Here is a 53,323-nt window from a genome sequence, read left to right as displayed (position 1 = left end):
AGGTCAGGAGTTCGATTCTCCTATGCTCCACAGCTCGGAACCCGGCACCGTAATGGTGTCGGGTTCCTTTGTTGCTTCGGGGCGAACATCCAGGTGCGGTAACGCTCCAGGTCGCCGTCTTTAAGCTCGTAGCCCGCCCACTCGGCCACCACGCTCAAGGTGTTGGGGAAGCTGCCGCCGATAGTTTTAGCGCGCACCTCCGGGGTGAGCGGGCGGCCCAGCAGCTCGCCGAGCTCGAAGGTGGCCTTACCCCACAGCGGTTCGGTGTCGATGAGGGTGCCGTCCATGTCCCAGAGGACGGCCTTCGGCCTACTCAAGTTCCGGAAGCTCGTTGAGAGCCTCGTCCGTGGCGCCGGTGGCGGCCGCCGCACGGAACACCAAGGTCTCGATGTCGGCCTTCTCCTCCGGTTCAAGCACCGCGTTGGCGTGCTTTTCGTTGAACTCCTCGAGGTTCTCGTAGAACGGCGCCACGACCTTCACCAGCGCGTCGCCCTCAGGGTCGTCGCCAAGCAGATCGAGGGCGTCAAGGAGCATCTCAAGCCGCTTCTTCAAATCCGGCAGCACCGCCGGGTCGAAAGGCTCTTCCCACAGGTCCTTGTCCTCGTCCTGCAGGTAGGAACCGGTGGCGAAGGTGTTCAGGTCGTCGATGAATTCGTCTACCTCGGGCTGAAACTGGGCCCGAATCGAGTTGTCCGCAGCTGCGCTCATGGGCCCATTGTGCGTGAGGCGCGCTAAATGCGCACCCCGAGCAGCCCGTCGAGGGCGGTGGCGATGATCTGGTTGCAGTCGCCGGCTGCGCCGTCGAGAAGCGAAAGTACCTCCGGGGTGTTCAGATCGTCCGCAAGAATCGCGCGAAGCTTATCGACGACTTCCGTCGCCTCCGCCTCAGAAACCTCGCCGGCGAGCTGCTCGCGCCAACGCGTAAGGCGCTCCTCGGCCTCGGCCAGGATCGCGTCGGAGAAGTCCCGGTCCTCGCGGTAGTGGCCCGCAAAGACAGCCAGGCGGATCGCCGACGGGTCGTGGCCTGCCTCCGAGAGCTTGTGCACGAACACGAGGTTGCCCAGGGACTTGGACATCTTCACACCGTCGAGGGCGATCATGCCGGCGTGGACGTAGTGCCCGGCCATGCGCTCGACCTTTAGCGCGGCCTCAGCGTGGGCCGCGGAGAACTCGTGGTGCGGAAACGCCAGGTCAGACCCGCCGCCCTGGATGGCGAAGTGGCTGCCCAGGCGGTTGGTGGCAATCGCGGAGCACTCGACGTGCCAGCCCGGACGGCCCGGGCCGAACGGTGAGTCCCAGGCGGGCTCGCCCTCGCGGTGGCCGCGCCAGATCAGCGCGTCCAGCGGATCGCGCTTGCCCTCTCGATCCGGGTCGCCGCCACGTTCCGCGAAGTACTCCTCCATGGTGGCGCGGTCCAGGTTGGACTCGTAGCCGAACTGCTCGGTGGCGTCGATGGAGGCGTAAATGTCGCCCTGGTCGAGCTCGTAGGCGGCGCCGGCGTCGAGAAGCTGCTGCACCATCGCGATCACCTCGTCGACTGACTCCATCGCGCCGATGTAGTCGCGCGGCGGGATCACGGACAGGATCTCCATGTCGCTGCGGAACAGGTTGATCTGGCTGGTGCCGAGTTCGCGCCAGTCCACGCCGTCGCGCTCGGCGCGCTCGAACAGCGGGTCGTCCACGTCGGTGATGTTCTGCGCGTAGTGGACCTTGTGGCCGTTGGCGAGCAGCTGGCGCTGCGCCAGGTCGAAGGTGAGGTAGGTCGCGGCGTGGCCGAGGTGGGTGGAGTCGTACGGGGTAATGCCGCAGACGTACATCCCCACCTCCCCGTTCGCATCCGGGGTGGTGTCTACTTCTTTGACGCGCTGATCGGCGGTGTCGAAGAGCTTCAGCGGCACCGGGGTGCCGGCGACTACGGGTACGGACGGGTCGGGCCATGCATGCATGCGGACAACCCTACAACTAGGCGGCCATCACGCCAGTGCCGAGCAGCGCCATGACCAAAAGGCCCAGCGGAATGCGGTAGGCGGCGAACCACGCGAACGAGTGGTTGGACACGAACTTCAGCAGCCACGCAATGGAGATGTAGCCGACCACAAAGCCGATGCCGGAGCCGACGAGCAGCTGCAAACCGCTCGCCGCCTGGCCCGCCTGGGGGTCGAAGGCATCAGGCAGGGAGAACAGCCCGGAGGCCAGCACTGCCGGAATGGCTAGCAGGAAGGAGAAACGGGTGGCAACCTCGCGGTCGAGGTTGAGGAACAGACCGCCGGAAATGGTGCCGCCGGAGCGCGACACACCGGGGGTGAGCGCCAGGCACTGCCACAGGCCCATCAGAACCGCGTCCTTCATGGTCAGTTCCTCGAAGCCGCGGGTCTTCTTGCCGCGGCGCTCGGCCAGGATGAACACCAGCGAGAACAGGATTAGCACGGTGGCGGTGATCCAGAGGTTGCGGAAGTTCTCGCGGATTAAGTCCTTGAGCAGCACGCCTGCAAGACCGACCGGGATGGTGCCGGCGATGACCATCCAGCCCATGCGGTAGTCGAAGTTCCGCTTGGATTTGTCCGCGAGGCCGGCGAACCAGGCGGTGAGAATGCGCCAGATGTCTTTGGCAAAGAAGACCAGCACGGCAAGCTCCGTTCCCAGCTGGATCACGGCGGTGAAGCTGGCGCCGGCGTCTTCGCCCCAAAACAGTTGGGAGACGATGCGCAGGTGGCCCGAGGAAGACACTGGCAGAAACTCGGTGAGGCCCTGGACAACAGACAGGACGATCACCTGGACCCAGGACATTGTGGTGGCGGGATCAGTCATGGTGAAAGACACTACCCCGCCCGCTTAGCCATCGCGGTACGCGACGGGCGCGTTGCTAGGCTTTAACCTTGTGAATGCTCGTTTGTTTGCCCCCAGTTCCCGCCTCCGCTTTGTCGCAGTTTCCGGTGCAGTCGCGGCTGCCCTGGCGTTGAGCGCCTGCGGCGCGTCTCCCTCTGCCAAGATCGAGGAAGCCGGCGGAGAGGCAGCTGCGAACATGGGCAGCGCTGAGCCGGTGCAGTCCCCGCAGTCGTCGGACCCGGCGGGCGACCTGGTCGACTTCGAGCCGGTGAGCGATGTGGACGAAACGAACGGCCGCATCGGCGTTCGCACTTCAAGCGCGCTGACTATCGGCACCCTCGAGGAGATTCAGCAGGGCAAGGCCGCCCGCCACGAGCTGGACCAATCCTGCGGCGAGGCTTCCGCCAACGCCGGCACCTTCGCGCTCGCCTGCGCAGGCGAGATCAAGCTCTTCGGAGACCGGGAGGAGACTATCGCCACGGATAAGCCGGTCACGGCGGCCACGGTGGCGTCGACAGGCGAGGTGCTCGCAGGCAGCGACTCGGAGCGCAAGATCTGGGTCTTCGACGGCGGCGAGCTCAAAGACACCATCGACGTCGCACGCGAAACCGACCAGTTGCAGGCGGTGCAGGTGGACGGCCAGCGCGACTCGGTGGTGCGCACCAACCGCTTCGACACCACCATCCAGGACATCGACTGGAACGGCTCGCGCCAAGGCGGCACCCTGCGCGTCGGCCTGGGAGTGGGCAAGGTGCGCGGCGGCGAGCACGGCCTGGTGCTGGCCGCGGATTCCACCGGTAGTCAGCTCCACGTCTACACCACCGACGACATCATCCGCCTCCAGCAGTCCGCGCCGGTGCCGGAAGGACCCTGGGATGCCGCGTGGGACCCCGCGCAGCGCCTCGCCTGGGTCAGCTCGCTGGCCAGCAACACCGCCACCGGCTACGACATCTCCCAGGGCATTCCGGTGAAGCGCAAGCATTTCGCCACCGTCGCAGATGCCCAGAGCATCATTACGCTTGACGACGGCACCGTGGTCGCCGCCTCCGCATCCGGCGACGGCATCCAGATCGTCTCCCCCGCCGACCAAACCGAGAGCAACTAGGAGAAAACCCATGACGCTCTACGACCGCGCACTCAAGCTCATGTTCCTGCTGCCGCCGGAGCGCATCCACGGCATCATCAGCGGCGCGTTGCAGACGCTGCACTTGGTCACCCCGGTCAACCGCGTGATGGAAAAGGCCGTGCGCGTGCACGACCCGGTGCTGCACCAAACTGTTTTCGGCGTGGATTTTCCCGCCCCGCTGGGGCTGGCGGCCGGCTTTGACAAGAACGCCGAGGCGATCGACTCCTGGGGCGCGATCGGCTTCGGCTACGCCGAGATGGGCACCGTGACCCCGAAGTCCCAGCCGGGCAACCCCACGCCGCGCCTGTTCCGTCTGCCGGAGGACAAGGCGATTTTGAACCGGATGGGCTTCAACAACAAGGGCGCGCTCGTGGTCGCCGACAACCTCCGCGCGCGGCGCTCCCGCGACGTGGTGGGCATCAACATCGGCAAGAACAAGACCTCCGAGGATGCCGTGGCGGACTACCGCGCCACCGCGACGCTTCTGGGCCAACTTGCGGACTACCTGGTGGTCAACGTCTCTTCCCCCAACACGCCGGGTCTGCGCGACCTGCAGGCGGTGGAGGAACTCCGCCCGATCCTGGAAGTGGTGAAGAAATCCACCACCACCCCGGTGTTAGTGAAGATCGCGCCGGATCTTTCCGACGAAGACATCGACGCCGTGGCCGACCTCGCCGTGGAGCTGGACTTGGCCGGCATTGTGGCTACCAACACGACCATTTCCCGCGACGGGCTGAAAACGCCCGCCTCCAGGGTGGAGAAGATGGGCGCGGGCGGCATCAGCGGAGCCCCGTTGGAGAACCGCTCGCTTGAGGTGCTCAAGCGCCTCCACGAGCGAGTCGGCGACAAGCTGGTGCTCGTCAGCGTCGGCGGTATCTCCACGCCCGAGCAGGCGTGGGAGCGCATCGCCGCGGGCGCGAGCCTGCTGCAGGGCTACACGCCGTTCATCTACGGCGGGTTGGGCTGGATCCGCGGCATCCACCGCGGGATCGCCACGCAGATCAAAGCCCACGGCCTGGACTCGATTGAGCAGGCCGTGGGCAGCGGGCTGGAGTGGAAAGCGCTCTAAGCGTGTCCGGCTGCGCTGCGGCGCAGCACCACCGCGCAGAGTCCGGCGGCGAGCGCCCAGCCGATCAGCCAGAACGGCGTGGTGGCCATCAGCTCGGTGTCGGGCGCGATGAAGCCGAGCCCGATGAGCACCACGGCCACGATTAGCGCGCCGACCTGGGTGCGTGAGCCTTCCTGCTTGGTGTTGTAGGTGGCGAAGGCGCCGACGATGGCGACCGCCACGATGATGGAGAGCACCTGCGGGGTGACGGGGAACGCGGCGTCGCCTCGAAGCAGCGCCAGCACGGCGTAGAGCACGAGCACGAGTGCGATGCCCATGAACGCGCCGCCGACGCGGAGTTGCACTGGAACCATTCGGCGAATCTTACTGGTTTTCGTACCAGCCCCAGATGATTGCTCGGCCGAGCGAGTGGAAGTTCAGGTTGAAGCCGAGCTGGGTGGGGTTGGCAATCTCGTCTGCGGGCAGCTCCGTGTCCACCGCGTGGACGGCGAACAGGTAGCGGTGCGGGCCGTGGCCGGCCGGCGGGTTCGCACCGTAGTAGCCCTTAACCCCGCTGTCGCCGGTGAGCACCACCGCGCCAACCCCGAGGTCGTCCTTCGCGCCTGCTCCGGCTGGCAGCTCGGTAACGTCCGCGGGGATGTTGAACGCGGACCAGTGCCAGAAACCAGAGGCGGTCGGCGCGTCCGGGTCGAAGCAGGTCACCGCAAAGGTCTTGGTGCCCTCCGGGGCGCCGGACCAGGAAAGCTGCGGGCTGGTGGCGTTGTCGCCGGCAAGCGTGTCGGCGAGGCGCTCGCCGTCGACGATGTCCTCGGACGTGATGTCGAAGGACGGCACGTCCGCCAGCGGGGCGTACGGGTCGGGGCCGGGGAAACGGTCGGAAACATAATTTGCAGTCATGTCCCCATTCCTACCGGAGAGTTAGTGACCGCCGCCACTCCACGCAGCGAACAGTTGCGCGTATCTCCCGTCGGCGGCTACGAGTTCGGTGTGGGTGCCGTCCTCGATGATGCGCCCGGCGTCCATGACCAGGATCCGGTCCGCGGCCGCCGCCTGGTCTAGGCGGTGCGCCACCACCAGTGCCGTGGTGTCTGCGGTGATCCGCGCGGCGGCGTCCTCCAGCGCGTTGGTGGCGTCGCTGCCAGCTTCTGCCGTCGCCTCGTCCAGGATGAGCACCTTCGGGCCTGAGAGCGCCACGCGTGCGAGCGCGAGCTGCTGCTCCACCTCCGGGGGCAGCTCCTCCGCGCCTGCGCCGACGGCGGTGTCCAGCCCCTTCGGGAACAGGCGCGCGAACTGGGTGCCTTCAGGGTCGAGCCCGACACTTGCCAGCGCCCGCAGCAGGTCCGCGTCGGTCGCATCCTGTGCGGCCATCGAGAGGTCCTCGCGCAGGGTGCCGGCGAACAGGTGGACGTCCTGGGTGAGCAGGGTGACGTTCTTGGCGGTCCACGTGTCGCTGACCTGCGAGGTATCTACTGCGCCTACCCGGATGCACCCAGACGTGGGCTCCACCAGCCCCGCAATGAGCGCGGCGAGCGTGGACTTGCCGGCGCCCGAAGTCCCCACCAGTGCGGTAGTTGTTCCCGCCTCGAGCGTGACAGAGAGGTCCTCCAGCACGTTGGCGCCGCCCGGGTAGGCAAACGAGACGTGGTCGACTTCCACGTCCACCGGCTCCGCCAGATCCTCCGGAACGGCCGTAGCTTCACGCCCGTCCGCGAGCTTGGCCAGGCTCACCGCGCGGCCCACTGCGGTGGCCGCGCTCTGCAGCTCGCCGACGAAGAACAGGGCGTTGAACACCGTGACCTCGGCGCGGATGACCATGAACACGGCGGCACTCGCCTGGCCCGGGCTGACGGCACCGGCCGTCGCGAGCCACGCGCCGACGCCAAGCGTGAGCAGCACCCACGCGGCGAAAGCGACCTGGCCGATGCCTGTGAGCCGGATGAACCAGGGCACACGGTCCATCTCCGCCTCCACCGCGCCCCACGAGGTCCGCCGCATCCGTGCCAACGCCCAGCGCTCCAAGTCGAAGGCGCGCAGCGTGGGCAGGCCCCGGACGGTATCCAGCAGCACCGCGTTGCGACGCGCCTCCGCCACGCTCACCGCGTTGGAGGCATCCGGGATGGCGCGGACCACCGCGCGGGCGAACGGGTACGTGCAGATGCAGATCAAAAGCAGGATCAAGGCGAAGCGGACGTCGATAAGCAAAAGCCCGATAAACGTGATCGGAAAGACGAACACGGTGGTGAGCACGCGCGAGCCGATGGCGGTGATGGTTTGGACGACGTCGTCGATGTCCTTGGTCATGCGTGTGATCACGTTGCCGGTGCCGAGCTCCATCACCCGCGGCACAGGTGCGCGCAGGATCGCGTCGAGGCAGCGACGGCGCAAGTCGATGGACGCGCGGGCGACCTTGAGGCCCACCACGTAGTTACCGAGGGCGCGCAGGAACATCTCGACGAGCATGCAGGCCAACGCCAGTCCAACAGTCCACACAAAGGCGCGGGTGCCGGTGCCCAGTAGCGGCACCTCGCCTCCGGTGAGCGGGTCGACGCTGCGCCCGAACAGGTTCGACTGCGTGGTGTACACGGCGACGGTCAGCGCCTGGATGAGCAGCAGACCCGCCCACCAGCGTCTGTCCAGCGCGTTGGGCAGCGCCGAGAGGTACGCGAAGGTCTCCTTCACACTTGCGGGTGCGACCGCGTCTGTGCGTGCGTAATCGGGCGCCATCTACGCCACCTCCAATTCGGTTCCAGCGTGCTGCCACGCGGCGTTTCCGGTGATGACCACGGTGGTTTTGTCTGCTCTGAGCGCGGCGACGGCTGCCACGACGTCCGCCTGTGTCACGGAATCGAGCCCCGTGGTCGGGTCGTCCAGGATGAGCACCTCCGGGTCGGCGGCGAGCGCCCTGGCAAGCGCGACGCGCTGCCGCTGCCCGCCGGAAAGGTTCAGGCCGGCCTCGCCCAGCGGTGCGTCCGGCAACTCGCCGCCTGCGTCTATGCCGCCGAGCCTGCGGAGGATGTCTTGGCAGTGGGCGGCGGCGAGCGCCTGCTTGACGACGTCCTCCGGCACATCCCCGCGCGGGTTCACGTTGTCTGCGATGGTGCCCTCAAACACGTTGACGGTGTGCGGCGGGAACAGCACGTCTGCGCGCTGCGCCCACGCGGCGGCGGTGGCGTAGGAACGCTCCGCCGGCTCGAGAATCCACAGACCCGCGCCTGGGACCGGTGTGTCTGTTAGCTCGGGCCCCGCGGTGTCGTCGCCCGCGTGGTGCAGCTGCTCGATGCGCTGGCCACTCGCGACGGCCCTGCCCCACCCGCTGGCCAGGTCGCCGAACGCTAAGCCCGCCATGGTCAACGCAGGCTGCACCAACAGTGCCACGGATGTCAGCTGCCCCGGGGTGATCTCCCCGCGCAGCGTCATCCACGCGCTCAAGCCCACGATGCCAAGGTTGCACAGCCCCGCCACGCAGAACCTGGCGAAACCGAGCCACACCTCCACACGCAGGTGCGTGAGCATCAAGCGCTTCGCCTTCGCCGTTTCGGCGTGAAAACGTGTTGCCACGGTTGCACCCGCGCCTAGGCCTTTGACGGTGCGAATGCCTTGCGACGCATCCGTGGCCAAGCCAGCGACATCCGCCTCCGCGGCGCGACGCTTCAACGACACCCGCGTCACCGGCCCCGCGGTCCACGCGGCGAACAGAGCGATGATCAGCGCGCTGGCCGGGATGGCCAGTGAGATCCACGGGGAGACCGACCACATCGCCACCATCGCGCAGACCGCGTAGCCGATGGCCATGAGCGGAAACGACAGCAGCTCGCGGTAGCGGCCGACGGTGTTCGCGTCCGCGTCGATGGTGTTGAGTACGGTGCCGGGGCTCATCGCTCCCGCCCCGCGGCGCAGCACGCCCGAGGACAGGTGCTGCTGCGCGTTGTGGGTCACGCGGCGCACCGAGGCTGTGGCCAGGCCGTCGCCGGTGGCCTCGCCGATGAACTGGATGATGAAGATGCCGACCAATACTGCGAAGAGCCACCATGCGTTGAACTTTTCTTCCCCCACCAGGCCGTCCACGATCATGCCCACCACCACCGGCACAAACGCGGAGATGCCGGAGCCGATGAGGTAGCTCAGAATGTGCAGCACCAGCACGCCCGGGTATGCGCCTACCATGTCCCTGACCACACGGTTCCCGCTGCTCCAGCGCGCCGGGTGGAGCCGCGCCGGATCGTCCGCTGGCGGCGCGGGCGGGACGAACCAGCTGTACGTCTTCATTCTGCGCGGCGGTGGCATCATTCTGGAAAATCTAGCAAATATTGGGCGTGCACCGTTCCTGACACGGGGCTAAGTAGCAAAATTTCGTCCGCATGCCCTTCTGCTACTTTGCCCGAGGTGACTAATGGGTAGACACTCATTGGAAACGCCCGGTCGCAAGAAAAAAGACCCCGCCACCTCAGGAGTTGGAATCCTTAACGTGGTGAGCGGAGTCCTCAACGTTGCGAACGCAACAGCGAAGTTTGGCTGTCAACCCATGGTTGACTTGTTTAGTCTCCTGTCGGTAGACTACCGTTATGAAGCGAAACGCCGTCATCAAGAAATTGAAAGCGGAAGCTAAGCGGCGTGGTCTTGAATTTGAGGAAATCGCCCTATCGCGCCATGACGCTTATCGGGTAGGCAGCACAACCCGAACCTTAGGTAGGCACCGTGAGATTGACGATGAGACAGTCAAGAAGTTTTTCGACCAATACGCCCAAGAATTAGGGAAAGGCTGGTGGAGGTAATGACCACGACATACACAGTAACCGCAGAACGCGGAACCAGCGGAGTATGGGTGCTCGAATGCGCCGAACTAGGGGCAGTGTCCCAAACTAAGCGGCTGGCTAATGCTGCCGACGAGATGCGCGAAGCACTGGCCTACCAGGCAGGTCTAGACCCAGACGAACTCAACATTATTGTTGATGTCGTTCTTCCACCGGACCTTGCGGAAATGAAAGCTCGCGCCGAAAAAGAACGCGAAGAAGCGGCACGACTGGCCGCTGCGGCACAGGCAAGCACTCATGACCTCGCTGTTGCAATGAGAAACGCTGGAATGACCGTACGAGATATGGGAACAGTCCTCGGCGTGTCTTACCAGCGCGCCCAAAAGCTCGCAGCATCCTAAAAGGAGGACATTACACTGACAGCGAAAGTTGCCCAGCACGCGCATGATACACACGCGTACTGGGCGTTTTTATCGGCCGGTGGACTCGTGTGCGTTAGCCGCGCGTGACGGTGGGCTTTCAAGGTCGTCCCCAGTTGGTGATGTGGGCGGCGTTAAACGGCTCGGCCTGGTCGAGGATCTGGCGTCTAATCTTGGCCGCTTCGTGTCCGAAAAGTCCAGTCCGGGCGTATTTTTGCAGCGTGGTCTCGCGCAAGATACGTGTGCTGGCGGTAAAAAACTGCGCGGGTGGTAGTACTTAAGTTTCTTTCTACGAGGCCATCATCATGATCGGCGAGATCGGCGGCGATGCCGAAGAACATGCCGCACGCTACATCAAGGAGCACGTGACCAAACCGGTGGTGGCCTACATTGCTGGATTTACCGCGCCGGAGGGCAAAACCATGGGGCACGCAGGAGCGATTGTCTCTGGAGGGATCCGGAACCGCAGAGGGCAAGAAGGCGGCGCTTGAGGAGGCCGGCGTGAAGGTCGGCAAGACTCCGAGCCAGGCGGCGCAGCTTCTCCGGGAAGCGCTGAAATCTGCTTAGCAGATGCTTAATAAATAAAGCTTCATTGCTAGAATAAATTTCATGACCGAGAAGGATAAGAAGTGGCTCGATGAGGAGGAACTTTCCTCCTTCGTCTCTCTCATGGGAGTTACAATCCGTCTGACCAACATTCTGGATGCGCAGCTGCGCGATGACGCCGGCCTAAGCTTCTTTGAGTACACCGTCTTATCCCGGCTGTCCGAGGCCGAGGACCGCGAGATGCGCATGCGTGACCTCGCCTTTACCGCAAACGGCTCTCTATCGCGCCTAAGCCAGGTGGTCACGCGCTTGGAGAAGCAAGGTTGGGTTACGCGCCGTCCAGATCCGAATGATGGCCGCACCACGCTGGCGCAGCTTACCGACGCCGGCTGGGACAAGGTTGTCGCCACCGCGCCTGGGCACGCCGCCCAGGCGCGTCGTTCCGTGATGGACAACCTCACTCGCACGCAGGTGCGCCAGCTCAACCAGATCAACGATCGCATCCTCGCGGCCATCGAGAGCGATGAACGCTACGGCGGGCGTTACTAGGCCTTATTAGCTCGGCGGCAGGCCTCTGCGCGCCGAGACGGTCTTGTCGAAAGGAATCCAAAAGCGCAATGGCGCTTGTTTATTCTTGCTGATGCCAATTCGCGGCCCGCAGACCCACTCCGGCTCTTGCTCACGCTCGGTGAGTTGAATTGGCGTGCCGTTATCTTCCAGCGTGAATCCCAGTGCTTTTCCGAGGTTTCCCGGCCCACGGGCGAGGTTATGGAAGTCGGTGGTGCCGCGGCGTCGGAAAGCGAGCTCGGTACCTTCGGTGACCTCGCCTCCGCGTAGCAGACATCCTTGGCCCGTGCCCTCCGGGGCGCACACGATGTTGCCGTTGCGGTGGATGCCATAGGAGGCATAGACGTAAAGGCGCCCGGGCGGGCCGAACATCGTGGCGTTGCGCGGGGTTGGGCCGTTGTACGTGTGCGCGGCGGGGTCTTTGGCGCCGAGGTAGGCCTCGACTTCCGTCAGGCGGATGCTGACGCCGTTGAAGGTGAGAGTTGCCCCCAAGAGTTGGGGCGCAACGACATCTGCGGGGGCCGAGAAATCAATCATTAGCCCCGAGAGTAGTACTGCTTGCCCGGCTGTGGGTTGGGGACAAGGGTATCGAGGCTGACCGGCTCGAGGCCCTTGGCGCGCAGGCCGTCGATGACGCAGCTGGCAGCATTAACCGTGGTGGCGTGGATATCGTGCATGAGGATGATGCCGCCCGGCTGCGCGCCGCTGACTGCAGCGCTGCATACGTGCTCGGAGTTGCGGTCCTTCCAGTCCAGCGTGTCCACGGACCACATGGCCTCGGCTTGGCCGTTGGCTTTGGCCGCGGCGTCGACAGTGCCGTTTGTGGCGCCGTACGGTGGGCGTAGCCAACGAGGGCTCTGGCCGGTTGCTGCCTTGATGGCGCCGGCACCCGCCTTGATTTCCCCGTCTATGTCGCCGGCGGCGAGCTTGTTCAGTTCGCGGTGCGTGTTGGTGTGGTTGCCGATGGTATGCCCCTCTGCCTGCATGCGGCGCAGCAGCTCTGGGTGGGCTGTGGCGTTAGGGGCGAGCACCATGAAGCTGGCGTGTGCGTGTTTTTCGCGCAAGGTGTCGAGCAGCTGGTTGGTTAGGGTGCTGGGGCCGTCGTCGTAGGTGATGGCGACGCAGTTGGAGCAGTCAGACTTTTGCGTCGGTGCAGGTGCTGGGCTTGGGGTGCGCTTTTGCGGCGCAGGTTTCGAAGAACCGAGCTCTGGTGGCAAGGAGTTTAGGAAGTCGTTATTGAGTTTCTCGGCTTCTTGCTGGAGGTTCGGCAGCTGCATCTGTGGCAAGTTGGGGACCGGGAAGGGCGATGCCGGCGCTGCGTGGGCTGAGACTGGAAGTGCGGCGGTAAGTAAGAGTGCAGCGGTAGCGGCAGCGAGGCGGCGCATGCAAAAGCCTTTCTAACGAGGGTGTTTCTGTTCCTAGATTATGGTCACCGCCGTTTCTAAAACCGTAGTGACACGCAACCAGAGTGAAAAGAGTTAACTACTGCGACTGATGGGACTCCCGGCCGGGCCAGCGATTTTCTTTCTGCGATACCCCTGGGGTAGCATTAAACGCACTGGGGCATTAGCTCAATTGGTAGAGCATCTGCTTTGCAAGCAGAAGGTCAGGAGTTCGATTCTCCTATGCTCCACAGCCCAGAAACCCGGCACCATTCGGTGCCGGGTTTCGTCGTTCCTGCGTTGCCCTCGGCCCGCCGCTTCCGAGACTCGCTTCTGCATCCCCCACAAAGGGAGCCAAGCAAAGGGACCACCCTCGAAGAGAGGAGAAATGAAGGAGAGAAGGGGAGGAAGTTTAGTCGGGCCAAGTTTGGCTTAGTGGCCGTGCTCCCACTGCGCATAAGCCTTGGCGTAGCGCCCACCGCGCGCCATGAGTGAGGCGTGGTCGCCGTCTTCGACGATTTCGCCCTGCTCCATCACGATGATGCGATCCGCCTCACGAGCCTGGTCCAAGCGGTGCGCCACCACAAGGCAGGTACGCCCGCGGGTGACGGCCCGGGCAGCTTCCTCAAGCACGGCGGCGTGTTCAGAGCCGGCCTCTGAGGTGGCCTCATCCATGATGAGCACCGGCGGCTGCCGCAGCACCATGCGCGCCAGCGAGATCTGCTGGGCGGCTTCGGCGCCCATCTCCTCGTTGCCGGCGCCGATGCGGGTATCGAGGCCGTCGGGAAGCCAGCGCGAGTCTTCCGTCAATCCCACCTCGTGTAGGGCTGCCCATAGTTCCGCATCGCTAGCATGTGGCCGGGCGAGCAGAAGATCCTCGCGCAGCGTGCCGGAGAAGAGGTGGACTTCCTGCGTAATCAGCGCGACGTGCTCGGTCACCCAGGTATTGGGCACCGTTGCGGTGTCGACGTTGTCAAGGCGGATGCTGCCCGCAGTGGGGTATTGCAGCCCGGCCACAAGTGCGGCCAAGGTGGATTTACCTGCGCCTGAGGTGCCCACCAGCGCGGTCGTGGTGCCGGCCGCCAGCGTGAGGCTAATGCCGTCTAAGACCTTGGCGCCGCCGGGGTAGGAGTAGCTCACGGCGTCGATATGCACCGCGGGGGCTTGCCCAAGCAGCGCTACTTCCTTGGTTGGCACGTCAGCGCCCAGCAGAGCCAGCGCCACAGCGCGGCCCAAGGAAGTTGCCGAATGCTGAATTTCCCCAGCGAAGAACAAGATGTTGAAAACGTGCATCTCTAGGCGCATGACCAGCAAGACCGCGGCCGTGGCCTGGCCTTGTGTGAGCCATCCCCACGCCACCATCGGAACCGACATTGAAAGTGAACCCAGCAGGAGCACGCCGAAAGCGATGCTGCCTTGGCCAATGATGCGGTTGATAAGCGGCACCTTGTCGCCCCAAGCCTGCACGGTGTGCCAAGAGTAGTCCTCCATGCGGCGCGTGGCCCAGCCGTCGAGGCGGAAAATCCGGAGGGTCTCCAAGGCGCGGATGGTATCCAGCAAGACGTTGTTGCGGCGGGCCTCCACGGTGGAGACGGCGTTGGCCACGGCGGGGATATCGCGAATCGTTCCCTTGATAAACGGATACATCACGGCGACTGCGAGCATGCACAGCAAAAGGTAAGCCGGGTGGATGAAAGCCATGGTTAGGAAAGTAAGCGGCAGAATGAAGATGGTGACGGCAAGGCGCTCACCCATCATGGCCACTGCCGTGACCACGGTGTCGATGTCCTTAGACAAGCGCGTGATCACGTTGCCGGTTCCCAGCTCCATCACGCGCGGCACGGGCGCGCGCAGCACCGAGTCGAGAGCTGCGGTACGCAGATCCACAGCCAGTCGGCGTGTGCGGGCGTTGATGAGGTAGCCGCCGAGCGCCCGGCCGCTGACCTCAACGAGGAGGCAGGCTGCGATGATCCATAGTGCAGCAATCATCGCCTTGCGCCCAGAGCCAATCACAGGGACTTCGCCACCCTGGATGATATCCACGAGGCGGCCGAGTACCTGCGAGCCCAGGTTCATCATCAGGATGGTCAGAGTGAAGATGCCGAATACCAGCGCCAGCTTCGCCTTCGACGGTGCGGAAGGCAGCGTGCGAAGGAACTGCCAGGACTCACGGGCGGAGGCAGGAGCTAGGGCATCTGCTGCGGGTTTACTCATAGTTCTAGCATCTCCTTCGCGTTAGCCGCCCACGTCGACGCGCCGCTGATTACGACGGTGATCTGGTCCTTGCGCAAGCGCGCCACGCGCTCAGCTACCGTCGCGAGTGTTAGCGAATCCAAGCCCGTGGTGGGGTTATCAAGCACCAAGATTTCCGGGTCCGCGGCAAGCGCGCGGGCAAGCGCAACGCGTTGGCGTTGACCGCCCGACAGGTTCAGTCCAGCCTCCCCAATGGGGGCATCCGGCAAGGCGCCAGAGTCATCAAAACCGTCGAGACGAGCGACGATGTCCTCGCAGGCCGCGGCCTCAAGCGCCGTGCGAACCTGCGATGCCGGGATGTTGCCGAGCGGATTGATGTTATCGGCCAGCGTTCCCTCCAGCACGGAAATCCGGTGCGGCGGGCACAGGGCGCCGTGAGCAGAAAGGCGGGATATGGTGGCGTCGACAAGCGCGCGCCCTTTGGTGGTCTCCGGTACCCAGACCTGCAGGCCAGGGCTTAAGGAAAGCGCATCGCCGTGCTTTGCGACGTCCCTTTTATCCAGGTCCTCCAGCAACTCACCGATGCGCTCCACGGAGGCCTGGGCCCGCGCCCACGCCTCGGTGAGATGGCCCAGCGCGATCCCAAGGACGTTGAGCGCCGGTGGGGCGAGCATCGTGATACTCATCATCCCACCTGGGGAAATATTGCCCAGGTACATCTGCCATGAGGTCCATGCGAGCAGACCGATGGTAAATGCGGTGGGCACCATCTGGCGCAACCAGTTCAACCAGACGCTAAGCCTTAGCTCGCGCAGCATGGCGTCGAGGGCGGTGTGTGCAGCGGTGCCAAAGCGTTGCTTGGCCACCTCGTTAGCGCCTAGACCTTTAATAACGCGGGAGCCCTGCGCGTAGTCCGTTGCGAGCGAAAGCGCCGTGTTTTCCTTGTGGCGGCGGGCTGCCGCCACTCTCGTTAACGGTTTTGCGGTGGCCCAAGATACCGCCGCGGTGACGACGGCACCTATCAAAAGCACGATGGAAACCACGGGCGAGATCGGTGCCAGGCTGAAAATCGCGCCCAGCAGATAGCCCACCATGGTCAGCGGAAAGTTGAGCACCTGCTTGAGCTGGCCGATGTAATGGGAATCCTCGTCCATCGTGTTGAGCAGGCGGCCTGGGTTAAGTCCGGAGGTAGAAGAGCGGAGCAGCTTCTCCAGCAGCCCGAGCCGCAGCGTATGCGTGGTGCGGGCCTGGCTGAGATCGGTGAAAGCATCCGCGGTGGCCTCGGCGAGATAGACGATGAAGAGCAGCAGTGCGGTCAACGCCACTGGAATGGCGAGCGTGCGCCAGGAAGGGTCGCTGAATGCGTATTGCGTGGCTTGGCCAATGACCACGGAGACAAGCGCACCCAATGGCGCGTTGATGGCGGCGGAGATGAGAATGCCGGCCACGCCCACCGGCTGCGCAAAGAGCAGGCGCCGGGTTGCGCTGCGGGGTTTAGACCAATTGGTGGTTTCGGTGAGAGAGGTCTCCCCGGCGGGTGGCTGGCTTGGCAGGTACCAAGACCAGGTTTTCATGCGAGGATAGACAGTCATAGCTGCTTATCCTATAAGAAAAGGCTGCCTTCCTTTGCTCGGATTATCCGGAAAGAAAGGCCGCCTTAGCAGGTTTTATGCTCTGCAGGTTCTATGCAAGGTGGTAATTCGATACGTCGTATCCAGAGAACTCGCGGTCGATACCGTTGTCATCAACAGAACGGAAGATAGTGCCGTTCTCAATCGCAAAGCGGAGATTGTCAACACGATGTGAAGGATCCCCGCTGACGGAGCCGGCTGGGAAGTAGTAGGTCGCTCCGCTCTTGAGCTTGACAATGAGAGACTCGAAGCTCATTTACTCTCCTTGAGATAGGTTCGAAATACTCAAGAATTCAATCAGCTCTAGGTCTCTTAATCAAAGAATTGAGATCAAGACAACTTGAGCGCTACCCCCTTGCTCGGGGGGATATTACTACTCCTGCTCGTCAGTCTGCAGGCGGTGCTTGCCCTCGTCCTCGCGGTCATCGGTGATGCGGGAGGTATCGGCCTCAGCGGCCGCAGCTTCTTCCTTGTGCTTTGCCAGCTGCTCATCGATGGAGCCCAGCAGCTCCTCATCGCGCTCGACGACGCCCTCTTCAGCGAGGTCGGAATCCTTCTTGAGGTCCTGCTCGGAGGTGGAAGTGTAGACCAAGGTGGAGCCCTCAGCCGCTGCGTTTGCGCCGCCACCGAAGTCCTCAACGCGAGGTGGAACCTCGGAAGGAGCTTCCTTGCGGATCTTGAAGAAGTAGTAAGCGCCGCCGGCAACTGCGGAGACAAGAGTCAGAATAAGAGCGAATGGCCAGAACTTGGAGCCCTTGTCTTCCTTGCGGAAGTTGACCTTCTTTGCCTTTTTCAGTTTCTTTGCGCTCTGCTTCTGCGCCTTGTTTGCGGCCTTACGTGCAGCCTTGGATTGCTTCTTTGCCTGCTTCTTGGTCTTCTTCTGCGCCTTCTTGGCATCCTTGCGAGCCTCTTCGAAGCGTTCAGATGCCTGCTTGCCAGCTTCCTGGCCGCGCTCCTTGAGCTCGGCGATGGTGCGCTCGAGACGCTCGTGGGCAGCCTGGGTTACAGCACCGGCGTTGCGGCGTGCCTCTGGGAAGAGATCCTTGCTGCGGCTTTCCGCACGTGCGGCGGCGCCTTCAAGGGCGGCATAAGCTTCGAGTTCTTTTTCCTCGCGGTAATCCTTGAAACGGCTCCACAGATTGTTCGCTAGACCGATGGAGGCGGAAATTGCGGTGGGGTTCATCCCAGATGCTCCTTAAATTAGTTTATGGTGCGCTTCACCCCAGCGTAGTGACGGCGCGAGGGCCCCGCCACTATAGCGTTTAATCCTTATGTGGATTTCCTAGCGTGCGAGGACGCGATCCGAAAGGATGCGCGCCACGCCAACGTTGCCGGAGTGGGTCAGGTGGTTGAAGAAGTTATGCGGCTCCGCAAACTCGTAGACGCCTCCCATCCAGCGCATGCCGGTCGGCGCACACATATTGTGGTCGATGGTGGCCGAACGTAGGTCAAAGTAGTCCACATGGTTTTCCTGGGCGGCCTGGAACATCGCATGGTTAACGTTGTCTTCGATGGTGCGTACGCTGCCCAGTGCGGAGAGGTTAGCGCCTAGGCCTGGGTTCTCCTTGATGCGGATTGGGCAAATGGAGCCGTTTGCCGCAGAGAAGGCTGGGTAGCCCACCAGGGTGATCTTGGCGTTTGGGGCGGCAGCGCGGATGCGGTTTATCTGATTGCGCATCGCGTTCTTATAAGCCGTGCGGTTCGGGTCAAGGATGAAGTTCGTGTTGACGACGTCATTGAAACCGAACTGGATCAGCACGTTGCGCGTGCCCGGGTTGAGGGTGTGGGTATCCACTGCGTGGCCTACCTGCTGGACAAAGTCCGAACGCGGCGTGGAGCCAGCAGCGGTAGCGCCGGAGCAAGCGTAGTTGATGACGCGCTGGCCCGAGGCGCGGCCGAGCTCGCGGCCAACGTTGGATGCGCCCTGCGGGCAACCCTGTGGGCTCGGAGCGCCTGGGTCGCTGCCGATCTTCATGGCGCTAGACAGCTCGGCAATGGGGGAGCCGATTTGATCGAAGGTGGGGTTGGCAAAAATGGAGTCGCCGAAGAGGATTGTCTCAGATTGCTGAGCCGATGCGGCTGCCGTTCCAAGAGCTGCGGTGGTTACTACTGCAGCGCAGACAGCAGAGAGCTTGGTCAAAATCTTATGTTTTTTCAAGAGAGAGCCTCGATGTCGTTTGCGTTTGGAGCTGGTCGCAACTTGTTTAAGAGAGGTGGTATAGACAAGTCTGACATTGGGAATTGGCCTTGATTTTACTGCTTTTTCAGGCCAGTTACCCCCGCCGCCACGCCTTCTAGGTAGACAGCTTGGTTCATTTTGGGCGATTTTTATTCGCGCTAATAAACGTTAACCCCGCAGGCAGAACCGTTTTAAAGATGGTACCTAAAATTTAGCCCTCCTTTCTTAATAGACCGCTTGGTACATTTCATCTCAACGAAATCGAAGTGACCAGCGAAGGAGGTGGGCATGACTCCGCGACTCTCGGCCTCTGCGCCTTTAGACCAAATCAATGAATGGACGGCTCGGGTGCGTCAGCGCACCGCGCTTTCCTTCGAAGTGATTCCGCCGCGCAACGACGCTGATGCGAGCAAGACATCTGAACTGCTTGCAGTGTTGCAGAGCTATCACCCTGATTACATCGCAGTAACCAGCTCGCAGCGCTCCGGATGGTTGCGTGGCACGGCCGCATTCATTGAGCAGATTGCGCGCACTACCTCGATGCGTCCCCTGGCGCATCTTGCTTGCACTGCCGGTAGCCCGGAGGAACTTAGCGAGTGGGTCGATGTACTCGTCGATTCTGGCGTCCGCGGATTCCTCGCACTGCGCGGGGATCTTCCGGAAGACGGCATGCCCGTGGGCTACCTGCAGCATGCTGATGAGCTGATCCGTCTCATTCGGCGTCGGGAAGCAGCGCAAGCGGCACGTTTCGCCGCAGGCAACCTGGCCGTCGGCGTGGCGTGCTATCCCAATGGCCATGCGGAATCAGCCAATGCTGATGAGGACATCGATGTCCTGCTGGCCAAACAGCGCTTGGGCGCGAACTTCGCCATAACGCAGCTCTTCTTCGACCCAGAAGACTATGCGCGCTTCTATCAACGCGCCCGGCTCGCCGGCGTGCGCATCCCGCTTATCCCCGGAATCATGCCGATGACCAGCGTGGCCCGCCTTGAGCGAATGGCGGGGCTGTCCGGGCTCGACGTCCCGCCAAAAGTGCGGGCAGCGCTCGCGGCAGCGGAAACCCCAGAAGAAGAACAAGAAATCGGTATGGAGCTCACGGCCGAACTCGCGCGCGGCGTTCTGCGCGCGGGCGCGGAGGGCCTCCATATATATACGCATAACAACTCAGCCATCACCCACGACCTACTGAGCAGAATCGGAGTAAATCGATGAACGCACCATTTCCTCACACAACCATCGAAGGCTATCCGCGCGTCGGCGCGAACCGCGAGCTAAAGCGCGCACTCGAGGCCTTCTGGGCCGACAAGATCGATGAGGAGACCTTCGAATCGGCCACGCACTCGCTGCGCCTTGATACCTATGCCCGCCTACATGACCTCGGCCTGCGTGAGGATTATGCCATCCCGGCGGACGTGGCCTATTACGATCACGTCCTCGAAACCGCGCTGACGGTGGGCGCAGTCGAGGGCGAAACCCTTGCCGATGAGTTCCGTCTAGCGCGCGGAAATGCACAGGCAGCACCACTGGAGATGACCAAGTGGTTTGACACCAACTATCACTACATCGTCCCAGAAATTGCTGACGAGCAGGAGTTTAAGGCGCGTCCGCAACGCGTGTTGAAGCTGGTGGAGGAAGCCCGGCAAGCAGGCCACAAGGTGCGCCCAGTGCTGGTGGGGCCTGTGACGCTGCTTGCGTTGTCTAAGCCGGCGGAAGGTTCCCACACCCAGCCTCTCGAGCACCTGGGCAAGCTGGTGGATTCCTATATCGAGGTGCTTGGGTACCTGCATGCGGCGGGCGTGGAGTGGATTCAGCTCAACGAGCCAGCGCTGGTGGCTGATCTGCAGTCAGCAGATGACGCTACGCTTGCCGACGCCCTTATTCAGGCCTACGAACGCATCCTCGGCACTGCGAAACGCCCACAGATCTACTTGACCACGCCTTATGGCGCAGCCCGCAGGGGATTGGACGCGATTGCGAAGCTACGCCCGGAAGCAGTCCAGGTGGACTTGAGCGTGGGAACCCTGGCGCTGGAACCGGATTATTTGGAGCGCGTAGCGCAGTTGCCGGTGCACGTGAGCGCGGGCCTGGTTGATGGCCGCAATGTGTGGGCGGCGAACCTGCGCGATCTGCGTGCCAAGCTGGAGCAGCTTCCGGGCGCCTCGGTTACTACCTCGGTATCTTTGCAGCACGTTCCGCATACCGTCGCTGCCGAAACCACATTGCCAGTTGACGTCGCGACGTGGTTCTCCTTCGCTGATGAAAAGGTACGCGAGGTCGTGGCCCTTTTCGCCGGCCCGCTCGACGCCCCAGAGGCTTATGCCCAGGCCGATCGCGCGGTGCGTACCCGGGCGGAATCGGCGCGCACGCATAACCGGGACGTCGCCAAGCGCACGGCAGGGCTGCCGGAAGGGCAGGTCCAGCGTCAGCCGCTGTTTGCCGAGCGCGTCGAGGAGCAGAAGTCCCTGGGCCTGCCGCAGCTTCCGACCACCACGATCGGTTCCTTCCCACAGACCCAGGAGATTCGTGCCGCGCGCGCCGCGCACCGCAAGGGCGAGCTTTCCGACGCCGATTATGAAAAGGCGCTGCGCAAGGAGGTCGCGCAGGTCATCGACCTGCAAGAACGCCTAGGGCTGGACGTACTCGTGCACGGCGAGCCGGAGCGCAATGACATGGTGCAGTACTTCGCGGAGCTGCTCGACGGCTTCGTGGTCACCGAAAATGGCTGGGTGCAGTCTTATGGCTCGCGCTGTACTCGTCCGCCAATCGTTGTCGGTGACATCTCCCGCCCGCAGCCGATGACGGTGGAGTGGGCCAAGTACGCGCAGTCGCTTTCTGCAAAGCATGTCAAGGGAATGCTAACCGGCCCGGTGACCATCCTCGCGTGGTCCTTTACCCGCGATGACGTGCATCAATCAGTCTCCGCGGACCAGTTGGGCGTGGCGCTGGCTGACGAGGTGCGTGACCTCGAAGACGCCGGCATCAGCATCATCCAGATCGACGAGCCCGCACTGCGGGAGCTGCTGCCGCTGCGTCAAGAAGAACGCCAGGCTTACCTTGATTGGGCAGTGCGTGCCTTCCGTTTGGTTGCCCTCGAGGCGCAACCGACCACCCAGATTCATACGCACCTGTGTTACTCCGAGTTCGGGCAGATCATTGATGCGGTGGCAGGCCTCGATGCCGATGTCACCTCCATCGAGGCGGCGCGCTCACGCATGGAGCTGCTGCAAGACATCGATGAGAAGTTCCACTCGGAGATCGGCCCTGGCATCTATGACATCCACTCGCCGCGCGTGCCTTCGGTGGCGGAGATGGCCGAGCTCATCCGGGCAGCACTACGCCACGTGCCGGCGGAGCGGCTGTGGATTAACCCAGACTGCGGTCTTAAGACCCGCGGCTACGCCGAGACCGAGGCCTCGTTGCGCAACATGGTCTTGGCCCGCGAAGAGGTGCTCAGCTCACTCGTCCCCGCCTAGAAGCTCAGCTCGTCCAAGCTCGAAATCTCGCCCGAGCCGTCGCGACGCAGGTGCACCGCTTGCAGCCCGGCGGCGCGGGCGCCCTCGACGTCGTTAGCCAGCGAGTCACCCACCATCAGCGTTTCCGCGGGAGTAGAACCCACCACCTGGCAGCCTGCCAGGTAGGCGGTGGCCTGCGGTTTGGGGATTCCCAGATCCACCGTGGCGATGAGACGCACCTCTGGCAGATCTAACTTGCCGGCCCGCAGCTTTGCCTCCTGCATCTCGCGGGCGCCGTTGGTGAGGACGCCAACGCGAAGACCTGCTTGCAGGGCTCGCTGCAGGGCGGGCAGGGCGTCGGCAAAAGCGCGCCAATTGCGCTGGTAGGCGGCAAGATAACCCGAATAGGCCTGCAATGCGTCGTGCTCCGAAAGGTCTTTTTCTAGAAACTCGCGGCAGCGGGCGATGCGCTGGCCATGATGGGTGACCTCGCCGCGCTCATAGGCGGCGAACCACTTGCGCTCGATGGCGGCAAAGCGTTCATGTTGGCCAGTGGGAAGCCCTAGCTCGCGGCACCATTCGTCGAGACCTTCGCGCATAGCGGAGGTATGGTCCATCAAAGTGTCATCGAGGTCGAAGAGCACGGCGCGAATCATGGACTTAAGCATAGTGATCGCTTAGGGCGTTATGTCATTTGCGGCGCGCGAGCCAGAAATTCCATACAATGGTCGGCATGACTCAGAAGACCGCAACTGCAACGATGCACACCAATCACGGTGATATCGTTATCGACCTGTTCGGTAACCATGCACCGGTAACCGTGGAGAACTTCATCGGCCTGGCAAAGGGCGAGAAGGACTACTCCACCCAGAACGCAAAGGGCGAGCAGTCCGGACCGTTCTACGATGGCGCAATTTTCCACCGCATCATTGATAACTTCATGATCCAGGGTGGCGATCCAACCGGCACCGGCCGTGGCGGCCCTGGCTACCAGTTCCAGGATGAGTTCCACCCAGAGCTGCAGTTCGACCGTCCATTCCTGCTGGCTATGGCAAATGCTGGCCCAGGCACCAACGGCTCCCAGTTCTTCATCACCGTGGCTGCGACCCCGCACCTGAACAACCACCACACCATCTTTGGTGAGGTCACCGACCCGGCATCCCAGGAAGTCGTGTCCAAGATCGCCAAGGTTGATACGGACCGCATGGACCGCCCACGTGAGGACGTCATCATCGAGTCCATCGAGATCGCCTAAGAGCTCTTAACAACTGAGCCCACCACCACTTATTAAAAGTGGCGGTGGGCTCATTGAAGTTTTTTGGGAAAATATGGAAAAGACATTGCGCAACTACCTAAAACAAGCGCCGGTCACCGCCGGGGTCATCGCCCTGTGCACGCTGGTTTGGACAGTTACCGCCATCCAGTCGCATTCGCTTACTGCGTCCTACTACGGCTCTTCGCTGGCCTATGACTGGACGCTGTGGGGCCCGGACTTTGAGGCTGCGCCGTTGACGGCGCTAAGTGCCGGGTTTATGCATATCGATCTCGGACACCTAGCGGTGAACATGTTTCTGCTTTTGCTCGTAGGCCGCGAAATCGAACAGGCCTTAGGCGGAGTGTTGTATGCCTGTGTATATCTGCTCTCTTTGCTGGGCGCCTCAGCGGCCGTGCTGGGGATGGATTATCAAACACCGACGGTGGGGGCCTCGGGAGCTATATATGCACTGCTGGCTTTGCTGGTAGGGCTCTACAACTCTCGCGGTATGGATCTGCGGGCACCCATTGTTCTTGTAGCGGCCAACGTGGCTTACACGTTTTTGATGTCCGGCGTATCCCTATGGGGTCATTTGGGCGGTTTGTTCACAGGCGTGATTCTCGCATTTTTTGTTTTTAACAGCCGTCGGGGAGTGCGATGGACGGGAATTTTCACGGTTTTCTTGGCTTTAAGTTTCTTTTTAGGCCTTCAAGCAGGGTTTTGGGGATAACTCCGGCGAGTTATTCACCAAAACGCTTGTGCGAAAGAATTCCACAGTAGTTATCCACAATGTGGATAACTACATTTTTGTAATTTCTCGAACGCATGGCCGGAGTTTTGCCTGATCACGCAGGCAAGAAGACTTACATCCTTGTAATTTAGCCCTTGTGGAAGTGGGTGAAAACAGTTATACACAGGCTGTGGAAGAAAGCTGGGGAATTTGATTTTCACAGAGTTATCCCCAGCCTGTGGATAACTTTCCTCCCATCTTGTTGGCAACTCGGGAAGGGGGCAGAAGCGGGTGTGTACGAAAGGACAATTTTGGCTGCGCGCGGAGTCAAAAATAGCTGGGAAAATTCTGGAAAATGCAAGCTCAAGTGGCAATTATCCGAAAGTATCTGAGGTATTGAAGGATGCGATGGTGGCCGATTAGCGTCATGTGAGTAGTTCACAGCGCGTGGAGGGAGAGACCGCGCCGCTGTGAACCTCAAACTTCAAAAAATAGTGAATAAAAGGAAACGTAGCGATGCGCATTCCCCGCCTCCATCTCAGCTACTACGTAGCAGCCGCCGCACTGTCTGCGGCAAGCCTCGTTGCCCCTGCTGCGGCACACGCAGAGATCCCCGCCATGCCACAGGGCTATCCGATTGAGAATCTCTACCAGGAGTGCAGCCCAACAGAAGCTACTGCAGCGGGCTATCCAGATTGGCACTTTGGTGAAACTGGCCGCCGTTACCTTTCGGATGGCACCATCCAGTTCACCAACACCACCAAGCAGACGGTTCCGTACACCGCCACCGTCGAATCCGGGACTAATCACGAGATCGAAGCAAACTCTGCCGCCAAGTGGCCTTCCAACTGGAACACCACCGCAAAGGCAGACATCGGTCTGACTCTGTCCAACGGCTGGATAGAGGGGGAAACCATCGGGCCGATCAAGCTTGCGCCTGGCGATTCCTTCCGCGTGGAATACGGCACCGTGGAAAAAGACTTCATTTCCATGTTTGTGGACTGCAAGGATGGCATCTATACCAATATCCAGGGTGCAAATGTCATCCGTGGTACCGCACCGGCCGAGCGTTATGCCTGGGCAACCGTAATTCACGCCGACGGTACCGTTGATGACCAAGCGCTTGAGATTCCTTCCCGCGCGCCGGGTGCGAACAGCAAGGTTGTTGACGGTGGCTACAATGCCGTCTCCGGCCCAAGCCTGGAGAAGATTGCCGATGAAAAGCAGGACTATGTGGTCAACCCTACGACCGACCTGCAGCGCGAGAATTGGCCGAGCGAAGGCGAAGAGTGCACCGCTGGCGATATGCAGTGGTACCCGAACACCATTGAGGGCGTAGCTCCTACTTTCCGAAAGCCGGGCTTTTCCCAGGACTTCATGAACTGGACTGAGGCTGATTACACCTATCGTGGCATCACCGACCACCTGGTGGGCGCGCAGTACAACGGCCAGATGAACTGGCTGGGCAATAAAGGCCGCCTGCCGGAGGGCTGGCTCGGCTCCATCGGTGCCGCACAGCGTGCCTACATGCCGGTGGGTACCGCGCTGGCGCCGCTCGACCTTAAGCCAGGTGAGCGCGCGCGCATCGAATACGGCACCACCATGATGCGCGTGAACTACAGCGAGCTGCACTGTGGCCGCGATGGTAAATACAGCCTCGTTCACGACTTCAAGCAGGCCTCCGCGCCGGCCGGATTCTGGGCGGAGGCCACCGTCACTGGCAAGGATGGCTCGACCCGCAAGGTTGACGTCACCCCAGATGAGTGGCGTGACCTACCAGTTGCGACCCAGACCGCTTATTAACACCACGACACCGCCTACCAACCCCACTTTCTTTCTCACTAAATAGGAGTACATCATGCGCTTTAACCGCACTCTCGCCCTGGCAGCATCCGCAATTGCTGCAACTTCCATCGCCGCTGCACCAGCAATGGCACTGCCTGCCGTTAACCACGGCGCTGCTAACCCGACCACCATCGGTGAAAAGTGCGTCAACCCGGGCGATACCGGCCAGACCGTTGAGATTGTCCGCACCTACTTTGATGGTTCCGCAGGCACCTGGACTGTCTCCAACTACAATGCTGAGCCGCTGCCATTGACCCGCGCCATCAAGGAGACCAAGACCAAGACCTGGAACGTTTCCGTAGGCGTTGACTTCGACATCCTGAAGCTGGTCAACATCAAGTTTAACGCTGGCTACACCGATTCCCAGACCTACGAAGTAGGCGAGACCGTCGGTCCGTACAACGTTGCACCTGGCAAGACCGCCGTCATGCGCGCGGGCTGGGTTGTCTCCGACTTTGAAGGCGAGAAGACCGTGTGCGGCCAAGACGGAACCTGGCAGGGCACCGGCGAGACCTTCACCGCGTCTCTGCCAGCAGAGCGCCACGTTGAGGTCTCCACTCGCGACAACATGAAGTTCAACTAGGGGAGGCAACTGTGCACAAGTTTGCACGCATCGCCGCAGCATTGCTGGTGGCAGTAAGTGCGGCCACTCCGGCTGCGCAGGCTGTCGACGGCGCGGCTTCCTACCGCCTGCCGCAGCGCTGGAACGATGACTACAAGCCGGGCACGCACTGTGCAACACCGGGCGCACAGGGCACCTATGTCACGGCGGAGCGCATGTGGTTTAAGCAGACTGACGCTGCCAGCGTGGCTAATCGCAACGACTACACTGTTCCAGTTAGCCACACCGTGACTGATAAGCGTACGCAGACCACTGAGGTCAGCGTTTCGGTGAAGCCAATCGGCGACATTGAAAAGTACATGTCGAACGCATTTGGCTTTAACTTCGTCCACCAGATCCATTGGAGCCTCGGGCAAAAGATTGGCCCCTACGATTTGGAAGCTAATCAGCAAGGCAAGCTCGTGTGGGGCTTTATGATGCTCGACGCGGATTCGCAGGATGTGCGTTGTTCCGAGGATCAGCAGTGGGTAGAAAAGGGCGCGCCGTACTTTGTCAGCGCACCGTACTCACGCTATTCGGAGCTACGCATTGACGACGCCCCGGTGTATTAAGACGTGTTCTAGCCTCAGTGCCTAGCTACCTGCCCCGCCTAAAATCTTGGTTACAAGATTTAGGCGGGTGCTTGCGTTAAAGGTGACGATGAGGCTGGAGACGTGCTTTTTCACCGAAGATTCTGAGATTTCCAGCGCTGCTGCGATCTCGGAATTCGAATTGCCCTGTAGCAGCAGTTTGAGCACGTTGATCTCGTTAGTGCTGAGGTGATGCGTCTCGATGGCGGTGGCGACTGGGTCCTTACGGGGCGCATCCCCGATGTATCCCACCAGGCGGTGCATCGCTACGGGTGCAACGACGGTGCCGCCGTGGATGGCCTCGTGCACTGCATCGATGATGGATTGCGGTCTTTGGTTTTTCAGGATGTAGCCAGCGCCGCCCTCTTGCAGAATCTTGAGCATGGTGTCATCCGAATCAAAGGATGTCACCGCCAAGAAAACTGGCGGGTAGGGCCTTTCCTTGATTTTGCGCAGCAAAGTGATGCCGTCCATCGTGGGCATGTGAATATCTGCCAAGACGATGTCGGCATCAACGTTGTCCAGCATCGAGAGGCATTCTGCGCCGTTAGCTGCCTCAGCTACCACCGAGATGTCATCGGTGGTTTCGAAATAAAGCCGCAGTGACGAGCGGACCAGCGGGTCATCATCAACGAGAAAGACTCTAATGGACATCGAGGCTTAGCGGCTACGACCACACCACCAACGCTGCGGGCTGGTGGAGCAGCGGAATACGTTTGCAAAGTCTTCTGCCTGAGAGGTGTAGTAGGTGAAGCCACCGGTGTTGGTGGTCTCTGTCTGAGTAGCAGACTCAGCGGCATTGGAAGAACCGAAGGAAGAAGCAGCGCTAGCAAACGGGGTGCCCATCAAACACAGGGCCGCACCGGCAGCGGCTGCAGCAGAACGAAAACGCATGTGGATACTCCTATTGGGGAGAGAAATAAAGACGATGGGCCTTAGCCTACTACAAGGTAAGTTTATCTGCGCACCATGCTGGAAATTGGGATATAAAGCGCACTTACCCACTTACCATTGTGGGGGCCGCTGCTGAAAGTGCCGTTTGCTGCGGCAACTCTTTTTTCGATTTCTGAAAGGCCCAGTCCAGTCGTCATATGATGATCTGCCTGGGCTCCAGCGATGAGTGAATGGACTTCTATATCGAGACCGCGGTAATTGCGTTGTAGCCGGATGGTGATTTCGGAACCTGCTTCGGCATATTTGATCAAGTTGGCGCTAAGTTCTGAAAAGACCAAATGCAGATCGTTGGGCAAAGCCATGGAACGCGCTAATTTCCCGAGCTTTCCTTTCACAGTGCATTCGAAACCATGGCTTTTCAGGAAGCTCTGCATTACTTCCAGTTCTTCTGCGATGGTCGAGCGTGCTTTCTTTAACGTTGGAAGGTCCTCGTTTTTCATAAGGCGCAACAGATCGCGGACCTCCCCCATTGCCTTGCGCGCGTCATCCGCGATGGCTGTGGAGTTCTCAGCCACCTTCGGGTTGGTTTCTAGAAGGCCGAGTGTTTCTGAGCGCATGATCACCGAGGTTAACGTCGTTGCCACGGAATCATGCAGCGTGGTCATCAGCGCGTGTCGGTATTCCTGGTTCCTCTGCTCAGCGGCGAGCCGGCGTTGGCGCGCCTTTTTTAGCGAAACGCCGAAAATGATACCCAGCAAATTGATCGCGGACACCAGAACAAAGCTAAAGAGGTCGAGCGAGGTGAAGATGCCCTGTGCAGGATCGATAATGGAAAGAAGTACCAGCACCAGCCCTGGGATAACGGCGTGAGTCCATGGACGTCGGTAGGAAATTAGCCCAACGATGACTGCGCTCCATGCGACCAATAAGAACGAGCGCCATTCAGTATGCCATGTGCAAATACCAAAAAGCGCGCTATAAGCCGCGGCCGCCCACAGCGGGTGGTTCATACCGAGCGGGGTAAGAGCCACGCCGAGGACAGCAAGCAATAGCGCGCCAGGAGTTAGGGAAGATGGATCGACGGCGACGGTCAGCATCACGACGATGATGCAACCGACGCCGGCGAAAAGGTAGAACCTCGTAGAGTTCATGGTCTGGGGATGAAGTTTAGCGCCAGCCCATCGTCATGAGCAGGCCGATGATGGCTAAGCCGAAACCGATGCCGTAATTCCATGGGCCCAGTTCCTGCATGAATGGGATGGACTCGCCGGCCAAGTAGTTGACCACGAGCCACAGCAGGCCGATGATCATCAGGCCCAGCATGATGGCGATGTACCACTTTGGCGTGCCCTCGGAATTGATCTTGACCGGAGTGCGGTTGGTCGCAGAGCTAGAGGACTGCGGAACGCCCGAGCTCTGGGTGATCTTTGACTTTGGCATTGCTAAACCTTCAACTTTTCTTTAGGCATTCTTTTTAACGGTTACTTTAGCAGGCGAAATTCGCCTGCTACTAGCGCGGGAGCAGCTCTGTGGCGGTGAACTCCCAGACGCGGAGCTCCACGGTTGCGTTCTTGCGAATGGCATCGCCCGCATTCACAGAAGCCCAGCCCACGCGGCCGTTATCCACCAGTGCACCGGTAGGAACAACGGGGCCGGTGCGCACGCTACCCTGCCAGCCGGCAGAGCGCAGCGCGGATTCAGCCTCAGAAGGCGTCTTGTGCAACAGGTTCGGTGCCGTGATGAGCATGCCATTGGAGACCTCAATCGTGACGGTCTCACCCTTGGCCAGCTTGCTGCCCTGGTTGCTTACGGACAAAACTCGATCCGCCGGCTCCTGAGAGTCCACGACGTTGACGTTTACCTCAAAGCCCACCGACTCCAGCATGCTGACAGCGCGGTCTTGTGGCATACCGGTTACGTCAGGGACCTTGGCCTCCTCCTTGCCCTTGGACACGGTGACCTTGACCTTTGAGCCCTTAGACAGCTGCGAGCCGCCGGCGGGATTCTGAGAAATGATCTGGCCGGCAGGAGCATCGTCGTTTTTCTCTTCGACCTGCTCGTTGAGGGAAAGCCCGGCGTCGCTAAGCGCCTTGCCCGCCTCTTCCAAGGTCATACCGGAGAGATCCGGCACATCGGTGATCTCGTCACCGGAGGAAACAGTCAACGTAATCGAGGAACCCTTCTGCAGCTCCGAACCCGGCGCAGGGTTCACGCGGATTGCCTGGCCACGCTTAATATCCGGGTTAGCTTCTTCGTTGACGGTAACCAGCAGGCCCATCTTCTCGAGTTCGGCGACGACCTCGTTGCGTGGGCGCTTTTCTACCTCGGGAACAATGACCATGTTGGCGCGGGCGGTCGCCTCCTCTTGCTGCTGAGCAGCACGATCTTCCTCGCGCGAGGCATTCCAGAAGTCCCAAGCAAAGTAGCCCATGATGGCAACCAACAGGCCCGCCAAGAAAAGCGCGAGCCACTTCAGGCCATTGCCGCCCTCCTCGTCCTCGTCAGGACGAGTGGATTGCACAGGAGCGCGATGTGCACCGGCCACTGGCGCCACCATCGAAGTCGCTTGCTCTTCCTCGTTGACGTGGCCGCGCGCAGCTTCAGTGAGCTGGCCATTGGCCATGCGCTGCAGGTCTTCGCTCATCTCCCAGGCGGATTGATAGCGGTCAGCTGGATGCTTGGCCATAGCGGTGAGGATGACCGCGTCGATGTTGAGGCGCTGGGTATTAGTCAGGTGCGTCGTGTCGATGTACTGCGAAGGCGGAACCGGCTCTTCTTGAACATGCTGGTACGCCACCGCGAACGGGGTCTCGCCCTCGAAAGGGGTGCGGCCGGTGACGGCCTCGTACATCACGCAGCCCAATGCGTAGACATCGGAGCGTGCATCCGCTGGGTTTCCACGGGCCTGCTCAGGAGACAGGTACTGAGCGGTGCCGATGACCGCAGAGGTCTGTGTCATGGCGGAGGTGGAATCATCGAGCGCACGCGCGATGCCGAAGTCCATCACCTTCACCTGGCCGGTGTTGGTGAGCATGATGTTGGCGGGCTTGATGTCGCGGTGAATGATGCCGGCCTCGTGGGAAGCCTGCAGTGCATTTGCCACGGGTGCCAGTAGCTGCGCTGCCTCCTGAGCTGGAAGTGGGCCGTCTTCACGAACGATATCGCGCAGGGTACGGCCGTTGACCAGCTCCATCACGATGTAGGGGATCGCCATGCCATCGACGGTCTTTTCACCGGTATCGAAAACAGAGACGATGTTGGGATGATTCAGTTTGCCGGAGTTTTGAGCCTCGCGGCGGAAGCGCTCACGGAAATTGATGTCACGCGCCATTTCGGGGCGCAGCATCTTGACAGCAACCGCGCGCCCCAGAACCGTGTCTTCGGCGTCATAAACCTCAGACATGCCGCCAGATCCGATGACCTGGCGAATGTGGTAGCGGTCATTGACCATGTTCTAGGCACCATCCTGGGGTAGTAGATTTTCTAGGGGGTTATCAGGCTGCGAGTCTACTGCGGTTGGAGACGTTGGTGTTTCATTGACTTCGGTCTCCTGCTGGACAGTAGTAGGGATTTCCTGCTGCGTGGGGGTATGAACCGGCCGGGTCGGGGTGTTTTTCTCCTGCGTAGGTGTCTCCTCCTCAACCGAGTGCGTGGTGGTGACAGTGACCTGCTCAGGGGTATCTTCCGTGGTTTCTTCGGGGGTAACGACCTCGGTTGTTACGGGATCGCGGTACTCCGTAACCACGATGGATTCCGGCGGAGTGGTGGGCTCCGTGGACTCGCCTGCGCCTTTGAAGAAGTTTGCCGCGAAGAATCCCAATGCCGCCAAGGCGGCCAATGCGGCAGCAATAAGAAGGCCTACACCAAATCCAGAGCTCTTCTTTTTCTCCTTTGGCACGGGGTGTGGGGTGTCCTTGACTGGGGCGCGCTCCGGGGTGGCGGTTTTGGGGTTGGCCACGCTGGCGAGCATCTCCGTGGACGCGGAAGGGGAAGGCTCGGCCGCCATTGGTGCTAATGCCCCCGACTTAGGCTGTGGCGGGCGCTGGCCGTTGCGCACTGCAGCGACGGCGTTGGTGAACTCGTTGCCGTCCGCAAAACGGGTGGTGGGATCCTTGCGCAGAGAAATCCCGATGAGCTCACGAGCAGGGGCGCTAATCGACGTCGAGAGTGGCTCCGGCGCCTGGCTGATGTGCGCGAGCGCGACGGACACCGAGGAATCGCCGCTAAACGGGCGCTTGCCGGCGAGCATCTCGTAGCCCACGACGCCCAAGGAATAGACATCGGAAGCCGGCGTGACATCGAGACCCTGTGCCTGCTCTGGGGAGACATACTGCGCAGTGCCGACCACCATGCCGGTGCGCGTGAGAGGAACCGCAGCTGCTGCCTTGGCGATGCCAAAGTCGGTGATCTTGACCCGCCCGTTCTGGGTGATCATCAGGTTGCCGGGCTTGATATCGCGGTGCACCAAACCCATGCGGTGGATCACGGCGAGGCCATGCGCTGCCTGCTCCATGACATCGAGCGCGAGGGTCTCCGGCAGGGCGCCCTCGCGGGCTAGAAGATCGGCGAGGGACTCGCCGCGGACGTACTCGAGCGCCATGAAGCAGAAGGTACGGCCGTTGTCCTCGAGCTCGCGGTAGTCATAGGTGGCCACCACGTTTTCAGAGGTAATCGACTCTGCCGACTGAGCCTCGTTGCGGAAACGGCTGAGGAACTCGGTGTTGTCGGAAAACTCAGGGCGCAGTACCTTGATTGCTACCTCGCGGTCACCGCGGACGTCGTCAGCCAGCCACACCGTGGACATGCCGCCGTGGCCGATGATCCACTGCAGCTGGTAGTCATCGCCGATGAGGGCTTGGAGATGCTCTTTATTATCTGAGTTGCTCACTTTTACTGTCCTCCATATGCGCGCAGGATGGCGCGTCCGATAGGGGCAGAAACCTGGCCGCCGGTGGCAGACTCGCCGAGATTGCCACCGTCTTTGACCACGACGGCGACGGCAATGTCGCGGTCCGGATCGAACGCGACGTACCACACGTGTGGAGCCAGGCCATCGCCGTGCTCTGCGGTGCCGGTCTTGGAAGCAAAGGAGTTGCCATCGTAGCCGAAGGTCGAGTGCTCCGAGCCGTACATCAATTCCTTGATCGTGTTCGCAACATCCTCCGTTACCGCTTGCTCGGCTTGGCGGGGTTTGGTCGCGCGGATCTCATTCATCTGCGCATCAGTGATGCGGTTGATGAGGTAGGGCTCCATGCGCTTGCCCTTGTTGGCAACGGTGCCAGCCATAATGGCCGCCTGCAGTGCAGACATGGTCACGTCTCGCTGACCGATGGCGGACTGGGCAACCTGCGCGCCGTCGGCAAGCTCGCCCAAATTGCCGGCAGCACTGTTGACCCCGAGATCATATTTTTCGCCCACGCCGAAAGCCTCGGCGTACTTGCGCAACTCATCAGCGCCGATGGATTCAGACATCTCCACAAAGGCGGTGTTGCAAGAAAGCGCGAAGGCAGTCTGCAAGGTAACGGACTGGGAGCCGCCACACATCTGGTTTCCATAGTTGGTCAGCTCCGTCACGGAGTCCGGCAGCACGATGGAATTAGCACCCGTCAGCGAGGACCCGGGATTAAAGCCATTGTTGAGGCCGGCGGCCGTGGTGATGATCTTGAAGATGGAACCAGGAGGCAGGGTTTCCTGCGTGGCGTGGTTGAGCAGCGGGGTGCCCTCCTGCTCCTGCAGCGCGCTCCAGGTCTCGTCGGCGTTTTCTCCTAGCAGGTCATTCGTGTTGTAGCTCGGCGAGGAAGCCATGGCCAGGATCTTGCCGGAGGAAGGCTGGATGGCCACCGCCGCGCCGTTGTAACCCGGGCCAACCAGCTGATCATAGGCGGCCTGCTGCAGCGCAGGATCGATGGTGACCTCGACGTTGGCACCTACCTTTTCCTTGCCGGAAATGGTGTCGAGCCAGTTCTGGGTGAGGAGGGAATCGTCGGTGCCGTTGAGGATCTCGTTCTGAGAAGCCTCCAACTGGGAAGCACCGAACTGGGTGGAAAGGTAGCCGGTGATGTTGGAAAAGGCCGGCGAGTCGGTGGGGTAGGAACGCGAGTACTTGCCCTCGGAATCCTCGGTGGACTTAGCCAGCACCGTATCGCCGGCGAAGATCTGGCCACGCGGGGTGGTCTGCATGGCGTAGAAACCGCGCATGTTCTTCGGGTTATGTGCGTACTTGTCATCTGAAAATGCCTGCACCACGGTGAGGTTTACGAGCAACACTGCGGTCAAGAGGATGGCAAAGAGAGAGACGAGGCGGATCGACTTATTCATCGGGTTGCCTCCTGTACGGCGGGGAACATGGAAGTATCGGTAGGCGCATTGCTGCTGGTCTCACGCGCTGGGCGACGAGCCGCGTTAGAGATGCGCAGCAGGATTGCCAGCAGCATGTAGTTAGCCATCAGCGAGGAACCGCCAGCCGACATAAATGGGGTGGTCAGGCCGGTCATCGGCAGCATGGCGGAAATACCGCCAGTGACCACGAAGACCTGGACTGCCAGGGTCAGCGACAAACCGGATGCAACCAGCTTGCCGTAGGAATCACGGGACTTCAGCGCGGTATTGAAACCGCGAGAAGCCAGCATGCCAAACATGACCAGCACGGCGGCTAGGCCAATGAGGCCGAACTCCTCACCGATGCCGGCGAGGATGAAGTCGGAGTGCGCCACTGGGACGATCTCTGGGTGGCCTTGGCCCAAGCCCGTTCCGGAGATGCCGCCGGAGGACATGCCGAACAGTGCCTGGGAAAGCTGGTAACCGCCGCTGTCGTAGTTGCCCAGCGGGTCCAGGAAGTTGGAAAAGCGCGTTTGGATCTTCGAAGAGATCTGGTAGATGCCAAAACCACCAACGCCTACCAAGAGCAGGCCAATGAGCAGCCAGCTGACACGGCCAGTTGCCATAAACAGCATGCCGAGGACGGTGGTGAACAGCAGCAGCGCCGGGCCGAAGTCATTGGAGATGCCCATGATGACGATGGCTATTCCCCAAATCACCAGAATCGGCGCGAGGTCACGCAGACGCGGCAGGGAAAGGCCCAAGAAGCGGTAACCGGCAACGGTGAACAGCGAGCGCTTTTGGGTAAGCAACATGGCGAAGAACAAGATGAGCATGATCTTCGAGAACTCGCCAGGCTGGATAGAAAATGGGCCCAGCCACAGCCAAATACGCGCCTCGACTCCCGGCGGCTGCGGCCACACCAGCGGCAGCGCCAGCAGGATGAGGCCGGCTGCGCCCAGGATGTAGGAGTAGCGGGTCAGGGAGCGATGATCCCGCAATACAACCAGCACCAGCACGAAGAGGATAAGGCCGACGATCGTCCACATCACTTGCCGCCGGGCCAGGCCGCCGTCATTGACAAGGTCGAGGCGCGCCAGCATGACCAGGCCGGTGCCGTTGAGCAGAGACACAATCGGCAGCATGAGCTGATCCGAATGCGGCGCCATGAAGCACAGCACCAGGTGGGCGACGGTAAAGACGCCGATGAATCCACCGATGAGGTAGAGGACATCCATGGTCAGGATGTTGCCCTGGGAAAGTTCCAGGCTGACGGTGGTGATGGCAAAGACCACGGCCGCCAGAATCAGCAGCCCGAGCTCAGTGCCGCGGGAAAAGATCTTCTTCACTTAGCTCACCTTCCGGCACGTGATTCCTGGTTTAGCGGTTTTCTTCTCTAGCTTCTCGTCCGTCTTCTTGCTCGGCGTGCTGATGCACGGCTTGAGTGCCTTGGAGGACAGGCTCGAAAGCTGGGTTTGTACCTCGGCATAGGAACCCGAAGGCAGGTTATCTACGGCCGCGCGCTCGGAATCTGGCAGGTCAGTGACCTTGAACGGGGCGAAATCCCCCTCACACGGAGTGGATCCGAGACGCAGCGTGTTTGCTTTATCGACGCACGCATTTTGGTATTTGTGGTGCAAAGAACGCCCAAAGACTGAGAAATCTACGCCTTGCTCGATGCTGAGTGCCCCTTCTTTGTCGGTGGCGACGTAGAAGTTGTTAGAAATCTCGTTCTTGGTCCAGAATCCGCCGCCGATGACGAGCGCGAGCACCACTACGAGGGCGCCGATTACCTTCCAACCAACTTTCTTCTTTGGACTGTGAGGTTCCTCGGTGTCGTCTTCCTCTTCTTGGGGCGCAGGCGACGCCTCCCGTGGCCTTGTTAGCGCAGCCGCGCGGCTGGCGGAGGAATCCGGGTGTGTCGGCTCAGGTACGACGCCTGCGATGGCGCCGACCTTGACCGGCGAGCTATCGCCTTTGCCCTCGACTACCTCGGCCAAGACGATGGTGACGTTGTCTGGGCCGCCGGAACGCAGGGCGAGATCGCGGAGGGTAACCGCGGCGTCGTCAAGCGTGCTTTGCGAAAGTGCCAGTTCGATGGTGGTTGCCGTAACCGGATCCGAAAGACCATCGGAGCACAGTAGCAGGCGGTCTCCGACCTTGGCATCCAGCATGAACAAGGTGGGATCCACCGGGCGGCCGGTATAGGCCTTAAGAATCAGCGACTTCTGCGGATGGGAGGAAACGTCCTCGGGGTCGAGGCGACCCTCATCCACCAGGGACTGCACATACGTGTCATCGCGCGTTACCTGGGTCAGCTTGCCGTCGCGCAGGCGATAGCCGCGGGAGTCACCCACGTGGCACACGCCGAACTCGGTGCCGTTGAACATCATCGCGGTCAGCGTGGTGCCCATGCCCTCGGTCTCTGGATGCTGCTCGACGTGTGCGGAAATGGACGCGTTTGCATCCTCCGCCGCGGCGCCCAGCAGCGCGAGCATGTCATTGTCTTCGGGGTCTTGGTCGAGGTGCTCCAAGTGCTCAACCATGAGCTGGGAGGCCACCTCGCCGGCGGCGTGGCCGCCCATTCCGTCTGCTAATAACAAAAGATGGGGACCAGCGTGGGCGCTGTCCTCGTTGTTTTGGCGTACTAGACCGCGATCTGTGATCGCGGTGAATTTAAGGCTTAAAGTCATGCCATCAACCTCACGGTCGTGCGGCCAAGTTTGATGTCGGTGCCAACGCCAACTCGCTCCGGCTGATCGATGCGAACGCCACCCACGAAGGTGCCGTTGCGGGATTCCAGGTCTTCCACAAACCACTCGCTGCCGCGGCGGAATAGGCGCGCGTGATGACCGGAAGAAAAGTCATCGCCGGTGACAAAGTCACAGTCCTGCGCACGGCCCATGGTGCACTCTTCGAGCGTGCCGAGCTGCATGTGGGAGCCACGCAGGGGCCCGTCCACGATGTTGATCTGCTTGGGCGTTTCGCGACGCCGCGGAGTGGCCTTCGCCTGCGCCGAAGGCTGGTAGACGCCGGCAGCCTTATTGGCGTCCCGGCGCATTGCGTTCAAGGCCACCAAGATGAAAAGCCACAACAGTGCCAGAAGGCCGATGCGAAGAGCTAGCAAAACGACTGAATCCATGGTGACCTCCTTACTTTCTCGGCGGGGTTTAGTAGTTGTGGTTGTTCTCGGTGCCGGTGATACGGACCTCGATGTGGGAGTGTCCCATGGTGATGACGTCTCCGTCGGCCAGCAGCCAGTTTTCAATTGGCGTCTCGTTGACGGTGGTGCCGTTGGTGGACTGCAAATCTACCAAGACGGCATCCTGTCCGTTCCACGTAATCTCCGCGTGCTGGCGGGAAACGCCAGTGTCGGGCAGGCGAAGGTCGGCGTCGTTGCTGCGGCCGATGATGTTGGAACCTTCCCGCACGTGGTACACGCGGGAGGAACCATCCTGCAGCATCAAGTTCACTGCGGGGCCCTGCGAGTGTGGCTGCTCTGAATTTTGATCCGGTGCCATAAAGGTGGTGGTTGCTGCCTCGTCTGCATTAAACGGGTTACTCATGTGGTCCTCCTGACCATCGTCTTCGTGGAAGATTGCGTCGAATCCGGTTTCCTCGGCGGGTTCGTGATCAATAAACGAAGACACTCGAAGCTGTCCTGTACGTAATCCTGATTCCTCCGCGATGCGTACGATGACCGGGCCGGCGAATGACCAGCCGTGGTTTCTAACAAAGCGGGTGAGTTGGTCGGCGAAATCTGCGGGCAGATCTGGGTCACGGGAGAGGTTTTCCAAGTCCTTGGAAGATACGCCTACTGTCATGACGTTGGGGCTGTAGAGGTTTTCGTCATCACCGCGTGCGAGATTGTCCTGCGCCTCCTGCTTGAGGAGCTCTTCAATCTCCGCGGGAACGACCTTGCCTCCGAAGACAAAGGCCATGCCATTGTCCAAGCCTCGTTGCATGGCGGAATCCAGCTTCGCGAGCTTTTCAAAAATTGCCACGTGCTGTCCTCCTTTTCTATGACAGGCTAATTATAGGGTGCCTACCCCTTCTAAACGTAGCCGCGCCGCCTAAAGTTCCGATGCTTTTAAGGGGCTTTTCCCCAGAAAACTTCGTGTTTGCCTGCGGATTTGTAGATTCTTAGCTACTGCATGCTAATGTTAATTGGTCGCCAAGACACTCAATACCCAGCCCGGGTGGCGGAATTGGCAGACGCGCTGGCTTCAGGTGCCAGTGTCCTTATAGGACGTGCGGGTTCAAGTCCCGCCCCGGGCACGCTGTGAAGTCTCGAGACATCGTTCCTTTTGGATGGTGTCTCGAGACTTTTCGTTTTACCTTTTAGAAAGTGCTTCCAAGGCCCCGCAGGTGATTACTGGAAGGGATAGCGAATGCTGTACATGGTTCCGGGTGCGTTGGCCGGAGGGCTAGTCTATGTAATTCTCCTAGTGCTCAGCTGCGTCATCAGCGTCATTTCTGGGCGGAGATATCGGCTCGGTGCGCATGGCCGATTCATTGTTTATTGTCTCATTGCGGTGGGTTTCATGATCTTTTTGGTTGTGGCCGGAGGCGGAGGCAACTGGGCCACCCATATGCAGGCGAGTGGTTACATTTTGGCTGGCTGCATCTTGAGTGCCATAGACAGCAAGATTGTTCCAGGGGATGAGGAAGCCGAGTCATGAAAGACCCTTTCCGGTTGCGTGGGCCAATCTAGAGGCCGCCTAAGAGATCCCACTGCGCTGCTTGGGCGCAGAATTCCTCTTTGCTTAACGAACCTGCGCCGGTAGGAATACAGCCGAGCAGTGGCACGCCGGTGACCTTGGGAAGCTCCGTGATATTGAGGCGAGTGGCGAGGTCCGGCTCTTGTGGCAGCATGCCGCCAACCAGCCCTTTGACGTGAATGCCGCGGGCGCGGGCAGCTTCCACGGTGAGCTCAGCGGCGTTGAGGCTGCCCAACATCAAGCTGGTGACTATGAAAAGCTCGGCGCCGAGGTCACGGGCGACGTCGGCAAGCGTGAAGCTATCCGCGAGCCGAACCAGCAGGCCGCCCGCGCCCTCCACGAGTACGACGTCTGCATTGATGCTGCGAATCCACGCCAGCACCTCCTCTTTTTCGGCCTGCGGTAATCCCGCGCGCCGGGCAGAAAGGTTCGGCGCTAGAGGCTCCGGGTAGTGCTTGAATTGCCGGGATTCCACGCCGGTAAGGCGTGTGACCGTGGCGCAATCGCTCGTATCTCCTGTTTGCAGTGGTTTCGCCACCACCACATGCTTGCCCGCCGCTTGGTACTGCGCGGCCAGGGCCGCCGTGGCAATGGTCTTTCCCACATCCGTATTGGTTCCGGTGATGCAATAGATCATGCGACCTCCCCGGCGGCAACGACGGCGCGGCAAATGCGCGCTACTTCCTCATCGGTACAGATATATGGCGGCATTGTGTAGATGAGCCTGCCGAATGGGCGCAGCCATACGCCTTCTTCAAGGGCCGCCGCGGTGGTCGCTTTCATGTCCACGTCATGGTCCATTTCCAATACACCGATGGCGCCGCGCACGCGGGTGATGCCGGGGGCGTCGCTAAGCCCTGCGCGTAAACCTTGCTCAATGCGTGCGACGTCCGCGCGCCAGGTGCCTTCCGCAATCATGGCGGTGGACTCGGCTGCCACCGCGCAGGTCAGGGGATTGGCCATGAACGTCGGCCCATGCATCAATGCGCGTGGCTGCATCGTCTTCGCCACCTTTTGCGTGGCCAGGGTTGCTGCCAACGAGACAAACCCACCCGTTAGCGCCTTGCCCACGCACATGATGTCGGGCGTGATTCCTGCCGCCTGCGTCATGAAGAGCTCACCTGCGCGACCAAACCCGGTGGCGATTTCATCCGCGATGAGCAAGATTCCGTGCTTATCGCATAACTCCCGCACGCCTGCGACTAGCTCTAGGTCGTGGAAGCGCATTCCGCCTGCGCCCTGCACGCCGGGTTCGATGATGACCGCGGCGACTTCTTCGGTGATAAAGGACTCGAAATTATCCAAGTATTCCGCCCGCTGCTTAGCCGAGGCGCCTTTCGTGGGCGGAGCTGGGGCAAAGATCTGCTCGGCAAGGATGCCCTTCCACATAGAGTGCATGCCGCCTTCCGGATCGCATACGCTCATTGCGGTGAAGGTATCGCCGTGATAGCCCGAGCGCCAGGTCAAAAGCTTGGTGCGGCCGGGTGGCGAACACTGCAGCGCCATCTTTACCGCCACTTCCACCGCGACGGATCCGGAATCGGAGTAGAAGACCTGCGCGTACTGGTGGTTGGTCAGATCCATGAGGTTTGCGGTAAGCCGCGCCGCCGGTTCGTGAGTGAGCCCGCCGAACATGACGTGGCTGAACCTATCGATCTGATCCTTCGCCGCCGCCACCAGCCGCGGGTGCGAATGGCCGTGGCATGCCGCCCACCAGGAGCTCATGCCGTCGATGACGCGTTGGCCATTTGCGAGTTCTAAATAGGCACCATCGGTGCGCAGTACCTGCAAGGCTGGCGCGCCGGGCGCGGCATAGGGGTGCCAGATATGGGTGGAGTCGATCGCAGCGACTTGAACACTGTTCAAAAAAGGCATGGAATTATCTCTACCACAGCAATAATCTCTTTTAAGACTGTAATTGAACAACGTTCAAGGCCGGGTGTAGCTCCCGCGCTGTTCTTTCTTTCCTTGGCCATCGGAACTTCTCTAGCAGGCAGTCAAGTATCTTGAAATCATGAGGAAATTCGTTGCTGTTTCGAGTGCTGTAGTTGCGTTGAGCGTTGCCGGTTGTTCATCGGAATCCGAAAGCGATTCTCCGAAGCCGGTATTCCGTGAGACTGCCGAACAACAAACCGAGTCCACCGAGAAAACTGAGTCCACAGAACAGACCCAGCAGCAAGCAGATCCGCAGCCGGTAGTAACCGAAACGGTAACTGCGGAAAATAAAGAAAATGAAGAGGAAGAGTGCGCGGACGGCGGCTCTGATTTGCAGAAGCGATTCGCCAACGGCGCGAAGGGCGTTCTCAATACGAATGAAGATAGTTTTAAGTTCCACTACACGGTCAGTGACGGCGCCTATGATCCGTGCGCGGAGCTTAGCTACGCCGTACTGGATGGCGCCTTCGGTGACGAAAACGGTCCTGCCGGAACGGGTGCATCAATCGCAGGCGGAATCCTCATTTGGTCCGAGGGTGAATTGGTCGGCGGCCACGGTATTACCGCTTCTTCCGTGGAAGAGGCTTCCGTGGTGGGAGACGATGAAATCGAGCTCACCGTAGGCAATCGCGGCCGTTCTACCGCAGAGGGAATTACCGAAACCGCACGCGTGCGCCTAGAGGTTGAAGATGGTCAATTAGTCCCAGTTGGCGGAGACATTGAGCAGTACAAGTCCTTTACGGACGGACGTGTGCAGCTGTATCCCTAAAGTTTGTGGCCAACCCGCATTTGAAGCCGGAAAGACCCATAAACATCACACCGGCTTGCATTATTAACGCCTGCCACCAGAAGCCGGTGAGCGCGTATTCTCCTGTCATCCCGTGGTTCATGAGCAAGACGATGAAGAGCGTGAGCGCGGACAGTAATCCCGTCGTGGTTGCTGTCAGCGCGAAGGCTTCACCGATTTGTACCCGGAAAATGCTGTTCCTGGCAGCACCCGCCAAAGTTAGCGCCCCTGCGTCGTGAGCGATCCGCTTGCGCATTAACAGCGAAGTAGTAAACGCCGCCATCACGCTCGGCGCGATCGTCGGCCCGAGTACCACTACGAACACCTGCCACGGCGACATCGTAAACTCCTCCTCCATGCTCAACATGGCGCGGAGACCTGAGCCCACGGCGATGATGAGGCCGCCGAACAAGATCCACGGCATGATATGTGGTGCGGTGAAGTTGCTGCGTACGCGCACGTTCGCGCCAGCGATGCCGAGAGGTCGGGTCCACTGCATAAGCAGTGGCAACATCCATGGAACCAGGAATGCGAACAAGAGGATAAGGCCCAAACACGCGGACATTGCATCTATCGGATCTTCGATCAAGGTGCAGGCAAACAAGATCCCGGCACCAAGGATTAAAGCGAGCGCACACTTGGCAGCTGTCCACCGTGGCATCCCCGAACGGTAGATGCGCCTTAATGACAAGAATCCACCCAGTACTGCGGCAAGTACGCACACCGCACTAGCAAGCACAACACCGCCCATCGTCACGGAGATACCGTCCACTCGAATGTTGTCGCGGTGGAAAGCATCGAGTGCGAAGTCCGTGAGAAATGTAGCGCAAAAGGCGCCAGGAACCGCACCGCATGTAGAGACCGCCGCAATCTGACCCAGCACGAGTACAAAGATGAGCCAATTGGGCATGCCCACCATGCGCCAGCTGCGGTAGATGTGGATGTGCTCGTCGATGATGAGCTTCATCTGCGAGAAAATGATGAGAATATTGGAGCAGATAGCCAGCCCGAGGATGGTTCCGCCCAGAGAAGTTGTGTCATCATCGGTTGCGTTAATGAGCGCTACGGCGAGCGAGAATCCCATTCCGGAGATAAAACACGTCAGCGCCACCGCCAGCCAGGAAGGCCAATTGCTGTGTAGATCCTTAAGCCATACGGACATGGTGTTCCTCCAGCTTGTAGATGCGATCGGCCTTCGCGGCGGCCGCGTGCGAGTGGGTGACCATTACCACCGTGCTGGGTACGCGGACGAGATGATCCATGACCACGTCCGCCGTGTCGTCGTCCAACGCGCCGGTGGGCTCGTCGGCGAAGATGAAGGGGGCGTCGGCAAGCAATGCTCGCGCCACCGCGACGCGTTGCTGCTGTCCGCCCGAAAGCTGTGCCGGTAAGCGCTTTTCCAGCCCGCCGATGCCCAAGCTCTCAAAGGTCTGGTGCAGCTTCGCCGGGCTGCATTTACGGCCGGAGAACTTCGCCGTAAGTTCCGCGTTCTGCTGGGCGTTAAGCGATTCCAGGAGGTTATAGTCTTGGAACACGAAAGCGCGGTGCTTGCGCCCCGGTGCATTGACCTTGCCGGTTGTAGGTTTGTCGAGGCCAGAAAGCAGGCCGAGGAGCGTTGACTTGCCGCTTCCGGAAGGGCCCATGATGGCCACGAACTCGCCCGGTTCAATGCGCAGCGAGAGGTGGTCTAGCACCAGATTCTTGCCGTATTTCTTCGTGAGATTTTTTGCGATGAGTGTCATGCTTTCGATTTCACGTTGAAAGGCGCGGTATTCCGATGGGGGAGACTCCCAGAAATTTAGGGGAGCTAGCTCCACTGCGTGTGTCCGAAGTGCGGATTAGGGTTGTACTCTATGGCAACTTTCAAATCCGTGGCGTGGAATCTAGTGCTAGCGCTGCTGTGTATTCCCGCTGCTGTGGTTTCCGTTGTCATGCTGCCGTGGATTCCGCTCGTTGCGTCCCTCATGGCCGTCATTACCCGCGGCGGCGCACGGTGGTTGGGCGTGAAGATTCGCTACCGCACCCCACATCGCTGGTTTGATTGGCAGCAGTTCTATCACCTTCTGATTCAGCTTTTGCTCTCGATTTTGAGCATGGCGTTGTGGCTGTTCGTGGGGTCTATGACGGTGGTATTCTTCATCGCTCCTTTCTTCACGGATAGGTTCAACATCGGTAGCCTCGTCATTGAAAATCGAGCCCTGGCTATCGTGGTGAGCTGGACGTTTGGCTGCCTGTGCTTGCTGGTCCTTATCTTTGGCGCGAAGTTTTTAACCTTTCTTTCCGTGAGCACCACCCGCCTGGCGTTGGAGAGCGATGCGCGAGCCACGCTTATCGACGCCTTCTCCGGCGAGCGCCGCCGCATCGAACGGGAGCTACACGACGGCCCGCAGCAGTACCTCACCGCGCTCAAGCTCAACCTAGCCGCGGCGAAAAGGGGAGACACCGCGGCTCTCGACGCCGCCGACCACAACGCCAGCCTTGCTCTGTCTGCCTTGCGCGACACGGTCCGTGGCATCGCGCCGCAGGTCCTCTTCGATAATGGCCTGATTGCGGCTCTCGAAGAACTCCTCGTCCATTCCGGGCTGGAGACCACCCTCGAATGCAAAGGCGAAGAACGCTCCCTTGATGAAACCAGCGCCTTGTTGGCCTATCACTGCGTGGCAGAGGGGCTAACCAACGCCGTAAAGCACGGTGAGGCCACCGCAGCGACTGTGAAGCTGGATTACCGAGAAGGAATAAAAATTTCCATCACCGATAACGGGCACGGGTTAACCGCAGGCGAGGGAACCGGCATCGCCGGCCTGGAAGAGCGCGCCATAGCCCTGGGCGGAAGCGTGAAACTAGAAGACACTGATCAGGGCGCACGGTTAAGGATGAAACTGCCATGAAAATTTTGCTTGCTGAAGACTCCGCCCTGCTGCGTGCGGCAATCGAACAACTCCTGCGTTCCTTGGACCATGAGGTCACCACGGTCGAAGATGCTGATCAATTGCGTGCTGCGGCAGAAGGATTCGACATCATTGTCACCGACGTCAGGATGCCGCCGCTTTTGCAGGACGACGGCCTGCGAGCAGTCAATGAGATTCGCAAACGTACGCCCGAGCAGCCCGTCGTGGTGTTGAGCCAATACGTCGCCGCCAGCTACTTGGACGGGCTCATCGAACACGGCGGATTCGGCTATCTACTCAAGGAAAGAATCGCCGATGTGGATGAGTTCATCCATGCACTGGATACGGTCTCTGCAGGTGGCACCGTGGTAGATCCGGAAGTCGTGAGCACTTTGCTCTCCTCCCGGAAGATGGGCGTCGATAAGCTCACGCCCCGAGAACGCGAGGTACTAGCCTTGATGGCACAAGGCGCCAGCAATCGCGAGATCGAAGGCAAGCTCGTGCTCACTGCCGGTGCAGTAAGCAAACACGTGGCGAATGTTTTCATGAAGCTCGGGTTCAGCCCCGAAGACGAAAACCGCCGCGTCAAGGCAGTCCTGGCATGGCTGCGCACCAAGCGAGAATGGAGATTGGAATGAAAAAGATTCTGGCGGCATCTGCAGCAGCAGCGCTTTTGGTTGGCGGCGGCACTGCTTTCGGTGTTGCCACGCTTGCGGCATCTCCGGAGCAAGCAGATTATTCCGTCGAGAGGTCCGCAGACGTCAAGGTCGAGATCATGGATCCCGAAGATGTCTTAAACCCCGATGACGAAGCACGCATGCGTCGTGACGTTGAGCGAATCCACTTCGCAGCTCCGGTCAAGCAGCTGAACTACCTTGTCTTCAAAAAGAACAAGGACGAGGTAGAAGATTCCGTCGAAGAGTATCTACGCGATAATCACCCAGACCTCATTGGCGATGACCATTTCACCGATGGCCAGCTCTTCGTTGGCGTGGGCCTCGATCCACGTCAGGCTTTCATCTTCGCGGGCAACGATGTGGGGAAGGACCTGTCCCTGGAACTAGAAGATGGTCATTTGGAAGACGCAATCGAAGAGATCAAACCGGGCGTGAAGGCAGGAAATATCCCGGCAGGTCTTTTCGCTGGCGCTGACTATGCTGCCGATGCAGACAAGGTCAGTGAGGAGCTTTATTCCGATGCTAAGGCTAACCGCGGTCTCGGTATTGGCTTTGGTGGTTTCGGCGCGGGTGCGGCTGCCGGAGGAATCGTTGCTGCGGTGGGTGCTACGCGGCGTCGGAAAGCGCAGCGTATTGCGACCGCCCGTGAGGATTGGAAATACGTTTCACGGGCTTATGGGGATATCGCTCAACGCTTGAATGCCATCGACGTGCGTGCGCACTCTTTGCAATCAGCGCTTGTCGACGCCCGGATGCGCGAGGAATGGGAGCAATTGCGCGACGAGTTCCTCAATCTCGACGATAAAGTTAGCGCTTTTGCCAGCCTGAACGAGCAGTCCTCCGACGAGAAATTCGAACAAGCGGCGAGTGGAATCGAGGAAGCGAAATCCATCTGTGGCCGCGTAGATACCGCAGAACACAACATCGACCGTCTGTATGCCGTCGAGCATGCTGACGTTAACGCGCGCCGCAAGGAACTCTATGAGCTACGCAAGGACCTGATTGAGGCGCGCACGGAATCCACGGGCGGGGTCGCGGAAGAAGCATCCCGACTGATTGCCGTTTCCGAGGAGATCGATGCGGCCGCGCCTGAATTTATGGATCGTTACCTCGAGCTAGTGGAGCGCGCAGCCACGCTCTTTGGGCAGATCCAAACGCAGTTACAAAAGGAAAACGAAGCGGATGAATTGGCGGCGCGCCCGCGTATTGACGAGCCTTCCTTCTATCCGGGAGTGGGTTATCACGGATTCGTACCTTTTATGGCGATCAGCTCATGGAACAGCGCTTCCGTAGCTTCTTCACCCAACGTGAGCAGCAACTTTAGCTCGGGGTTCTCCGGCGCTGGTGGTGCCTCGAGTTTCTGACACTTTGAGTATTGTCCGAACGTACACACCCGGCTACCCTATCTTGAATAAAATCCGTGAGCAGGGTCTATTCTGTGGGGCATGCGTCGAATTACCACCTTCCTCACGGCTTCTTTTCTAGCCGCTACCGTGTCCATCGCACCTGCTCAAGCTGCCACTTTTGAGACCTCAGTGCCAGAGAGCTATGGCATCAACGATCCGAGCTGCGTTTCTGATGTTGAGCCAGTGGTTCTCATTCATGGCACCAGCGATAATTCCTCGGCCTGGACGGATCTGATTCCGCGGCTGCAGGAGCAAAACATGTGCGTGTGGGCATTCGACTACGGCGCGGACGATGTCACGTTGCAGAATGCAATCCCGGCCATGAAGGCGATTGGGGATCTTGATGCTTCTGCTCGCGAGATTGCAGAGCAAATCGAGTATGTTCGGTCCGCTACTGGCTCTGACAAGGTCAACCTCGTGGGCCATTCCCAGGGCGGGCTGCACACCAAGACTTTCACGCAGCTCTACGGTTCCCCAGAGGAGGTCTCCCGTGTTGTCGCAATCGGTGGCAACTATCACGGCACTACGCTGAGCGGTATGGGACCTGCGTTGAGTGATATTGCCAAGGTTATGCCGAAGCTGGCTGCCTTCTTGGGCACTACGGCCGGCATTCAGCAGCTGCAGGGCTCGGACTTTATTGAGAAAATGAACAAACTGCCCGATACCGCGCCGGGGGTTAAGTACACCTCGATCTATAGCCCGGCGGATACCACCGTCACGCCGAACGAAACCTCGAAGCTTACTGCGGTACCAGGCGCCGACGTTGAAAACGTCAGCTTGGGCGACGTCTGTGAGGCCCCAGCAGCGCATCCAGATCTGCCGCACGATTCTTGCGCGCTCGATCAGGTTATGTGGGGTCTTACCCGCTAATGATTCATGGGGCACTCGCTTGTCGACGTCGTGGCAAACAAATGCGCTACCTGCCGCGAGTGGTTCGCCTGCACGCGGACGAGTACTTTCTGCCCTCCTAGAAGGAAGAAAGCTGCGAAACCTGGGACTGTGCCTGGGAGAAGAGATCCTGGATGATTTTGTTGATGTCCGGAATACGGAAGACCTGCGGGCCAACCGGCACATCAACCGTAGGCTGGCCCGGAACCACACCAACCGAAATCACGTTTGCTGGGGCAGGTGCTGGTTTTGGGGCAGGTGCTGGTTTTGGAGCTGGAGCTGGGGCTGGTTTTGGAGCCGGAGCGCCACCATTTAGACCACAACGCGCGATCGCCTCATCCGCGCGCGCGATGGCATCGCGGATTTTGCCACCACGCGGGTGGAAATTAGCAGCGGCGAGCGCCTGGGACTTCTTGGAGTTGTAGTCGGAAGCGTTGGTGTAATAGCGGCTTGCCTGATCGCAGGAGATCTGGCCCGCAGGAACCTTCGCGAGGTAGTCATCCACCATGTCGGCGGAGGCGGCTGGGGTGGCAAGGGAAACGGTGATTGCGGTGGCTGCAGTCAACAGTGCGGACTTACGTACTTTGCTCATGCAGGCCATTGTGCCATGAAAGTGCAGTAAGTGGAAGGTTTACTCGGCCAAGGACAGCATCTTCAACATATCGCTCTGTGCTGCTCATGACCGCAATCTAACAATGCTTCTCGCGTAGTGCAGGGGTTTTCAGAAGCGGTGCGAGTTCAACGTGAGGTTCGGCCAAATCTACCCATGCGTACTCGGCAATCTCCGCTGCAATGTTTGGGATGACAGGGGATGGATAGCTGAAGACATCTGCAATGACCTCATGATTTTCCTCGTTGGCGGCGGCTGCGCGGAAGGTGCCGCGTGGGCTAAGTAGGGCACCATCAAGCGTGACGCCAATTTCCTCTCCTACCTCGCGCACTGCAGCTTGGAGGGGCGTTTCGTCGGGGTCTGGCTTACCACCCGGAAACTGAAACGCGGTGGTGTTTTTCTTTCGCACGCAAAGGACATGGCCTTCTGAGTTGTGGAAAATGACAGCGCTTACGTGAATTTCTTGTGTTGGCATGGAGACGAGCTTATCAGGACATGAAGTAACCCCCTTCCAATATGTAGTACATGTGCTATCTTCTTTAGTGAGGATTGAACCGAAGGGAGTGTAATGACTCGAGTAATTGAAATCGACGGCCTGGCTTTCTCCTATGGTGCGAAGAAAGCTCTGGGCGGAGTGGACTTGCATGTTGACCCCGGCGAGGTGGTGTGCTTGCTTGGCCCAAACGGTGTGGGAAAGACCACGCTGCTGGAAAACATTGTGGGCACGTTGACTCCAACTGCCGGCAGGGTTCGTGTTTTCGGGCAGGACCCTCGCAGGGTAAAGGCCGGGTTCTGGTCTCGTGTGGGTTTGGTTCAGCAGAATTGGTCCGACCACCCCAAGTGGCGCGTTAAAGACCAGTTGGCATGGGTTGGTGGCATCCATGAAACCCACTCACCGGCAGCAATGGGGGTTGAGCAGGCGCTTGAGTTGGTGTCTTTAGGGGATAAGGAAAATCAGAAGATTTCGAGCCTGTCCGGTGGCGAGCGGCGTCGCCTAGATTTTGCGGCAGCGCTCATCGGTGGGCCTGAGTTGTTACTCCTAGATGAGCCGACGACGGGGCTCGATCCGGTCTCGAAGACACAAATGCACGACGTGATTATGGACCACGTGGATCGTTCTACCACGGTCCTTATGACCACCCACGATCTCGCTGAAGCTGAAAAGCTCGCCAGCAGAATCATCATCTTGGGTGAGGGAAAAGTCTTAGCAAACGGCAGCCCTATGCAGCTGCGCTCAGCACATTTGGGAACTGCGGAGGTCTCGTGGGTTGCAGATGGGGTGCGCAACGTTCATGCCACGGAAACGCCAGAGAAATTTCTGCAGAGCCTTCCTCTTAGTTCCATCTCTGAATTAACCGTGACGCGTCCGACGCTAGAGGATGCCTACCTTTCCATCGTGAAAAAGAATGGGGAACAGTAATGAAAATCTTCAAAGCAGCCCTCCGCCAGGCGGCAAGTGACATTCGGCCGCAGCTTGTAGGCGTCGGAGCGTTCATGGTGTTCGCGCCCGTTCTGTTTATCGTGGTGATGGTTCGCCAAAGCTCGCAGGAGATGATTGAGCAAACTTCGACTTCGTCGGTAATTCTCGCTGGTTTGGTCGGCAGCTTTTCGACGTTCGTGATAATGCAGATTGCTGCCGAGTTCTATAGCGACAGATTAGGCGGCGCCTTAGTGCGCGCGCGAATGTTGCCTAATGGCTCGTGGGTGTGGGCAATCGGCAAGACAATCTCTTGTGTAAGCGTCGTATTCATCATGCAGGCAGTACTGCTCTTTGCCGCACTTTTTATCTTGCCGAACCTAGAAATTTCATGGGGTCGTATTGTTCCCATGCTGGGCATCGCTTTGCTCTCGAATCTAGCCGCAGCACCTTTGGGGCTGGTGCTCGGTGCGTTCATGCGTGGGACATATTCACAGCTTGTCGGTTATGCCATCGTCATAGCGCTGTTTTCTACCAGCGGCAGCTTTATCTCCTTGGCTGACGTTCCTCGCTGGATACAGATTCCGCAGCTCATCCTGCCCTTCTACTGGTCCGGACACCTATCGCGGTGGATCTCGGATAATCCTGCGCAGTGGGAGTACGGCGGAGAATTCACCCCTGTGCTAGCTGTGGGGGTTCTTCTTACTTGGATCATCGTTGGATTTATAGTTGTTATTGCCTTGCTACGCTATAGCTTCCGCAAGGAGACTTTTGGCTCCCTCGCCAATATCCAATCCAAGACTCGGGCCCAAATCGGAATTTAGAAATGACTGAAGACATAGTTCACAACCGCATCGCTGTGATGCGTACTGACCGGCGAATCAGCCGGCGTGAACTCGCCGAGGCCCTAGGCATTCACTATCAGACGATTGGGTACCTAGAGCGCGGCGAGTCTGCACCGTCGTTGCATCTTGCTTTGCGTATTGCGCAGTATTTTGGAGTGTCGGTGGAATCCGTTTTTTCCTTGGATGAATTCCCGCCGTTGTCTTAGCGGTTTGCCACCTTATTTACTTGCTTTTCCATGAGCTGGCGGAGTGCTTGCTCATCGTGCGAGCTGACGCTGACGACGGCGCCGTCGACAAGCGCGTGCGCCACGAATTCGCTCTCCCCGGGCTCGCCGACTAGTGGATTTCCGGCGCTTTCGATGGTTACCTTTGCGGCCTGCAGGTTTTCGGCGCCTTCGATTTGCATGTCGAGCGGTGTAGTGGAGTAATCGCTGACGATTCTGCTGACGTCATTGGAAAAGGAAGCGCACTCCGCGAGGTCAGCGGGGAAGGGGAGCGTCTCTGGGTTCGTGCTGAGAGAGACCGTGGCATTTACGTCCCCGGCGCTGAAATCGGCGGCGGAGAATGTATCCGGATTCTTGTAAATCTTGGCGATGAAATCCATCGCTGAGGTGGCAAGCGGTGCGCATTGCTCGGGGGTCGTGGTCTTTTCGGAGTCGCTGGAGACGAGGTCCTCGGTGAGAGCTTGGTCTTCGGTGCTCATTAGCTCGTTGATGTTTGAATACTCGTATCCTTCTGGCGCATCTTCTGCAGCGAGAATGTGATCGTGGGCGGAAACTGGCGGCTTTGGTGCTGCGGGTTCTTGCTGGGAGCAACCAGAAAGAAGTGCGGCGATAAGAATGAAAGAGATCTTTTTCATGCAAAAATTATAAATGGAATTTTTGTTTTAAGTAGAGATCCAGATATTCACTGAAATCAAGGCAACAAGCACGATGATTCCGCCAATGAGGTTTGTTCGCAGCGGTTCTTGTTCAACCTCGCTCCACCGGCCGCGGAAGATGAAACCCATCGGGGCGAAGGTGAGCACGCCGAAGTCGGAAATGCCGACGAGGATTTTTCGCCGATACTCAGCGATACGTTACTGACAGCAACATAAAGTAGCTGCAGAGCACACATCGCTGCGGCGCCAATGAGCCACGGCCAGAATGCCATTGCCCACTGGGCTTTGCGGTCATCCCCGGCGAAGCGCTTGATGTACGGCGCAAAGTGCCAAGCGGTGGCGAACATGCCTGCCACACCCACCGCGCACATGACTAATTGCACCCATGCGGGCCAACCGAGTGCATCCACAACCGTTGCTGTGTCACCAGCGCCAGCGGGCGTGATGACGAAATAACACACGCCTTCCATGATGGAAGCAAAGCTGAACCAGATCCACACCAGGCGTCTCGGTTGTAGCAGCGAGCAGATGATACCGCTGAGCAGGCTAAAGATAGGTCCCGCGGCAGCAATCAAAGCAGTGTGCGAGGCATGGTTGTGACTAGCTCTTTATCTCCTCCTTTAAAGCAGCGGCCTGCTCGTGGGCACGGCGGCGCCTACTTGCGATGGCCTGCGCGAAAGTCTGCGTCCAGTTCTTCTCCGCGATGGGGCCGGTGGGCTCGGTGGCTTTCCACGTCCCATCTTCGAAGAGCCAGAAGATATCCCCGGTGTATGGGTCCATGATGTAGAAGGCTGTGCCATCCGTCTTGATGTTGTGGTGGTGTTGGCACAAGCAAGCAAGGTTTGCGGGGGTTGTTGGGCCACCGTCGGCGAAATTGACGCGATGGTCCGTTTGGCATTTATAGGCCGGATGGTTGCAGCCCGGGTAGCGGCAGGTGCCGTCGCGGCCCTCAACATACTTTCGGATGTTCGCCGGAGTGATGTAGTTCTTGCTCTCGGCGTATGGGTCGACCTCGTGGACCTCCGAAGGGGACACGGGAGTACGGGACCAACCGTGGCCTTGGATGAAGGTTGGCGCGCCGGGGATGTCAGTTGCTTGGTAGGTGTGCAGGATAACCTTTGGCTTGGCCTCGCCGAGGATGAGGCGCGTCATGGCCTGAGCGAGTGGAATCTGCTCGGCCTCGGCGAAGGCGCGTACCGCCTGGTCGACGCTCGCGATGGTTTCTGGATCTGCTTCCAGCGTTACGGAGAATGGGTCGGTGCTGTATCGACCATGGCGGCGCGTATCTTGCAGGGCAATCGTGTCATCTTCGGCGCTAATGAGCTCATTGAGTTTGCGCTTGATATTTGCTTGCGTGGGCGGGACTTGGTTCGCACGCTTTGGCGTGAGGTACTTGGTGATGCCTGCGTCGATGCGGGCGAGGGCGCCGGCAAGCGGCTCCCCAAGCTTGTCTAAGGACTCGTTGATGGCGATAAGCCGATCTAAATCTAGGTGGAGATAGCGCTCTTGGAGAGCATGTAGTTCTGGCATGGATTCGAGACGATCTAAAGCCATGAAAATTTTGGATATGCGCGTAGGGCTAACGCCGGTGGCAGAAAACATTCTCTGCACCGCGAGCTCAATATCGTTATCGAACTCCGGCAGATGCTCGCGCCAGAAGCGCAGCTCTGCATGCCGGATTTGTGCGGCGGCTTGGGCTATTTCGTCTTCGGGGTTGGTGTGAGAGTGGTAGGGCACTTTCATAGCAAGAGGTTCCTCACCGTTAAAGTGTTTCGAACTAACTTACGAATAACACTTTAAAACATGCCCCGGACACGGCTTGACGACGCCGACTTTTCCCAGGTAGTGACCTACTTTTCGGAAGAAAGGAACCGCGTTACAAGTGAGTCATAAGC

General features: G+C 60.0%; 57 protein-coding genes, 3 tRNA genes and 1 pseudogene (2 of these 61 cut by a window edge). 24 read left to right on the top strand and 37 right to left on the bottom strand.

The window, feature by feature from the left end; all coding sequences use genetic code 11:
* Window positions 1–30, top strand: a tRNA-OTHER gene (locus HMPREF3169_RS03975) (it extends 53 nt beyond the left edge of the window).
* Here the strand turns inward: HMPREF3169_RS03975 and HMPREF3169_RS03970 are convergent.
* Genes HMPREF3169_RS03970 through HMPREF3169_RS03955 form a run of 4 tightly spaced genes read right to left on the bottom strand, consistent with a single transcriptional unit; the run spans window position 21 to window position 2,808 of the window.
* On the bottom strand, window positions 21–317 hold the full coding sequence (locus HMPREF3169_RS03970; RefSeq protein ID WP_246815591.1) for an HAD family hydrolase: 297 nt from the start codon (window positions 315–317) through the stop codon (window positions 21–23). The genes HMPREF3169_RS03975 and HMPREF3169_RS03970 overlap by 10 nt on opposite strands.
* Window positions 310–708: a hypothetical protein gene (locus HMPREF3169_RS03965; protein WP_070432490.1), complete on the bottom strand. Its 399-nt coding sequence runs from the start codon at window positions 706–708 to the stop codon at window positions 310–312. Before HMPREF3169_RS03965 ends, HMPREF3169_RS03970 begins: the two co-directional genes overlap by 8 nt.
* 23 nt (window positions 709–731) lie before the next feature.
* Entirely contained in the window at window positions 732–1,946 is a 1,215-nt protein-coding gene (gene mshC, locus HMPREF3169_RS03960; RefSeq protein WP_070455761.1) for a cysteine--1-D-myo-inosityl 2-amino-2-deoxy-alpha-D-glucopyranoside ligase, read from the bottom strand.
* Between the two features lie 16 nt (window positions 1,947–1,962).
* Entirely contained in the window at window positions 1,963–2,808 is an 846-nt protein-coding gene (locus tag HMPREF3169_RS03955) for an undecaprenyl-diphosphate phosphatase (protein WP_070455835.1), read from the bottom strand.
* Window positions 2,809–2,878: 70 nt separating this feature from the next.
* Between HMPREF3169_RS03955 and HMPREF3169_RS03950 the strand changes: the two genes are divergently transcribed.
* Together HMPREF3169_RS03950 and HMPREF3169_RS03945 are read left to right on the top strand one after the other, a co-directional pair.
* On the top strand, window positions 2,879–3,931 hold the full coding sequence (locus HMPREF3169_RS03950; protein WP_070432491.1) for a YncE family protein: 1,053 nt from the start codon (window positions 2,879–2,881) through the stop codon (window positions 3,929–3,931).
* A 10-nt stretch (window positions 3,932–3,941) separates the two neighbouring features.
* On the top strand, window positions 3,942–5,021 hold the full coding sequence (locus HMPREF3169_RS03945) for a quinone-dependent dihydroorotate dehydrogenase (RefSeq protein WP_070432492.1): 1,080 nt from the start codon (window positions 3,942–3,944) through the stop codon (window positions 5,019–5,021).
* On the opposite strand, the gene HMPREF3169_RS03940 is transcribed toward HMPREF3169_RS03945, so the two are convergent.
* The 4 genes from HMPREF3169_RS03940 to tetA are packed head-to-tail and all read right to left on the bottom strand — an operon-like array spanning window position 5,018 to window position 9,308.
* Window positions 5,018–5,374: a hypothetical protein gene (locus HMPREF3169_RS03940; protein ID WP_005390939.1), complete on the bottom strand. Its 357-nt coding sequence runs from the start codon at window positions 5,372–5,374 to the stop codon at window positions 5,018–5,020. The genes HMPREF3169_RS03945 and HMPREF3169_RS03940 overlap by 4 nt on opposite strands.
* A 10-nt stretch (window positions 5,375–5,384) precedes the next feature.
* Window positions 5,385–5,918, bottom strand: a complete 534-nt coding sequence (locus HMPREF3169_RS03935; protein WP_070432493.1) for a YbhB/YbcL family Raf kinase inhibitor-like protein — start codon at window positions 5,916–5,918, stop codon at window positions 5,385–5,387.
* Window positions 5,919–5,939: 21 nt separating this feature from the next.
* Window positions 5,940–7,745, bottom strand: coding sequence for an ABC transporter ATP-binding protein (locus tag HMPREF3169_RS03930; RefSeq protein WP_070455760.1), 1,806 nt, complete (start codon window positions 7,743–7,745; stop codon window positions 5,940–5,942).
* Window positions 7,746–9,308: a tetracycline efflux ABC transporter TetAB subunit A gene (tetA, locus tag HMPREF3169_RS03925; protein ID WP_371441001.1), complete on the bottom strand. Its 1,563-nt coding sequence runs from the start codon at window positions 9,306–9,308 to the stop codon at window positions 7,746–7,748. It lies immediately after the preceding gene.
* 275 nt (window positions 9,309–9,583) lie between these two features.
* On the opposite strand from tetA, the gene HMPREF3169_RS03920 reads away from it, so the two are divergent.
* The 4 genes and pseudogenes from HMPREF3169_RS03920 (at window position 9,584) to HMPREF3169_RS03905 (ending at window position 11,286) form a co-directional block, all read left to right on the top strand.
* Window positions 9,584–9,793, top strand: coding sequence for a ribonuclease PH (locus tag HMPREF3169_RS03920; protein ID WP_070455758.1), 210 nt, complete (start codon window positions 9,584–9,586; stop codon window positions 9,791–9,793).
* Entirely contained in the window at window positions 9,793–10,173 is a 381-nt protein-coding gene (locus HMPREF3169_RS03915) for a hypothetical protein (protein WP_061925555.1), read from the top strand. Before HMPREF3169_RS03920 ends, HMPREF3169_RS03915 begins: the two co-directional genes overlap by 1 nt.
* A gap of 311 nt (window positions 10,174–10,484) precedes the next feature.
* Window positions 10,485–10,758 (top strand): annotated as a pseudogene (locus HMPREF3169_RS03910) (succinate--CoA ligase subunit alpha); the annotation flags it as partial.
* Window positions 10,759–10,800: 42 nt separating this feature from the next.
* On the top strand, window positions 10,801–11,286 hold the full coding sequence (locus HMPREF3169_RS03905; protein WP_070455755.1) for a MarR family winged helix-turn-helix transcriptional regulator: 486 nt from the start codon (window positions 10,801–10,803) through the stop codon (window positions 11,284–11,286).
* Window positions 11,287–11,292: 6 nt separating this feature from the next.
* Here HMPREF3169_RS03905 and HMPREF3169_RS03900 read toward each other — a convergent pair whose 3' ends face one another.
* The gene (locus HMPREF3169_RS03900) at window positions 11,293–11,841 is read right to left on the bottom strand and encodes a DNA-3-methyladenine glycosylase (RefSeq protein WP_062036482.1); all 549 of its coding nucleotides are present in this window, start codon (window positions 11,839–11,841) and stop codon (window positions 11,293–11,295) included.
* Complete coding sequence (locus HMPREF3169_RS03895) at window positions 11,841–12,689, bottom strand: polysaccharide deacetylase family protein (RefSeq protein WP_062036480.1); 849 nt, start codon at window positions 12,687–12,689, stop codon at window positions 11,841–11,843. The genes HMPREF3169_RS03900 and HMPREF3169_RS03895 overlap by 1 nt, the downstream gene beginning before the upstream one ends.
* Before the next feature lie 175 nt (window positions 12,690–12,864).
* Here HMPREF3169_RS03895 and HMPREF3169_RS03890 point away from each other — a divergent pair.
* Window positions 12,865–12,937, top strand: a tRNA-Ala gene (locus tag HMPREF3169_RS03890).
* Between the two features lie 181 nt (window positions 12,938–13,118).
* On the opposite strand, the gene HMPREF3169_RS13565 is transcribed toward HMPREF3169_RS03890, so the two are convergent.
* From HMPREF3169_RS13565 to HMPREF3169_RS03865, 5 genes are all read right to left on the bottom strand, one after another.
* On the bottom strand, window positions 13,119–14,900 hold the full coding sequence (locus tag HMPREF3169_RS13565; RefSeq protein WP_070455753.1) for an ABC transporter ATP-binding protein: 1,782 nt from the start codon (window positions 14,898–14,900) through the stop codon (window positions 13,119–13,121).
* Complete coding sequence (locus tag HMPREF3169_RS03880; RefSeq protein ID WP_070455752.1) at window positions 14,897–16,471, bottom strand: ABC transporter transmembrane domain-containing protein; 1,575 nt, start codon at window positions 16,469–16,471, stop codon at window positions 14,897–14,899. Before HMPREF3169_RS03880 ends, HMPREF3169_RS13565 begins: the two co-directional genes overlap by 4 nt.
* Before the next feature lie 91 nt (window positions 16,472–16,562).
* The gene (locus HMPREF3169_RS03875; RefSeq protein WP_062036471.1) at window positions 16,563–16,766 is read right to left on the bottom strand and encodes a hypothetical protein; all 204 of its coding nucleotides are present in this window, start codon (window positions 16,764–16,766) and stop codon (window positions 16,563–16,565) included.
* 117 nt (window positions 16,767–16,883) lie between these two features.
* A complete protein-coding gene (locus HMPREF3169_RS03870; protein ID WP_070455751.1) occupies window positions 16,884–17,693 on the bottom strand; it encodes a hypothetical protein in 810 nt (269 codons plus the stop codon).
* A 99-nt stretch (window positions 17,694–17,792) separates the two neighbouring features.
* Window positions 17,793–18,668: a GDSL-type esterase/lipase family protein gene (locus HMPREF3169_RS03865; protein ID WP_168162615.1), complete on the bottom strand. Its 876-nt coding sequence runs from the start codon at window positions 18,666–18,668 to the stop codon at window positions 17,793–17,795.
* Between the two features lie 309 nt (window positions 18,669–18,977).
* Between HMPREF3169_RS03865 and HMPREF3169_RS03860 the strand changes: the two genes are divergently transcribed.
* Both HMPREF3169_RS03860 and metE read left to right on the top strand, forming a co-directional pair.
* On the top strand, window positions 18,978–19,901 hold the full coding sequence (locus HMPREF3169_RS03860; RefSeq protein WP_070455750.1) for a methylenetetrahydrofolate reductase: 924 nt from the start codon (window positions 18,978–18,980) through the stop codon (window positions 19,899–19,901).
* Window positions 19,898–22,162, top strand: a complete 2,265-nt coding sequence (metE, locus tag HMPREF3169_RS03855) for a 5-methyltetrahydropteroyltriglutamate--homocysteine S-methyltransferase (RefSeq protein WP_070455748.1) — start codon at window positions 19,898–19,900, stop codon at window positions 22,160–22,162. Before HMPREF3169_RS03860 ends, metE begins: the two co-directional genes overlap by 4 nt.
* Here the strand turns inward: metE and HMPREF3169_RS03850 are convergent.
* Entirely contained in the window at window positions 22,159–22,797 is a 639-nt protein-coding gene (locus tag HMPREF3169_RS03850) for an HAD family hydrolase (RefSeq protein WP_070455832.1), read from the bottom strand. The two genes, metE and HMPREF3169_RS03850, sit on opposite strands and share 4 nt — an antisense overlap.
* A gap of 68 nt (window positions 22,798–22,865) precedes the next feature.
* On the opposite strand from HMPREF3169_RS03850, the gene HMPREF3169_RS03845 reads away from it, so the two are divergent.
* The 5 genes from HMPREF3169_RS03845 to HMPREF3169_RS03825 all read left to right on the top strand — a co-directional run bounded on the left by HMPREF3169_RS03845 (window position 22,866) and on the right by HMPREF3169_RS03825 (window position 27,144).
* Window positions 22,866–23,396 (top strand): peptidylprolyl isomerase, encoded by a 531-nt coding sequence (locus HMPREF3169_RS03845; RefSeq protein ID WP_082787645.1) that lies wholly within the window; start codon window positions 22,866–22,868, stop codon window positions 23,394–23,396.
* A 73-nt stretch (window positions 23,397–23,469) separates the two neighbouring features.
* The gene (locus HMPREF3169_RS03840; RefSeq protein ID WP_201057343.1) at window positions 23,470–24,126 is read left to right on the top strand and encodes a rhomboid family intramembrane serine protease; all 657 of its coding nucleotides are present in this window, start codon (window positions 23,470–23,472) and stop codon (window positions 24,124–24,126) included.
* A gap of 516 nt (window positions 24,127–24,642) precedes the next feature.
* Window positions 24,643–25,929 (top strand): hypothetical protein, encoded by a 1,287-nt coding sequence (locus HMPREF3169_RS03835; protein WP_070455747.1) that lies wholly within the window; start codon window positions 24,643–24,645, stop codon window positions 25,927–25,929.
* 55 nt (window positions 25,930–25,984) lie between these two features.
* Complete coding sequence (locus HMPREF3169_RS03830; RefSeq protein ID WP_062036461.1) at window positions 25,985–26,554, top strand: hypothetical protein; 570 nt, start codon at window positions 25,985–25,987, stop codon at window positions 26,552–26,554.
* A gap of 11 nt (window positions 26,555–26,565) precedes the next feature.
* Window positions 26,566–27,144 carry a hypothetical protein gene (locus HMPREF3169_RS03825; protein WP_070455745.1) on the top strand — a complete coding sequence of 193 codons (579 nt, stop codon included), beginning with the start codon at window positions 26,566–26,568 and terminating at the stop codon, window positions 27,142–27,144.
* Between the two features lie 21 nt (window positions 27,145–27,165).
* Here the strand turns inward: HMPREF3169_RS03825 and HMPREF3169_RS03820 are convergent, their stop codons facing one another.
* The 11 genes from HMPREF3169_RS03820 to HMPREF3169_RS03770 all read right to left on the bottom strand — a co-directional run bounded on the left by HMPREF3169_RS03820 (window position 27,166) and on the right by HMPREF3169_RS03770 (window position 38,378).
* Entirely contained in the window at window positions 27,166–27,816 is a 651-nt protein-coding gene (locus tag HMPREF3169_RS03820) for a response regulator (protein ID WP_062036459.1), read from the bottom strand.
* A 6-nt stretch (window positions 27,817–27,822) separates the two neighbouring features.
* Complete coding sequence (locus HMPREF3169_RS03815) at window positions 27,823–28,056, bottom strand: hypothetical protein (RefSeq protein WP_070455743.1); 234 nt, start codon at window positions 28,054–28,056, stop codon at window positions 27,823–27,825.
* Window positions 28,057–28,118: 62 nt separating this feature from the next.
* The gene (locus HMPREF3169_RS03810) at window positions 28,119–29,153 is read right to left on the bottom strand and encodes a sensor histidine kinase (protein WP_168162614.1); all 1,035 of its coding nucleotides are present in this window, start codon (window positions 29,151–29,153) and stop codon (window positions 28,119–28,121) included.
* A 70-nt stretch (window positions 29,154–29,223) separates the two neighbouring features.
* Window positions 29,224–29,496 carry a cell division protein CrgA gene (crgA, locus tag HMPREF3169_RS03805; RefSeq protein WP_062036453.1) on the bottom strand — a complete coding sequence of 91 codons (273 nt, stop codon included), beginning with the start codon at window positions 29,494–29,496 and terminating at the stop codon, window positions 29,224–29,226.
* 70 nt (window positions 29,497–29,566) lie between these two features.
* Window positions 29,567–31,507 carry a Stk1 family PASTA domain-containing Ser/Thr kinase gene (pknB, locus tag HMPREF3169_RS03800; protein WP_070455740.1) on the bottom strand — a complete coding sequence of 647 codons (1,941 nt, stop codon included), beginning with the start codon at window positions 31,505–31,507 and terminating at the stop codon, window positions 29,567–29,569.
* A 3-nt stretch (window positions 31,508–31,510) separates the two neighbouring features.
* Window positions 31,511–32,944, bottom strand: a complete 1,434-nt coding sequence (locus HMPREF3169_RS03795) for a serine/threonine-protein kinase (protein WP_070455738.1) — start codon at window positions 32,942–32,944, stop codon at window positions 31,511–31,513.
* A gap of 2 nt (window positions 32,945–32,946) precedes the next feature.
* Window positions 32,947–34,374, bottom strand: coding sequence for a penicillin-binding transpeptidase domain-containing protein (locus HMPREF3169_RS03790; RefSeq protein WP_070455736.1), 1,428 nt, complete (start codon window positions 34,372–34,374; stop codon window positions 32,947–32,949).
* The gene (locus HMPREF3169_RS03785) at window positions 34,371–35,723 is read right to left on the bottom strand and encodes an FtsW/RodA/SpoVE family cell cycle protein (protein ID WP_070455734.1); all 1,353 of its coding nucleotides are present in this window, start codon (window positions 35,721–35,723) and stop codon (window positions 34,371–34,373) included. The genes HMPREF3169_RS03790 and HMPREF3169_RS03785 overlap by 4 nt, the downstream gene beginning before the upstream one ends.
* A complete protein-coding gene (locus tag HMPREF3169_RS03780) occupies window positions 35,724–37,067 on the bottom strand; it encodes a PP2C family protein-serine/threonine phosphatase (protein ID WP_070455732.1) in 1,344 nt (447 codons plus the stop codon).
* The gene (locus HMPREF3169_RS03775) at window positions 37,064–37,516 is read right to left on the bottom strand and encodes an FHA domain-containing protein FhaB/FipA (protein ID WP_061925626.1); all 453 of its coding nucleotides are present in this window, start codon (window positions 37,514–37,516) and stop codon (window positions 37,064–37,066) included. Before HMPREF3169_RS03775 ends, HMPREF3169_RS03780 begins: the two co-directional genes overlap by 4 nt.
* A gap of 28 nt (window positions 37,517–37,544) precedes the next feature.
* Window positions 37,545–38,378: a DUF3662 and FHA domain-containing protein gene (locus tag HMPREF3169_RS03770; protein WP_061925629.1), complete on the bottom strand. Its 834-nt coding sequence runs from the start codon at window positions 38,376–38,378 to the stop codon at window positions 37,545–37,547.
* Window positions 38,379–38,567: 189 nt separating this feature from the next.
* Between HMPREF3169_RS03770 and HMPREF3169_RS03765 the strand changes: the two genes are divergently transcribed.
* Window positions 38,568–38,652: transfer RNA gene (locus HMPREF3169_RS03765), tRNA-Leu, on the top strand.
* A gap of 432 nt (window positions 38,653–39,084) precedes the next feature.
* Here HMPREF3169_RS03765 and bioD read toward each other — a convergent pair.
* The gene (bioD, locus tag HMPREF3169_RS03755) at window positions 39,085–39,732 is read right to left on the bottom strand and encodes a dethiobiotin synthase (RefSeq protein ID WP_061925667.1); all 648 of its coding nucleotides are present in this window, start codon (window positions 39,730–39,732) and stop codon (window positions 39,085–39,087) included.
* Entirely contained in the window at window positions 39,729–40,970 is a 1,242-nt protein-coding gene (locus HMPREF3169_RS03750; protein WP_070455728.1) for an adenosylmethionine--8-amino-7-oxononanoate transaminase, read from the bottom strand. Before HMPREF3169_RS03750 ends, bioD begins: the two co-directional genes overlap by 4 nt.
* A gap of 139 nt (window positions 40,971–41,109) precedes the next feature.
* On the opposite strand from HMPREF3169_RS03750, the gene HMPREF3169_RS03745 reads away from it, so the two are divergent.
* Window positions 41,110–41,799: a hypothetical protein gene (locus HMPREF3169_RS03745; RefSeq protein WP_148132098.1), complete on the top strand. Its 690-nt coding sequence runs from the start codon at window positions 41,110–41,112 to the stop codon at window positions 41,797–41,799.
* Here the strand turns inward: HMPREF3169_RS03745 and HMPREF3169_RS03740 are convergent.
* Complete coding sequence (locus HMPREF3169_RS03740) at window positions 41,768–42,979, bottom strand: FtsX-like permease family protein (RefSeq protein WP_070455725.1); 1,212 nt, start codon at window positions 42,977–42,979, stop codon at window positions 41,768–41,770. The two genes, HMPREF3169_RS03745 and HMPREF3169_RS03740, sit on opposite strands and share 32 nt — an antisense overlap.
* Window positions 42,963–43,559: an ATP-binding cassette domain-containing protein gene (locus HMPREF3169_RS03735; protein ID WP_005530582.1), complete on the bottom strand. Its 597-nt coding sequence runs from the start codon at window positions 43,557–43,559 to the stop codon at window positions 42,963–42,965. The genes HMPREF3169_RS03740 and HMPREF3169_RS03735 overlap by 17 nt, the downstream gene beginning before the upstream one ends.
* Before the next feature lie 111 nt (window positions 43,560–43,670).
* Between HMPREF3169_RS03735 and HMPREF3169_RS03730 the strand changes: the two genes are divergently transcribed.
* From HMPREF3169_RS03730 to HMPREF3169_RS03715, 4 genes are all read left to right on the top strand, one after another.
* The gene (locus tag HMPREF3169_RS03730; RefSeq protein ID WP_070455724.1) at window positions 43,671–44,705 is read left to right on the top strand and encodes a sensor histidine kinase; all 1,035 of its coding nucleotides are present in this window, start codon (window positions 43,671–43,673) and stop codon (window positions 44,703–44,705) included.
* Entirely contained in the window at window positions 44,702–45,343 is a 642-nt protein-coding gene (locus HMPREF3169_RS03725) for a response regulator transcription factor (protein ID WP_005530578.1), read from the top strand. Before HMPREF3169_RS03730 ends, HMPREF3169_RS03725 begins: the two co-directional genes overlap by 4 nt.
* Complete coding sequence (locus HMPREF3169_RS03720; RefSeq protein ID WP_168161744.1) at window positions 45,340–46,746, top strand: DUF5129 domain-containing protein; 1,407 nt, start codon at window positions 45,340–45,342, stop codon at window positions 46,744–46,746. Before HMPREF3169_RS03725 ends, HMPREF3169_RS03720 begins: the two co-directional genes overlap by 4 nt.
* A gap of 81 nt (window positions 46,747–46,827) precedes the next feature.
* The gene (locus HMPREF3169_RS03715; protein ID WP_061925679.1) at window positions 46,828–47,658 is read left to right on the top strand and encodes an alpha/beta hydrolase; all 831 of its coding nucleotides are present in this window, start codon (window positions 46,828–46,830) and stop codon (window positions 47,656–47,658) included.
* A gap of 97 nt (window positions 47,659–47,755) precedes the next feature.
* Here HMPREF3169_RS03715 and HMPREF3169_RS03710 read toward each other — a convergent pair whose 3' ends face one another.
* Both HMPREF3169_RS03710 and HMPREF3169_RS03705 read right to left on the bottom strand, forming a co-directional pair.
* Entirely contained in the window at window positions 47,756–48,268 is a 513-nt protein-coding gene (locus HMPREF3169_RS03710) for a hypothetical protein (protein ID WP_083286050.1), read from the bottom strand.
* A gap of 97 nt (window positions 48,269–48,365) precedes the next feature.
* Window positions 48,366–48,761 carry an NUDIX hydrolase gene (locus tag HMPREF3169_RS03705; protein ID WP_049151471.1) on the bottom strand — a complete coding sequence of 132 codons (396 nt, stop codon included), beginning with the start codon at window positions 48,759–48,761 and terminating at the stop codon, window positions 48,366–48,368.
* A gap of 93 nt (window positions 48,762–48,854) precedes the next feature.
* Between HMPREF3169_RS03705 and HMPREF3169_RS03700 the strand changes: the two genes are divergently transcribed.
* From HMPREF3169_RS03700 to HMPREF3169_RS03690, 3 genes are read left to right on the top strand one after another with little or no spacing between them, the layout of a single operon-like run.
* Window positions 48,855–49,706, top strand: coding sequence for an ABC transporter ATP-binding protein (locus HMPREF3169_RS03700; protein ID WP_070455719.1), 852 nt, complete (start codon window positions 48,855–48,857; stop codon window positions 49,704–49,706).
* Window positions 49,706–50,527 carry an ABC transporter permease gene (locus HMPREF3169_RS03695; protein WP_062036348.1) on the top strand — a complete coding sequence of 274 codons (822 nt, stop codon included), beginning with the start codon at window positions 49,706–49,708 and terminating at the stop codon, window positions 50,525–50,527. The genes HMPREF3169_RS03700 and HMPREF3169_RS03695 overlap by 1 nt, the downstream gene beginning before the upstream one ends.
* A 2-nt stretch (window positions 50,528–50,529) precedes the next feature.
* Complete coding sequence (locus tag HMPREF3169_RS03690; protein ID WP_049062476.1) at window positions 50,530–50,754, top strand: helix-turn-helix transcriptional regulator; 225 nt, start codon at window positions 50,530–50,532, stop codon at window positions 50,752–50,754.
* Here HMPREF3169_RS03690 and HMPREF3169_RS03685 read toward each other — a convergent pair.
* From HMPREF3169_RS03685 to HMPREF3169_RS03670, 4 genes are all read right to left on the bottom strand, one after another.
* Complete coding sequence (locus HMPREF3169_RS03685) at window positions 50,751–51,407, bottom strand: YdgH/BhsA/McbA family protein (protein WP_070455717.1); 657 nt, start codon at window positions 51,405–51,407, stop codon at window positions 50,751–50,753. The two genes, HMPREF3169_RS03690 and HMPREF3169_RS03685, sit on opposite strands and share 4 nt — an antisense overlap.
* Window positions 51,408–51,463: 56 nt before the next feature.
* Window positions 51,464–52,003 carry a hypothetical protein gene (locus HMPREF3169_RS03680; RefSeq protein ID WP_070455716.1) on the bottom strand — a complete coding sequence of 180 codons (540 nt, stop codon included), beginning with the start codon at window positions 52,001–52,003 and terminating at the stop codon, window positions 51,464–51,466.
* A gap of 25 nt (window positions 52,004–52,028) precedes the next feature.
* Window positions 52,029–53,171 carry an HNH endonuclease signature motif containing protein gene (locus tag HMPREF3169_RS03675; protein ID WP_070455714.1) on the bottom strand — a complete coding sequence of 381 codons (1,143 nt, stop codon included), beginning with the start codon at window positions 53,169–53,171 and terminating at the stop codon, window positions 52,029–52,031.
* Window positions 53,172–53,278: 107 nt separating this feature from the next.
* Window positions 53,279–53,323, bottom strand: partial view of a M20/M25/M40 family metallo-hydrolase gene (locus HMPREF3169_RS03670; protein ID WP_062036344.1) — the final stretch only. It continues 1,263 nt past the right edge of the window; the window shows 45 of its 1,308 coding nt (coding positions 1,264–1,308); its start codon lies off the right edge, out of view — the gene reads right to left on this strand; its stop codon occupies window positions 53,279–53,281.

Origin of the sequence: Corynebacterium sp. HMSC08C04 (assembly GCF_001807495.1) — a bacterium.
GTDB lineage: Bacteria > Actinomycetota > Actinomycetes > Mycobacteriales > Mycobacteriaceae > Corynebacterium > Corynebacterium simulans.
Note: the sequence above shows the minus strand (reverse complement) of the source record. Positions and strands in the feature narration are given on the sequence as shown.

What these genes read in the sequence shown, in the direction of transcription:
- HMPREF3169_RS03965 (WP_070432490.1), bottom strand. Translation starts at nt 708, where the DNA reads ATGAGCGCAGCTGCGGACAACTCGATTCGGGCCCAGTTTCAGCCCGAG.
- mshC (WP_070455761.1), bottom strand. Translation starts at nt 1,946, where the DNA reads ATGCATGCATGGCCCGACCCGTCCGTACCCGTAGTCGCCGGCACCCCG.
- HMPREF3169_RS03955 (WP_070455835.1), bottom strand. Translation starts at nt 2,808, where the DNA reads ATGACTGATCCCGCCACCACAATGTCCTGGGTCCAGGTGATCGTCCTG.
- HMPREF3169_RS03945 (WP_070432492.1), top strand. Translation starts at nt 3,942, where the DNA reads ATGACGCTCTACGACCGCGCACTCAAGCTCATGTTCCTGCTGCCGCCG.
- HMPREF3169_RS03940 (WP_005390939.1), bottom strand. Translation starts at nt 5,374, where the DNA reads ATGGTTCCAGTGCAACTCCGCGTCGGCGGCGCGTTCATGGGCATCGCA.
- HMPREF3169_RS03935 (WP_070432493.1), bottom strand. Translation starts at nt 5,918, where the DNA reads ATGACTGCAAATTATGTTTCCGACCGTTTCCCCGGCCCCGACCCGTAC.
- HMPREF3169_RS03930 (WP_070455760.1), bottom strand. Translation starts at nt 7,745, where the DNA reads ATGGCGCCCGATTACGCACGCACAGACGCGGTCGCACCCGCAAGTGTG.
- tetA (WP_371441001.1), bottom strand. Translation starts at nt 9,308, where the DNA reads ATGATGCCACCGCCGCGCAGAATGAAGACGTACAGCTGGTTCGTCCCG.
- HMPREF3169_RS03920 (WP_070455758.1), top strand. Translation starts at nt 9,584, where the DNA reads ATGAAGCGAAACGCCGTCATCAAGAAATTGAAAGCGGAAGCTAAGCGG.
- HMPREF3169_RS03915 (WP_061925555.1), top strand. Translation starts at nt 9,793, where the DNA reads ATGACCACGACATACACAGTAACCGCAGAACGCGGAACCAGCGGAGTA.
- HMPREF3169_RS03905 (WP_070455755.1), top strand. Translation starts at nt 10,801, where the DNA reads ATGACCGAGAAGGATAAGAAGTGGCTCGATGAGGAGGAACTTTCCTCC.
- HMPREF3169_RS03900 (WP_062036482.1), bottom strand. Translation starts at nt 11,841, where the DNA reads ATGATTGATTTCTCGGCCCCCGCAGATGTCGTTGCGCCCCAACTCTTG.
- HMPREF3169_RS03895 (WP_062036480.1), bottom strand. Translation starts at nt 12,689, where the DNA reads ATGCGCCGCCTCGCTGCCGCTACCGCTGCACTCTTACTTACCGCCGCA.
- HMPREF3169_RS13565 (WP_070455753.1), bottom strand. Translation starts at nt 14,900, where the DNA reads ATGAGTAAACCCGCAGCAGATGCCCTAGCTCCTGCCTCCGCCCGTGAG.
- HMPREF3169_RS03880 (WP_070455752.1), bottom strand. Translation starts at nt 16,471, where the DNA reads ATGACTGTCTATCCTCGCATGAAAACCTGGTCTTGGTACCTGCCAAGC.
- HMPREF3169_RS03875 (WP_062036471.1), bottom strand. Translation starts at nt 16,766, where the DNA reads ATGAGCTTCGAGTCTCTCATTGTCAAGCTCAAGAGCGGAGCGACCTAC.
- HMPREF3169_RS03870 (WP_070455751.1), bottom strand. Translation starts at nt 17,693, where the DNA reads ATGAACCCCACCGCAATTTCCGCCTCCATCGGTCTAGCGAACAATCTG.
- HMPREF3169_RS03860 (WP_070455750.1), top strand. Translation starts at nt 18,978, where the DNA reads ATGACTCCGCGACTCTCGGCCTCTGCGCCTTTAGACCAAATCAATGAA.
- metE (WP_070455748.1), top strand. Translation starts at nt 19,898, where the DNA reads ATGAACGCACCATTTCCTCACACAACCATCGAAGGCTATCCGCGCGTC.
- HMPREF3169_RS03850 (WP_070455832.1), bottom strand. Translation starts at nt 22,797, where the DNA reads ATGATTCGCGCCGTGCTCTTCGACCTCGATGACACTTTGATGGACCAT.
- HMPREF3169_RS03845 (WP_082787645.1), top strand. Translation starts at nt 22,866, where the DNA reads ATGGTCGGCATGACTCAGAAGACCGCAACTGCAACGATGCACACCAAT.
- HMPREF3169_RS03840 (WP_201057343.1), top strand. Translation starts at nt 23,470, where the DNA reads ATGGAAAAGACATTGCGCAACTACCTAAAACAAGCGCCGGTCACCGCC.
- HMPREF3169_RS03835 (WP_070455747.1), top strand. Translation starts at nt 24,643, where the DNA reads ATGCGCATTCCCCGCCTCCATCTCAGCTACTACGTAGCAGCCGCCGCA.
- HMPREF3169_RS03830 (WP_062036461.1), top strand. Translation starts at nt 25,985, where the DNA reads ATGCGCTTTAACCGCACTCTCGCCCTGGCAGCATCCGCAATTGCTGCA.
- HMPREF3169_RS03820 (WP_062036459.1), bottom strand. Translation starts at nt 27,816, where the DNA reads ATGTCCATTAGAGTCTTTCTCGTTGATGATGACCCGCTGGTCCGCTCG.
- HMPREF3169_RS03815 (WP_070455743.1), bottom strand. Translation starts at nt 28,056, where the DNA reads ATGCGTTTTCGTTCTGCTGCAGCCGCTGCCGGTGCGGCCCTGTGTTTG.
- HMPREF3169_RS03810 (WP_168162614.1), bottom strand. Translation starts at nt 29,153, where the DNA reads ATGCTGACCGTCGCCGTCGATCCATCTTCCCTAACTCCTGGCGCGCTA.
- crgA (WP_062036453.1), bottom strand. Translation starts at nt 29,496, where the DNA reads ATGCCAAAGTCAAAGATCACCCAGAGCTCGGGCGTTCCGCAGTCCTCT.
- pknB (WP_070455740.1), bottom strand. Translation starts at nt 31,507, where the DNA reads ATGGTCAATGACCGCTACCACATTCGCCAGGTCATCGGATCTGGCGGC.
- HMPREF3169_RS03790 (WP_070455736.1), bottom strand. Translation starts at nt 34,374, where the DNA reads ATGAATAAGTCGATCCGCCTCGTCTCTCTCTTTGCCATCCTCTTGACC.
- HMPREF3169_RS03780 (WP_070455732.1), bottom strand. Translation starts at nt 37,067, where the DNA reads ATGACTTTAAGCCTTAAATTCACCGCGATCACAGATCGCGGTCTAGTA.
- HMPREF3169_RS03775 (WP_061925626.1), bottom strand. Translation starts at nt 37,516, where the DNA reads ATGGATTCAGTCGTTTTGCTAGCTCTTCGCATCGGCCTTCTGGCACTG.
- bioD (WP_061925667.1), bottom strand. Translation starts at nt 39,732, where the DNA reads ATGATCTATTGCATCACCGGAACCAATACGGATGTGGGAAAGACCATT.
- HMPREF3169_RS03750 (WP_070455728.1), bottom strand. Translation starts at nt 40,970, where the DNA reads ATGCCTTTTTTGAACAGTGTTCAAGTCGCTGCGATCGACTCCACCCAT.
- HMPREF3169_RS03745 (WP_148132098.1), top strand. Translation starts at nt 41,110, where the DNA reads ATGAGGAAATTCGTTGCTGTTTCGAGTGCTGTAGTTGCGTTGAGCGTT.
- HMPREF3169_RS03740 (WP_070455725.1), bottom strand. Translation starts at nt 42,979, where the DNA reads ATGTCCGTATGGCTTAAGGATCTACACAGCAATTGGCCTTCCTGGCTG.
- HMPREF3169_RS03735 (WP_005530582.1), bottom strand. Translation starts at nt 43,559, where the DNA reads ATGACACTCATCGCAAAAAATCTCACGAAGAAATACGGCAAGAATCTG.
- HMPREF3169_RS03730 (WP_070455724.1), top strand. Translation starts at nt 43,671, where the DNA reads ATGGCAACTTTCAAATCCGTGGCGTGGAATCTAGTGCTAGCGCTGCTG.
- HMPREF3169_RS03725 (WP_005530578.1), top strand. Translation starts at nt 44,702, where the DNA reads ATGAAAATTTTGCTTGCTGAAGACTCCGCCCTGCTGCGTGCGGCAATC.
- HMPREF3169_RS03720 (WP_168161744.1), top strand. Translation starts at nt 45,340, where the DNA reads ATGAAAAAGATTCTGGCGGCATCTGCAGCAGCAGCGCTTTTGGTTGGC.
- HMPREF3169_RS03715 (WP_061925679.1), top strand. Translation starts at nt 46,828, where the DNA reads ATGCGTCGAATTACCACCTTCCTCACGGCTTCTTTTCTAGCCGCTACC.
- HMPREF3169_RS03710 (WP_083286050.1), bottom strand. Translation starts at nt 48,268, where the DNA reads ATGAGCAAAGTACGTAAGTCCGCACTGTTGACTGCAGCCACCGCAATC.
- HMPREF3169_RS03705 (WP_049151471.1), bottom strand. Translation starts at nt 48,761, where the DNA reads ATGCCAACACAAGAAATTCACGTAAGCGCTGTCATTTTCCACAACTCA.
- HMPREF3169_RS03700 (WP_070455719.1), top strand. Translation starts at nt 48,855, where the DNA reads ATGACTCGAGTAATTGAAATCGACGGCCTGGCTTTCTCCTATGGTGCG.
- HMPREF3169_RS03695 (WP_062036348.1), top strand. Translation starts at nt 49,706, where the DNA reads ATGAAAATCTTCAAAGCAGCCCTCCGCCAGGCGGCAAGTGACATTCGG.
- HMPREF3169_RS03690 (WP_049062476.1), top strand. Translation starts at nt 50,530, where the DNA reads ATGACTGAAGACATAGTTCACAACCGCATCGCTGTGATGCGTACTGAC.
- HMPREF3169_RS03685 (WP_070455717.1), bottom strand. Translation starts at nt 51,407, where the DNA reads ATGAAAAAGATCTCTTTCATTCTTATCGCCGCACTTCTTTCTGGTTGC.
- HMPREF3169_RS03675 (WP_070455714.1), bottom strand. Translation starts at nt 53,171, where the DNA reads ATGAAAGTGCCCTACCACTCTCACACCAACCCCGAAGACGAAATAGCC.